Source organism: Lutimaribacter marinistellae, from assembly GCF_042648365.1.
Taxonomy (GTDB): domain Bacteria; phylum Pseudomonadota; class Alphaproteobacteria; order Rhodobacterales; family Rhodobacteraceae; genus Lutimaribacter_A; species Lutimaribacter_A marinistellae.
Genome location: NZ_JBHRXI010000001.1, coordinates 394,432 through 452,102 on the forward strand (window position 1 = coordinate 394,432; position 57,671 = coordinate 452,102).

Annotated in this window: 42 protein-coding genes, 2 tRNA genes and 1 pseudogene (2 of these 45 only partly in view); 22 read left to right on the forward strand and 23 right to left on the reverse strand. The window is 60.8% G+C overall.

The annotated features are described in order from the left end of the window. The 8 genes from ACFORG_RS01840 to ACFORG_RS01875 form a co-directional block, all read right to left on the reverse strand. A protein-coding gene (locus tag ACFORG_RS01840; RefSeq protein ID WP_386733672.1) for a trypsin-like serine peptidase crosses the window boundary here: on the reverse strand, positions 1-364 show its start. The gene continues 443 nt to the left of window position 1, outside the view; only the first 364 of its 807 coding nucleotides appear in the window; its start codon is at positions 362-364; the stop codon falls past the left edge of the window. Further along, complete coding sequence (locus ACFORG_RS01845; RefSeq protein WP_386733893.1) at positions 361-1,161, reverse strand: trypsin-like serine peptidase; 801 nt, start codon at positions 1,159-1,161, stop codon at positions 361-363. The genes ACFORG_RS01840 and ACFORG_RS01845 overlap by 4 nt, the downstream gene beginning before the upstream one ends. Positions 1,162-1,236: 75 nt before the next feature. Then, complete coding sequence (gene glcF, locus ACFORG_RS01850; RefSeq protein WP_386733673.1) at positions 1,237-2,643, reverse strand: glycolate oxidase subunit GlcF; 1,407 nt, start codon at positions 2,641-2,643, stop codon at positions 1,237-1,239. A 3-nt stretch (positions 2,644-2,646) separates the two neighbouring features. Then, positions 2,647-3,759: an FAD-binding protein gene (locus ACFORG_RS01855; protein ID WP_386733674.1), complete on the reverse strand. Its 1,113-nt coding sequence runs from the start codon at positions 3,757-3,759 to the stop codon at positions 2,647-2,649. Between the two features lie 60 nt (positions 3,760-3,819). Then, entirely contained in the window at positions 3,820-5,268 is a 1,449-nt protein-coding gene (locus ACFORG_RS01860; RefSeq protein ID WP_386733675.1) for an FAD-linked oxidase C-terminal domain-containing protein, read from the reverse strand. A 172-nt stretch (positions 5,269-5,440) separates the two neighbouring features. Beyond that, the gene (gene rlmH / locus ACFORG_RS01865; protein WP_386733676.1) at positions 5,441-5,911 is read right to left on the reverse strand and encodes a 23S rRNA (pseudouridine(1915)-N(3))-methyltransferase RlmH; all 471 of its coding nucleotides are present in this window, start codon (positions 5,909-5,911) and stop codon (positions 5,441-5,443) included. Between the two features lie 16 nt (positions 5,912-5,927). Next, positions 5,928-6,290, reverse strand: a complete 363-nt coding sequence (rsfS, locus tag ACFORG_RS01870) for a ribosome silencing factor (RefSeq protein ID WP_386733677.1) — start codon at positions 6,288-6,290, stop codon at positions 5,928-5,930. 154 nt (positions 6,291-6,444) lie between these two features. Continuing rightward, complete coding sequence (locus ACFORG_RS01875; RefSeq protein WP_386733678.1) at positions 6,445-7,782, reverse strand: mechanosensitive ion channel family protein; 1,338 nt, start codon at positions 7,780-7,782, stop codon at positions 6,445-6,447. Positions 7,783-8,049: 267 nt separating this feature from the next. Here ACFORG_RS01875 and leuC point away from each other — a divergent pair, with 267 nt between their 5' ends. The 5 genes from leuC (at position 8,050) to ACFORG_RS01900 (ending at position 14,899) form a co-directional block, all read left to right on the forward strand. Beyond that, positions 8,050-9,489, forward strand: a complete 1,440-nt coding sequence (leuC, locus tag ACFORG_RS01880; RefSeq protein ID WP_386733679.1) for a 3-isopropylmalate dehydratase large subunit — start codon at positions 8,050-8,052, stop codon at positions 9,487-9,489. Next, positions 9,482-10,300 carry a class I SAM-dependent methyltransferase gene (locus ACFORG_RS01885; RefSeq protein WP_386733680.1) on the forward strand — a complete coding sequence of 273 codons (819 nt, stop codon included), beginning with the start codon at positions 9,482-9,484 and terminating at the stop codon, positions 10,298-10,300. Before leuC ends, ACFORG_RS01885 begins: the two co-directional genes overlap by 8 nt. Before the next feature lie 101 nt (positions 10,301-10,401). Continuing rightward, positions 10,402-10,941, forward strand: coding sequence for an HdeD family acid-resistance protein (locus ACFORG_RS01890; protein ID WP_386733681.1), 540 nt, complete (start codon positions 10,402-10,404; stop codon positions 10,939-10,941). Between the two features lie 41 nt (positions 10,942-10,982). Further along, a complete protein-coding gene (gene leuD, locus ACFORG_RS01895) occupies positions 10,983-11,588 on the forward strand; it encodes a 3-isopropylmalate dehydratase small subunit (RefSeq protein WP_386733682.1) in 606 nt (201 codons plus the stop codon). A gap of 1,208 nt (positions 11,589-12,796) precedes the next feature. Beyond that, positions 12,797-14,899 (forward strand): alkyl/aryl-sulfatase, encoded by a 2,103-nt coding sequence (locus tag ACFORG_RS01900; RefSeq protein WP_386733683.1) that lies wholly within the window; start codon positions 12,797-12,799, stop codon positions 14,897-14,899. Here the strand turns inward: ACFORG_RS01900 and ACFORG_RS01905 are convergent. From ACFORG_RS01905 to ACFORG_RS01915, 3 genes are read right to left on the reverse strand one after another with little or no spacing between them, the layout of a single operon-like run. Next, entirely contained in the window at positions 14,863-15,432 is a 570-nt protein-coding gene (locus ACFORG_RS01905) for an aminotransferase class I/II-fold pyridoxal phosphate-dependent enzyme (protein WP_386733684.1), read from the reverse strand. The two genes, ACFORG_RS01900 and ACFORG_RS01905, sit on opposite strands and share 37 nt — an antisense overlap. Then, positions 15,432-16,226 (reverse strand): pyrroline-5-carboxylate reductase, encoded by a 795-nt coding sequence (gene proC / locus ACFORG_RS01910; RefSeq protein ID WP_386733894.1) that lies wholly within the window; start codon positions 16,224-16,226, stop codon positions 15,432-15,434. Before proC ends, ACFORG_RS01905 begins: the two co-directional genes overlap by 1 nt. A 12-nt stretch (positions 16,227-16,238) precedes the next feature. Next, positions 16,239-17,276, reverse strand: a complete 1,038-nt coding sequence (locus ACFORG_RS01915) for a zinc-dependent alcohol dehydrogenase family protein (RefSeq protein WP_386733685.1) — start codon at positions 17,274-17,276, stop codon at positions 16,239-16,241. Between the two features lie 141 nt (positions 17,277-17,417). On the opposite strand from ACFORG_RS01915, the gene ACFORG_RS01920 reads away from it, so the two are divergent. After that, the gene (locus ACFORG_RS01920; protein WP_386733686.1) at positions 17,418-17,897 is read left to right on the forward strand and encodes an Lrp/AsnC family transcriptional regulator; all 480 of its coding nucleotides are present in this window, start codon (positions 17,418-17,420) and stop codon (positions 17,895-17,897) included. 45 nt (positions 17,898-17,942) lie between these two features. Here the strand turns inward: ACFORG_RS01920 and ACFORG_RS01925 are convergent. Further along, positions 17,943-18,565 (reverse strand): annotated as a pseudogene (locus tag ACFORG_RS01925) (transposase); the annotation flags it as partial. 493 nt (positions 18,566-19,058) lie between these two features. On the opposite strand from ACFORG_RS01925, the gene ACFORG_RS01930 reads away from it, so the two are divergent. After that, complete coding sequence (locus tag ACFORG_RS01930; RefSeq protein WP_386733688.1) at positions 19,059-19,892, forward strand: hypothetical protein; 834 nt, start codon at positions 19,059-19,061, stop codon at positions 19,890-19,892. After that, entirely contained in the window at positions 19,889-20,956 is a 1,068-nt protein-coding gene (locus ACFORG_RS01935; RefSeq protein ID WP_386733689.1) for an endonuclease/exonuclease/phosphatase family protein, read from the forward strand. Before ACFORG_RS01930 ends, ACFORG_RS01935 begins: the two co-directional genes overlap by 4 nt. Here the strand turns inward: ACFORG_RS01935 and ACFORG_RS01940 are convergent. Beyond that, positions 20,906-21,811, reverse strand: a complete 906-nt coding sequence (locus ACFORG_RS01940) for an epimerase (protein WP_386733690.1) — start codon at positions 21,809-21,811, stop codon at positions 20,906-20,908. The two genes, ACFORG_RS01935 and ACFORG_RS01940, sit on opposite strands and share 51 nt — an antisense overlap. A 95-nt stretch (positions 21,812-21,906) precedes the next feature. On the opposite strand from ACFORG_RS01940, the gene ACFORG_RS01945 reads away from it, so the two are divergent. After that, positions 21,907-22,803: a LysR family transcriptional regulator gene (locus ACFORG_RS01945; protein ID WP_386733691.1), complete on the forward strand. Its 897-nt coding sequence runs from the start codon at positions 21,907-21,909 to the stop codon at positions 22,801-22,803. On the opposite strand, the gene ACFORG_RS01950 is transcribed toward ACFORG_RS01945, so the two are convergent. After that, on the reverse strand, positions 22,800-23,333 hold the full coding sequence (locus ACFORG_RS01950; protein ID WP_386733692.1) for a redoxin domain-containing protein: 534 nt from the start codon (positions 23,331-23,333) through the stop codon (positions 22,800-22,802). The genes ACFORG_RS01945 and ACFORG_RS01950 overlap by 4 nt on opposite strands. A 94-nt stretch (positions 23,334-23,427) precedes the next feature. On the opposite strand from ACFORG_RS01950, the gene leuB reads away from it, so the two are divergent. Next, positions 23,428-24,531 (forward strand): 3-isopropylmalate dehydrogenase, encoded by a 1,104-nt coding sequence (gene leuB, locus ACFORG_RS01955; protein ID WP_386733693.1) that lies wholly within the window; start codon positions 23,428-23,430, stop codon positions 24,529-24,531. Positions 24,532-24,732: 201 nt separating this feature from the next. Further along, positions 24,733-24,809 (forward strand) — tRNA-Pro (locus tag ACFORG_RS01960). A gap of 126 nt (positions 24,810-24,935) precedes the next feature. On the opposite strand, the gene ACFORG_RS01965 is transcribed toward ACFORG_RS01960, so the two are convergent. Next, positions 24,936-29,537 (reverse strand): choice-of-anchor I family protein, encoded by a 4,602-nt coding sequence (locus ACFORG_RS01965; RefSeq protein WP_386733694.1) that lies wholly within the window; start codon positions 29,535-29,537, stop codon positions 24,936-24,938. 243 nt (positions 29,538-29,780) lie between these two features. Between ACFORG_RS01965 and ACFORG_RS01970 the strand changes: the two genes are divergently transcribed. From ACFORG_RS01970 to ACFORG_RS01980, 3 genes are all read left to right on the forward strand, one after another. Continuing rightward, a complete protein-coding gene (locus tag ACFORG_RS01970) occupies positions 29,781-31,409 on the forward strand; it encodes a thiamine pyrophosphate-binding protein (RefSeq protein ID WP_386733695.1) in 1,629 nt (542 codons plus the stop codon). Between the two features lie 475 nt (positions 31,410-31,884). Next, positions 31,885-32,397, forward strand: a complete 513-nt coding sequence (locus ACFORG_RS01975; protein ID WP_386733696.1) for an MgtC/SapB family protein — start codon at positions 31,885-31,887, stop codon at positions 32,395-32,397. After that, a complete protein-coding gene (locus ACFORG_RS01980) occupies positions 32,394-32,984 on the forward strand; it encodes an exopolysaccharide biosynthesis protein (RefSeq protein ID WP_386733697.1) in 591 nt (196 codons plus the stop codon). Before ACFORG_RS01975 ends, ACFORG_RS01980 begins: the two co-directional genes overlap by 4 nt. A gap of 86 nt (positions 32,985-33,070) precedes the next feature. Here the strand turns inward: ACFORG_RS01980 and ACFORG_RS01985 are convergent, their stop codons facing one another. From ACFORG_RS01985 to ACFORG_RS02005, 5 genes are all read right to left on the reverse strand, one after another. Next, the gene (locus ACFORG_RS01985; protein WP_386733698.1) at positions 33,071-33,430 is read right to left on the reverse strand and encodes a rhodanese-like domain-containing protein; all 360 of its coding nucleotides are present in this window, start codon (positions 33,428-33,430) and stop codon (positions 33,071-33,073) included. A 10-nt stretch (positions 33,431-33,440) separates the two neighbouring features. Continuing rightward, positions 33,441-34,340 carry an MBL fold metallo-hydrolase gene (locus tag ACFORG_RS01990; RefSeq protein WP_386733699.1) on the reverse strand — a complete coding sequence of 300 codons (900 nt, stop codon included), beginning with the start codon at positions 34,338-34,340 and terminating at the stop codon, positions 33,441-33,443. 296 nt (positions 34,341-34,636) lie between these two features. Beyond that, positions 34,637-43,180 (reverse strand): choice-of-anchor Q domain-containing protein, encoded by an 8,544-nt coding sequence (locus ACFORG_RS01995; protein WP_386733700.1) that lies wholly within the window; start codon positions 43,178-43,180, stop codon positions 34,637-34,639. 276 nt (positions 43,181-43,456) lie between these two features. Continuing rightward, on the reverse strand, positions 43,457-44,365 hold the full coding sequence (locus ACFORG_RS02000) for a sulfotransferase family protein (RefSeq protein WP_386733701.1): 909 nt from the start codon (positions 44,363-44,365) through the stop codon (positions 43,457-43,459). A gap of 174 nt (positions 44,366-44,539) precedes the next feature. Next, positions 44,540-45,112 (reverse strand): LysR substrate-binding domain-containing protein, encoded by a 573-nt coding sequence (locus ACFORG_RS02005; RefSeq protein WP_386733895.1) that lies wholly within the window; start codon positions 45,110-45,112, stop codon positions 44,540-44,542. A gap of 80 nt (positions 45,113-45,192) precedes the next feature. On the opposite strand from ACFORG_RS02005, the gene ACFORG_RS02010 reads away from it, so the two are divergent. Together ACFORG_RS02010 and ACFORG_RS02015 are read left to right on the forward strand one after the other, a co-directional pair. After that, positions 45,193-45,912 (forward strand): 2-hydroxychromene-2-carboxylate isomerase, encoded by a 720-nt coding sequence (locus tag ACFORG_RS02010; RefSeq protein WP_386733702.1) that lies wholly within the window; start codon positions 45,193-45,195, stop codon positions 45,910-45,912. 27 nt (positions 45,913-45,939) lie between these two features. Next, the gene (locus ACFORG_RS02015) at positions 45,940-46,305 is read left to right on the forward strand and encodes an antibiotic biosynthesis monooxygenase family protein (RefSeq protein WP_386733703.1); all 366 of its coding nucleotides are present in this window, start codon (positions 45,940-45,942) and stop codon (positions 46,303-46,305) included. Between the two features lie 53 nt (positions 46,306-46,358). Here the strand turns inward: ACFORG_RS02015 and ACFORG_RS02020 are convergent, their stop codons facing one another. Beyond that, positions 46,359-48,389: a TonB-dependent receptor gene (locus ACFORG_RS02020; protein WP_386733704.1), complete on the reverse strand. Its 2,031-nt coding sequence runs from the start codon at positions 48,387-48,389 to the stop codon at positions 46,359-46,361. Between the two features lie 363 nt (positions 48,390-48,752). Here ACFORG_RS02020 and ACFORG_RS02025 point away from each other — a divergent pair, with 363 nt between their 5' ends. The 4 genes from ACFORG_RS02025 to ACFORG_RS02040 are packed head-to-tail and all read left to right on the forward strand — an operon-like array spanning position 48,753 to position 52,498. Beyond that, positions 48,753-49,745, forward strand: a complete 993-nt coding sequence (locus tag ACFORG_RS02025) for a hemin-degrading factor (protein ID WP_386733896.1) — start codon at positions 48,753-48,755, stop codon at positions 49,743-49,745. After that, positions 49,742-50,605: a heme/hemin ABC transporter substrate-binding protein gene (locus ACFORG_RS02030; RefSeq protein WP_386733705.1), complete on the forward strand. Its 864-nt coding sequence runs from the start codon at positions 49,742-49,744 to the stop codon at positions 50,603-50,605. The genes ACFORG_RS02025 and ACFORG_RS02030 overlap by 4 nt, the downstream gene beginning before the upstream one ends. Before the next feature lie 26 nt (positions 50,606-50,631). Continuing rightward, positions 50,632-51,675 (forward strand): FecCD family ABC transporter permease, encoded by a 1,044-nt coding sequence (locus ACFORG_RS02035; RefSeq protein ID WP_386733897.1) that lies wholly within the window; start codon positions 50,632-50,634, stop codon positions 51,673-51,675. 4 nt (positions 51,676-51,679) lie between these two features. Continuing rightward, positions 51,680-52,498 (forward strand): heme ABC transporter ATP-binding protein, encoded by an 819-nt coding sequence (locus ACFORG_RS02040; protein WP_386733706.1) that lies wholly within the window; start codon positions 51,680-51,682, stop codon positions 52,496-52,498. Between the two features lie 266 nt (positions 52,499-52,764). Here ACFORG_RS02040 and ACFORG_RS02045 read toward each other — a convergent pair whose 3' ends face one another. Further along, on the reverse strand, positions 52,765-54,603 hold the full coding sequence (locus tag ACFORG_RS02045) for an adenylate/guanylate cyclase domain-containing protein (protein WP_386733707.1): 1,839 nt from the start codon (positions 54,601-54,603) through the stop codon (positions 52,765-52,767). A 753-nt stretch (positions 54,604-55,356) separates the two neighbouring features. After that, positions 55,357-55,432: transfer RNA gene (locus ACFORG_RS02050), tRNA-Lys, on the reverse strand. A gap of 194 nt (positions 55,433-55,626) precedes the next feature. Here ACFORG_RS02050 and dapF point away from each other — a divergent pair. Together dapF and mtaB are read left to right on the forward strand one after the other, a co-directional pair. Beyond that, entirely contained in the window at positions 55,627-56,469 is an 843-nt protein-coding gene (dapF, locus tag ACFORG_RS02055) for a diaminopimelate epimerase (RefSeq protein ID WP_386733708.1), read from the forward strand. Beyond that, a protein-coding gene (gene mtaB, locus ACFORG_RS02060; protein WP_386733709.1) for a tRNA (N(6)-L-threonylcarbamoyladenosine(37)-C(2))-methylthiotransferase MtaB crosses the window boundary here: on the forward strand, positions 56,466-57,671 show its 5' portion. 48 nt of this gene lie beyond the right edge of the window; 1,206 of the gene's 1,254 nt are visible here — the first part of the coding sequence; its start codon is at positions 56,466-56,468; the stop codon falls past the right edge of the window. Before dapF ends, mtaB begins: the two co-directional genes overlap by 4 nt.

The following is a 57,671-nucleotide window of genomic DNA, read 5'->3' on the forward strand; positions in this document are numbered from 1 at the left end:
GAGCAACATCGTGACGTACATTCGACCAGGTCAGCGGCCCGGCGGGGTCGAACCCCTCATGTGCGGCCACCTGCGCAATGCCCCGCTCGGCGATGGCACGGCCATCGCTCAACCCGGCGCGAAAGGTCAGGACCTCGGCCGCATAGGGCACCCCCGTCTGCCGATCATAAGCGCAATGCGCCGCCGTCAGGATCACGTCGGGTGCGATCAGGGTCGCGGTACAGAACCCCCGCCCGCCCATATCCAGCCGCCCCACACCTTCCCAGCCCAGCAGATCTTCGCGATCGGTCAGGCGCCGCGTCTCCTGCGCCCCGGCAGGCAGGACAAGAACAAGGGACAGCAACAGAAACAGCGCGCGGATCATGGCTTGACGAATTTCGCCCCCGTATCGTTGCGCGGGCCGCCAACGATGACCCGCTGCATGCGTGGCGCGGCCTCCTGCACATATCCACGTCCAGCGGCCAGCTCTCCGTGCAGCAGTTCCAGCGACTCCTCCAGCGCGGCGCCCAGCGCAACCCGCTCGCCTTCGACCTCGGCCTTGGCGGACACGACCGACACGATGCGCGGCACGCCGCCGTCAAAGCTGAAGATCGGCGCACCCGACGATCCGAAATCGACATCGCAGGACATCACCAGAACCCCCTGCTGCCGCGCCATGACAGAGCATACCTCCTGCAGGCTCGGTGCTTCGGCCCGGTCGCGCGCGTAAGAGACGACGCCAACATCGCTGCCCCGCCCAGGCCGCGCGCCGGTCTCAAAGGGCAGAACCGTCGTGTTGCGGATCGGGCGCTGCAATTCCAGCAGCGCCACGTCGTTGCGCACCCGCTGGGGCGAGGTTGCGCCGCGATAATCGTAAGCCGGGTGCACCACCGCGCGCCGGACAAAGCGATAGGCCGAGGCCGCGCCGCTGCGCCATCCCGCCAGGAACTCGATCCGGGCCGGGTCGATCCGCTCGCCACTGGCCTTGTCATAAAGGCAATGCGCCGCCGTCAACACCAGTTCGGGCGTGATCAGCGCGCCGGTGCAGAATCCGGTCCCGTCGATATCCAGCCGCCCGACGCCCATCCAGGCACGGCCCGCGTCCATCGTGTCGAGGCTGCGCAGCCTGCTGTCATCCGCAATGGCCGACACCGGCAGCATCGCCAGCACAAGCGCCTTCATCCAGTGTCGCACGCGGGTCCTCCGTCTCAACCTTCCCTCTAGCTATTGGGCGGGTAAGGCGAAACTTGGGCACATTCAGCGCAGGATTGGGACCTCGGGCCGCCGGTCGGCCCCACGGCTCAGCGCCGGCGGTTTCGGACCGCCTGTCGCCCAGTCGAGGAGTTCCACGGTATGCACGATCGGAACCTCGGTTCCGCCACCGATCTGCATCATGCAACCGATGTTTCCGGCGGCGATCACATCGGGCTTCCTGGCCTCCAGCGTGCGCACCTTGCGCGCTTTCAGCTTGGCCGAAATCTCGGGCTGCATCAGGTTGTAGGTGCCTGCGCTGCCACAGCACAGGTGACTGTCCGCCGGTTCCACCACCTCGAACCCCGCAGCCTTCAGCAGATCCTTGGGATAGGTCTTGATCTGCTGGCCATGCTGCAACGAGCAGGCCGCGTGATAGGCCACGCGCATCCCGTCGCCCATTTCTGCCGGGGGCGCGAAAACACCCTTGCCCGGCGCGGCATCGGTCCCGGCGACGCGGTCGCGCGCCTCGTTGCCGGTCGGGGCGTTGCCCGTCTCGATCAGTTGTACCAGCAACTCGCTCACATCCATGGCGATCCCGGACACGCGCGCGGCATCCGCAGCCAGTGCCTCGCCCCGGAACATGTGCCCGTAATCCTTGACGGTGGTGCCGCAGCCGCTGGTGTTGATGACAATGGCGTCCAACCCCTCGCCATCCATTTCGCGCGCCCAGGCCCGGATGTTTTTGGCCGCCGTCGCATGGCTCTCGGCGGTTTTTCCCATGTGATGCGTCAGCGCCCCGCAACAGCCAGCACCCTCGGCCACCACGACCTCGCAGCCCAGCCGCCTCAACAACCGGATCGTCGCATCGTTGATGTCCGTGTTCAGCGCCTTTTGCGCGCAGCCCGTCATCAGCGCCACGCGCTTCTTGCGCGCGCCCTCCGGGGCAAAGCTCTGCGGGTCGTCGTTCCGACTGACCGGCGGAATGGTCTTCGGTGCCATGTCAAGCATCGCCCGCAGCCGCGCATCGGGCATCAGCCGCTTGAACGGCCGCCCGATCTTGGCCCCCAGCAGCGCCAGCCGGAACCGCGTCGGATAGGGCAGGATCCGCGCCAGCATCCACCGCAGCGCCCGATCGCTCCAGGGCCGGTCATAGCGCTTCTCGATGTACTCCCGCGCATGATCCACGAGATGCATGTAATGCACGCCCGAGGGACAGGTCGTCATGCAGGCAAGGCAGGACAGGCACCGGTCGATATGCTTGACCGTCTTGGCATCCGGCACCCGCTCGTTCTCCAACATGTCCTTGATCAGGTAGATCCTGCCGCGCGGCGAATCCAGCTCGTCGCCCAGCACCTGGTATGTCGGACAGGTCGCCGTGCAGAATCCGCAATGCACGCAGGCCCGCAGGATCTCGTTCGCGCGTGCGGTGCCGGGATCGGCCAGTTGCGCCTCGGTGAAAGTCGTCTGCATCGCCTATCCCTTGCTTTCCGCGCCCATCAGGCCCGGATTGAACAAACCGCGCGGATCGAAACGCTGCCGCAGCCCGGCCGAGATCGCGGCCAGCGGCGCCGCTTCCGGCTGGAACATCGCCCGCCCATCGCGCGCGCCGCGCACCAGCGTCGCATGACCGGCGACATCGCCCAACCGTGCGCGCAGGTCGATCCCTTCGGGCATCAGCGCCCAGATCAGACCACCACCCCAGTCGAACACCAGCGCCTCGGCCCCCATCCGCGCGGCCAACCCCGCGGCATCGGACGGCTTGACCGAGATCCGCCATACATCGCCCGCGCGTCCTGCAAAGGCCTCGACATCGCGCAGCGCACGCCAATCCGCATCGACCTGCTCTAGATCGCGTTCGACCGTCACGGCGCCGAACCCCTCCAACAGCTCCTGCAGCCGCGCCACCCGGTAATCGACCTGCGCGGCAAACCCCTCGACCCGCACCATCGTTGCGCCACCGGGCAGATGCGCCGCGCCCGTCACCTCGAAGGGCGAGCCCAGCGCCGCCGACAGCGCCTCGACCGCGCGCGCAGGCTCCAGCCCGCCGACACTGACCGTGGCCCGCGACTCCGCCCCCGGCAGCACCTTCAGCGAAACCTCGGTCAGAACTCCCAGCGTGCCCCACGACCCCGCCATCAGCTTGACCAGGTCATACCCGGTGACGTTCTTCATCACCCGACCGCCATTTCGGATGACACGCCCCGTGCCATCAACGAACCGGACACCCAGCAGGAAATCGCGGCACGCCCCGACAGCGATCCGCCGCGGCCCCGAAACATTGCCCGCCACCACGCCGCCGATCGTGGGCGCGCCACCCGTTCCCATCAATCCGCGATGATCCATCGGCTCGAACGGCAGGCGCTGCCCCTCGGCAGCAAGCGCCGCTTCGATTTCGGCAACCGGCGTGCCGGCCTGCGCCACCAGTGTCAGCGCCCCCGGCTCGTAGAGCGTGATGCCCGACAGCCCCCCGGTTTCCAGCACCCGCTCGGGCCCCGGCACGCCCCGCGTACCGCCACCCGCGATGCGCACCGGCCCGTTCAGCCCGGCCACCATCCCGGCCAGTTCCGCCTCGCTCTCAGGTCTCATGCTCTTCCTCTTGCCAGAAATATCCCGGGGGAGTCCCGCAGGGACGGGGGCAGAGCCCCCTCACTCCGCCGCCATCCGAGCGCCCCGCCGGGCCTCGGACACGTCCAGTGGAAACACCTTGGCCGGGTTCAGCAACCACTCGGGGTCGAACACATCCTTGACCGCCATCTGCGCGTCCAGGTCATGCGGGCCGTATTGATGCCCCATCAGGTCGCGCTTCTCGATCCCGACACCATGCTCTCCGGTCAGGCAGCCGCCCGCATCGACACACAGCTTGAGGATATCGGCCCCCAGCGCCTCGCATTTCTCCAGGTCGCCCGGCTTGTTCGCATCGAACAGGATCAGCGGATGCATGTTGCCGTCACCGGCATGGAACACGTTGCCCACGCCCAGCCCGTAGTCCGCGCTCAACTCGCCAATCCGGCGCAGCACCATCGGCAACTCCGTCACCGGGATCGTGCCGTCGAGGCACATGTAATCGTTGATCTGCCCCATCGCGCCAAAGGCCGATTTCCGGCCCAGCCAGATCCGCGCGCTTTCCTCGGCAGACTGGCTTTCGCGCAGTTCGACCGGGTTGTGACGGCGCGCGATCTCGACGATCTTGCCCAGCTGGTAATCGATCTCGGCCTGCGAGCCTTCGACCTCCACGATCAGCAAGGCCTCGGACAGCGGATACCCCGCCTTGGCGAAATTCTCGCAGGCCTCGATGCACAGGCGGTCCATGAACTCGATCGCCACGGGCAGAACACCCGCCTTGATGATGTCGGACACGCACTGCCCCGCCACCTCGTTGGAATCGAAGGCGATCAGAACCGGGCGCGCGCCCTCGGGCTTGCGCAGGATGCGCAGCGTCGCCTCCGTCACCACGCCAAGCTGCCCCTCGCTGCCGCAGATCAGGCCCAGCAGGTCCAGACCGCCAGCATCCAGATGCGCGCCGCCGATCTCGACCACGGTGCCATCCATCAGCACCATCGTCACGCCCAGCAGGTTGTTCGTCGTCACCCCGTATTTCAGGCAATGCGCCCCGCCCGAATTCATCGCGATGTTCCCGGCAATGGCACAGGCCAACTGGCTCGACGGGTCCGGCGCGTAAAAGAAGTCCTCCTCTTCGACCGCGCCCGTCACGCTCAGGTTGGTGCGCCCCGACTGCACCCGGATGAACCGGTTGGCATAATCGGTCTCAAGCACCTCGTTCATCCGCGCAACACCCAGGATCACCGAATCGGCGGTGGGCAGCGCCCCGCCGGCAAGCGACGTTCCCGCCCCGCGCGGCACGACAGGCACGCCCTCTTCATGGCAGATGCGCAGCACGTCCGACACTTCCTGTGTCGACGCGGGCAGAACAGCCAGCAGCGGCGGGCACTTGTAGGCTGTCAGCGCGTCGCACTCATAGGCGCGCGTTTCGGCCTCGTCCTCGATCACCGCATCATCGGGAAGCACTTCGCGCAGACGCGCGGCAAGCCGTGATTTGCGTGACAGGACTCGGGGGTCGGGCTGGGGCATTTCCATGGCTGGCTCCTCCGCTCGCGGCCGGGTTTGGTCAAATCATATTACCAATTTGGCCGTTGGGCAAGCGTAGCCTTACGGCCATTTCGCCGCGGTACCCCCGACGAACCTTTTGTACAAAACGGTCAATCACCCCCGCAGAGGGGGTACAAAACGGTCAATTCGGGGGTACCGCTCAGCTGCGGTGATAAGGTCCGCCGGCCAGGATGGTCGCGGCGCGATACAGCTGCTCGGCCAGCATCACCCGCACCAGCATGTGCGGCCAGACCATCTTGCCCAGGGAAATCGAGAATTCCGCCTCCGCCCGCAGGGCCGGGTCGATCCCGTCGGCGCCGCCGATGACAAGCGCCAGATCCTGTCGCCCGGCATCTCGCCAAGCCCCTAATTTTCCTGCAAAATCCGGCGAGGAGAGAAGCTTTCCGCGCTCATCCAGGGTGCAGATCACCGCGCCTTTGGGCAGCGCCCGGCGCAACAAATCGCCCTCGGCAGCCATTCCGCCGCCCTTGCGGTCCTCGACCTCGACCACCTGAACCGGCCCCAGCCCAAGGCCCCGCCCGGTGCGGTCGAACCGCGTAACGTAATCATCTAAAAGCGTTTTTTCCGGTCCGGCACGCAACCGGCCGACCGCGCAAATCGTGACGCGCATCAGGGAAAGGGGCGCCTCAGCGAGCCGAGGCGCCAGTCGCCGCTTGCGGCAACCACATCTTTTCCAGCTGGTAGAACTCGCGCACCTCGGGGCGGAAAATGTGAACGATCACGTCACCCGTGTCGATCACGACCCAGTCGCCGGCATCCTTGCCCTCGACCCGCGCGGTCATCCCGAACTCCTGCTTGATCCGGTCGGTCAGCTTTTCGGCCATGGCCGAAACCTGCCGCGTGGACCGTCCCGACGCGATCACCATGTGATCTCCGATCGACGATTTCCCGCGCAGGTCGATCTGCACGACGTCTTCGGCCTTGTCATCGGTGAGAGAGGAAAGGATACGCTCAAGCAGCGCCTCGCTGGTCAGCGGAGTATGGGCCATCACAGCGGCCCCGGTCTGGGCGGACAGTGCCGCCTCGGTCTGAAGTGACAGGACATCGTCCTCCTATACAACGCGCCGCCAATGCCCCGGCGCTGGGATACCCGGAAAATAGCAACTGGACTGTAACAATTCAATCACCAGCGCCGAAGAACGCTCAACCCTGCGGCGCGGTTCCATCACTTTGCGCTCCGCCCACAAGCCGCACCTCACGTTGCGGGAACGGGATCGAGATTCCATGCTCGTGAAAGGTGTCCCAGAGAGCCAGATAGACATTGCCCCGGATATTGGTCAGGCCCGCCGTCGGGTCCGAGATCCAGAACCGCAGGATATAGTCCACGCTGCTGTCGCCGAAACCGACGATGTGGCAGACGGGCGCGTTCGGCTGTACCAACACGCGCTTGACGCCCTTCGCCGCCTCGATGGCCAGCCTGCGCACCTTGTGCGGGTCGTCGTGGTAGGAAGCTCCGAAATAGATATCCAGCCGGACGTAATCGTCGGAATGGGTCCAGTTCACCACCTGGCTGGTGATGAGATCTTCATTGGGGATCAGGTATTCCTTGCCATCCCGCGTGATGACCGACACGTATCTCGCGCCCAACGAATTGATCCAACCAAACGTTTCTCCCAAAGAGATCACGTCGCCCGGCTTGATCGACCGGTCCAGCAGGATGATGATTCCGGAAACGAGGTTTGAAACGACCTTTTGCAGGCCGAAACCGATGCCGACCCCCACGGCACCCGAGATCAGCGCAAGGCCAGTCAGATCGAACCCCAGCGCGCGAATGCCAACAAGCACGACAATCCCGTAGAACAGTACCTGGATAGCCTTGATCGTCAAAACCCGCATCGAGGGCGAGATATCCTCGTTCCGGTGCAGCCCGGCGGCAGCCGCACGGGTCCCCAACCGCGCAACGGTCAGCAGGATGGCGATAAGCAACAACGCCTTGAGAACCGTCAGGATCGACACCTGGAACGTACCGATGCCGACGGCGATCCCATCCAGAAACTCTGCTGCGGGCTCAGCCAGGTTCAGCGCCAGAAGCGTGGCATAGGTCAGAAGCGTCCACGAAAACACCCGTCGGAGCGTCTGGTTCGGCACGAGTCGGGAAATGAAACCAACAGCGAACCATGCGGTCGCCAAGGTGGCCGCAATCCCGATCAGGTAACTGCGCGATGGCCACGTAACCTCCTGCATCACCCAGTAAAGCGGCCAGCAGAGCATGACGAAATAGACAAGCGGCAGGCGTCGCAGCAATTGCACCAACAGGCGAAGCTGCCATTTCTGCCAGCCTTCGCCGGCGCGGATCCACCGCTCCAGCGGAGCCGAGGTAACGAAGCGCAACACATAGGAAAGTGCCACAAGGCCCAGAAGGATCAATATCTGGTATTGGCGCCAGCCCGGCGTCGTCACCATCTCTCCGATCTGCGTCGCCGTATCGGTCGCCGCGGCCAGCAGTTCGGTCAGTGTCGTGCCGATATCCTGACCTTCCATCACGTACCTCCTGCCTTTCAACGTGACAGGATTTCCGCCGGGGACAAGTGCAGCCGCTGCAACCTGCGTTGCCGGAACGCTTGAATGACGCGCGCCATCCGGTTAGTTGGAGCGCATGGAATCCGTTTACGCCTCGACCATCTCTCTTCAGGACCGCGCCCGCCTTCGCGAACGGTTCTTCGGGGCTGCCCGCACGGTGCTGGCCCGCCTATGAGCGGCAACCAGCCATCACGCCAGCTTTTTCCATAAGAAAACGGGAGAGGACCGATGTCCCCCAAGACGCTCTACGACAAGATCTGGGATGCCCATGTCGCCCACGAGGCCGATGACGGCACCTGCCTTCTGTATATCGACCGCCATCTCGTACACGAGGTGACGAGTCCGCAGGCCTTCGAAGGGCTGCGTATGGCGGGCCGCAAGGTGCACGCGCCGGACAAGACAATCGCCGTTCCGGACCACAACGTGCCGACCACCGAGGGGCGCGAAAACCCCGAACAGATGCCGGAAGACAGCCGTATCCAGGTGGCGGCGCTGGACAAGAACGCCAAGGATTTCGGCATTCATTACTACCCGGTGAGCGACATCCGCCAGGGTATCGTACACATCGTCGGACCGGAACAGGGCTGGACCCTGCCGGGCATGACGGTGGTCTGCGGCGACAGCCACACCGCCACGCACGGCGCATTCGGCGCACTGGCCCACGGCATCGGGACGTCCGAGGTCGAGCATGTGCTGGCCACGCAAACGTTGATCCAGAAGAAATCCAAGAACATGAAGGTCGAGATCACCGGCAAGTTGCAGCCCGGCGTCACGGCCAAGGACATCACCCTTGCCATCATCGGCGAAACCGGCACCGCGGGCGGCACCGGCTACGTGATCGAGTATTGCGGCGAGGCCATCCGCTCCCTCTCGATGGAGGGGCGCATGACGGTTTGCAACATGGCTATCGAGGGTGGCGCGCGGGCTGGCCTGATCGCGCCCGACGAAACGACCTTTGAATATGTCAAGGGCCGCCCTCATGCCCCGAAAGGTGCGCAATGGGAAGCCGCGTTGAACTGGTGGAAAACCCTCTACTCCGACGACGACGCCCATTGGGACAAGGTGATCACCCTGCGCGGAGAGGATATCGCACCCGTGGTGACATGGGGCACGTCGCCCGAGGATGTGCTGCCGATCACCTCCACCGTCCCTGCCCCCGAGGATTTCCAGGGCGGCAAGGTCGAGGCGGCGCGCCGTTCGCTTGACTACATGGGGTTGAAGCCCGGCACACCGCTCAGCGAGATCGAAATCGACACCGTGTTCATCGGATCCTGCACCAACGGTCGGATCGAAGATCTGCGCGCCGCGGCCCAGATCCTGAAGGGCAAGAAAATCAAGGACGGCATGCGCGCAATGGTCGTGCCCGGGTCTGGCCTGGTGCGTGCGCAGGCCGAAGAAGAAGGCCTTGCCGATATCTTCAAGGATGCGGGCTTTGAATGGCGATTGGCTGGCTGTTCGATGTGTCTGGCCATGAATCCGGACCAGCTTGCACCCGGCGAACGGTGCGCGGCGACCTCGAACCGGAACTTCGAAGGGCGTCAGGGTCGTGGCGGGCGTACGCATCTGCTGAGCCCTGCGATGGCAGCAGCGGCGGCGATCACCGGGCGCCTGACCGATGTCCGCGAAATCATGGCGCAGCAGCCGGAGGCGATGCACGGCGATGCTTGAGAGGTTGCGGCGGGCGCTTTACAGGCGCCTGCGCGCCAACGCAAAGCCGGTGCCTGAAGCTCAGTCCAAACCAGCGGAAACGCCCAAGCCGGTCTATTCGGCCCCAGGCTATTGCCCTGCCTGCGAGCGGGAAACGACGTTCACGGCCTACAAGCCCGGCCTGCGCGGCGCATTGCACTGTCTTCACTGCAAATCGGTTCCACGCGAACGGGCGTTGGGCCGTGCCCTTGCGCAGTATGTGCCCGACTGGCGCGATATGGCGATCCACGAATGCTCTCCGGCGCCGCGCGGCGTGTCTGCCCATATGGAAGCTGAATGCAGCGATTACACCCCGACGCAATTCTATCCTGCGGAACCGCTTGGACAGGTGCACAAGGGATTTCGCAATGAGAACATGGAGAAGCTGACATTTGCGGACGAGCGTTTCGACCTGCATGTCCATCTCGACGTCATGGAACACGTCAACCATCCGGACCGGTGTTTTGCCGAAATGGCACGCACACTCAAACCGGGCGGTCGGGTGATCTTTACGACGCCTGTCGACATGAACAGGGCAAAAAGCGAACGCCGCGCGCTCTATACAGAGGATGGTGTTCAGCACCTCGCACCGCCGGAGTATCACGGCAATCCCGCGTCGGATGAGGGGGCGTTGGTCACCTTTCTTTTCGGCGCGGACTTCCCGGATCGGCTACAGGAATGGGCCCCGGCCTTTGACGTGGAAATGCAGAACACGCCTGACAAGCATCTCGGCATCCTCGGCAGCCATCTCGAGGTGTTCATCCTGACGAAGAGGCCGGAACATGTCGGTTGATTCAGCCACAAAGCCCAGCAGCTTTCACGCGAAAGCTGACAGCTACGCGCCGATTGATGTAAGCTATCCCCATCGCTTTACTTTTTTGAGGTGTAGGGACAATGAGCGACTGGCTGAAACTATTATTGCTGGGCATCCTTTCAGTGGTGTTCGGGATCGTGATCCTCGGAGCGCCGGTGGTGGCATCCGTGGCGATTACAACACTGACGGGTATTCTGCTGCTGATCGGCGGCGGCGCCCAAATCGTCGGCGGCTTTACCGTCGAGGGTGCCTGGGGCAAAATTTTCGCGATCATCATGGGCATCGTGATGGCGTTGTTGGGTTGGTCGTTCCTGTCGAACCCACTGGCCGGCACGCTGAGCCTGGCCATGGTCGTCATGATCCTGTTCGCCGCTGGCGGCATCGCGCGGATCATCCTGTCGTTCCAGATGCGCGGCACACAACTGTTCTGGCCGACGCTGATCTCGGGCCTGCTGTCACTGGCGCTCGCGGTCTACATCTTCTCGAACGCAACAGCCGGCCTCGCGCTGAGCCTGCTGGGCATCCTCATGGGCATCGAAATGCTCTTCAACGGGTTCGGCCTGATCTTTGCGGCCTTCTTTGTCAAGCGGAACGGACCCACAGCACAACAACCAACCTAGACGGTGCGGGGCTGCGGCCTTTCCCGTCGGAGTGAACGAAAATGGACAAATTCGAAAAACTCACCGGGGTCGCGGCCCCCATGCCGCTGGTCAACATCGACACGGACATGATCATCCCCAAGCAATTCCTGAAGACCGTCAAGCGGTCCGGGCTGGGGGTAAACCTGTTCGACGAAATGCGCTATGACGACAACGGGAACGAGATCCCCGATTTCGTGCTGAACAAAGCGCAGTACCGCAATGCCGAAATCCTGATCGCGGGCGACAATTTCGGCTGCGGATCCTCGCGTGAACACGCGCCCTGGGCGCTCAAGGATTTCGGCATCAAGTGCATCGTCTCGACGAGCTTTGCCGATATCTTCTTCAACAATTGCTTCAAGAACGGAATTCTGCCGATCGTTCAGCCGCAAGAGGTTGTCGATACGCTGATGGCCGATGCGGAAAAAGGAGAAAATGCCCGCATGACCATCGACCTCGAAGCGCAGGAGATCACCACCTCGGATGGCGAGGTTTTTTCGTTCGAGATCGACAGTTTCCGCAAGCACTGCTTGCTCAACGGCTTGGACGATATCGGCCTGACCATGGAGAAGGCCCCTGCAATCGAAGCCTTCGAGGCCAAGGCATCACAGGAACGCCCCTGGGTCTGACCCGGCAGCATTCCACCGAACAGGGCCGTACCCAAAGGGTGCGGCCTTTTTCACGCCGCGACCTGCCTTAATTTCCGGAAGTGTCCGCAAATCGTGTTGGTGCGCTTCGGTGTTTCGCAAAGAAGCCTATTTAGCAACGCCTTTTTTGCGGCGGATACCCATGCTGCAGCACGACTTTCGCCGTTTCCTCGATACCCTCGGAGATCGAAGCACGGTCAAGCCGAGATCAAAAGCGCCCCTTCTGCGGCGAAGAGCGCCGCCAGAAATGGGGTCGCACGTGGACCAAGCTCCAGCGCTACCGCTGCATTGGCGCCGGAAGACCTACTCGGGCAGAACGGGCAGCCTCACCGGCCGCATCCATCGCCCAGACCTGTTCATGGTCCCCCTACGGGACGTGCTCGGCACCTCTGCACCGCAGTCAGTGCGCAGGCTCGCGCGGCGTCTCGGGGTCAACAAACACACGGTCTGGCGCTGGCGCATGCGGGTGTTCACCATCATCGAGAGCCGCTCAGCCATGAGTTTCTCTGGGATGGTGGAAGCGGATGAGAGCTACCAACGGGAGTCGCGCAAGGGTTCTCGCGAATGGTTCCGGCACATCGCAGATCCGAAGAAGCTCCCACCGCCGCCCCAGGTGGGAGCACTTCACCACGCGAGGGCCGAAGATGATGCGAGGCCTTTCGAAGTGACAACTCCCCATTCTAACCGTCGCTGACCGCGGCGGAGCGCTCCTTTTCGGCCGCCTGCCTGATCGCAAAGGCGTGACGCTGGAGCGGGCCATGAAGCCGCTGGTACCGAGGGATGCAGTGCTCTGCACGGACGGCGCCAACGGCTACAAAAGTCTCGCAACAGCGAAAAAGATCGAACACTTTATGATCGGTAGCAAGGCTGGCACGCGCGTCGCCTCAGGCTGCTATCACATCCAAAACGTAAACTCGCTACTTGCCCGCTAAAAAACCTAATCAAGCCTTTCTGTGGACCTGCGTCGAAGAATCTCAATGGCTACATTCGCTGGCTGGAAGTGCGACTGGCGGGTATGCGTCCGGCAGATATTATCCACGCATCGTAAGCCTAGCGCCCCGCAGAGGTCCGCTTCGAGCCCAAAGCGGTCCAAGGTGTATCATCGGGCATCTTGCCTCAGATCAAAGCAGAGATGGTAGTGCAGCCTCTATTTCTGAACCACCGATTTCTTTGTGGGAGGAAGAGAAACTATGGCTACCAGACGTGATTTCATTAAGTCGGTACCGGCGATGGGGGCCGCATTTGCCGTCGCACCCACGTTCGTTTCCGAAGAAGGTTCGGCACATGCGCAAAGCGTATCACCTGCCGACGGGCATTTTCATCCCAAGGGCAAAGCTCCCACGGAACACACGCTGAAAATCCTTGCCGAGGCACGTGAGGCGCTGCCGTTCTCGGACACGCGCGATTTCGATGAGCAGGCGCGCGGGTTCATCGCACCGATGCCCGAGGACACGATAATGGCAGATGCGGGCAACATTGCCTGGGACATGGCGAGCTTCCGGTTTTTCGACGAGGACAAGGACTGGCCCAGCATCCATCCGTCATTGCAGCGGATTTCACGTCTGAACCAGAACTATGGCCTCTACGAGGTGATACCCGGCATCTACCAAGTGCGCGGGTTCGACCTGTCGGATGTCTCTTTCGTGCGCGGCGACACCGGCTGGATCGTGATCGATCCGCTGATCAGTGCCGAAACCGCGCGGGCGGCATGGAACCTGTTTCAGGAGCATATCGGCGACGGCCTGCCTGCGACGGCGGTGATCTATTCGCATTCGCATGGTGATCACTGGGGCGGCGTGCGTGGCATTGTGGATGAGGCGGACGTGCGCTCCGGCAAGGTCGAGGTCATTGCACCGCGCGACTTCATGGAATTCACGATCTCGGAAAACGTCTATGCCGGCAATGCGATGAACCGGCGGCTGTCCTATCAGTACGGCCAGCAGTTGCCGATCAACCCGTTCGGGTTTGCTGGACAGGGGCTGGGGCACCGCGTCTCGCTTGGATCCGTCGGGCTGATTGCGCCCACCCGGATCATCGAGGAGGACATCGAATATCTTGATGTCGATGGCGTGCGGATGGTGTTCCAGAATACACCCGGAACCGAAGCACCTTCGAACATGAACACCTACATTCCGGGAATGAAGGCGCTGTGGATGGCCGAGAACATCACCGGCACGCTGCATAACATTTACACCTTGCGGGGCGCACCTGTGCGCGACCCCCTGCGCTGGTCGAAATACATCTCGCGGGCGCTGCATCTCTTTGGTGAAGAGGCCGAGGTGATGTTCCAGTCGCACCACTGGCCGCGCTGGGGCAATGACCGGATACAGGAGATCATGCGCGCGCAGCGGGATATGTATGCGCATTTCAACAATCAGGTGCTGCATTTCGCCAATCAGGGCGTGACGATCAACCAGATCCAGAATGTCTATGAAATGCCAAAGAGCCTTCAGAACGAGTGGCATTGCCGCGGCTATCACGGCTCACCTGAGCACAACAGCCGCGGGGTCATTCAGCGGTATCTGGGGTTCTGGGATGCCAACCCTGCAACTCTGATCCCGCCCTCACCCGAGGACTCGGCCCCGCTCTATGTCGAGATGATGGGCGGGTCGGACAAGATCATCGCCAAGGGCGAGGTGCTCTTTGCCGAAGGCGAATACATGATGGCCGCCGAGATCCTGAACCGGTTGTTCCTCGCCGAAACCGACAACCAGCCTGCGCGGGACCTGCTGGCCGATTGCTATGAGCAGCTTGGCTATCAGCAGGAAAATCCGGGGTTGCGCAACAGCTTCCTGTCGGGGGCCTATGAGCTGCGGTCGGGCATCTCGGATGCGCCGACGGTGAGCTCCTCCAGCCCCGATGTGATCCGGGCGATGTCGACCGAACTGTTCCTTAACTACCTCGGCATCAAGATGGACAGCCGCAAGGCCGAAGGCATGCGGTTCACCATCAATCTGGTTACACCGGACAACGGCGAGAAGTTCATCGTAGAAATGGAGAACGCCACCCTGACAAATATCGAAGGGTATCAGGCCGACAATCCAGACCTGACGCTTGTGATCAACCGGTCAGATCTAGAAATGACGATGATGGGTGCGGTTGAGCTGGAGCAGCAGATAGTCGACGGCAACGCTGTGATCCAGGGCGATCCGGGCGTGCTGGCGCAGCTTGCCTCGACGATGGTCGATTTCGATCCGCTGTTCGAAATTCTGCCAGGGACAGCCACGGGAGAGCCGGAGGTGATGGCCTCGAACGCCTATGAGGCGGTTCCGGGCGCGACTATTCCAGAGTGATGAATAACGGGGTAAGGCGCAGACCGGCGCCTTGCCTCACACTTGGTATGTCGGCTTCGTCCGCATAGCGGGCCAACACGCTTTGCGGACACCCCCCAATATTTTATCGCGTGATGCCGCGCGCCGGCGGCCGTCCGGATCGGAACGTAATTGCCATAGGTCGGGGCTTGCAGCCAAACGGTCGGCAGCTCCGGAAGCGGCGCCAGAAGGTCGGCCATGACACGCAGCGCGACCGCACCGCCCGATGTCTGCGCGGCCACCCAGCCCGTGTTGTAGGTGTCCCCGAAGATTTCCCGCCCCAACAGGCTGCAATACTCCGCATCTCCGGTCAGGGCGAGGTAGGCCTTGCTGGTCTGGGTTTCGATCAGCTGCTGTTCGGCCAGCTTCACGGCCTCCAGAACCGGTGTGCGCCTTTGTTCATCCTCGTAGATTCCGAAGGTCAGGTTCAGCTTTTCCCGGCGCGGGTCTTGCGCGAACAAGTCGGCGCCGATCATGATCGGATCGATGGGATAGTCTTCGACTTTCTCGAACATCACTCGGCCCTTCCCAACTCGACAGCTTTGTCCCGGAAGGCGGTCATCGCGCGCAGGACCATGTCCGCAAAGCCATCCTTCTGCATCGGGGTTATGGCGGCGTGGGTCGTGCCATTCGGCGAGGTCACGCGGCGGCGCAGAACCTCGGGCGGCACGTCGCCCTGAGCGGCCATGGAGGCCGCGCCAAGCGCGGTTTGCAGGGTCATTATGGTGGCATCTTCGCGTGTAAACCCGAGGCTGGCGCCGGCGCGGATCATCTCTTCGATCAGCAGGTAAAAATAGGCCGGGCCGCTGCCCGAGACGGCCGTGACCGCATCCAGAAGGTCTTCCCGCGGGAGGTCCACGCACAGGCCAAAGGCTTCGACGATGGTCTTGGCCCGGGCGCGCTGCGCTGCATCGACGCAATCATTGGCGAACATACCTGTGGCGCCGAGCCCCAGCAAGGCCGGGGTGTTTGGCATGGTTCGGACGATCGCAATGGGTCCGAAGAGCGCCTCCAGCCGGGCTATCGGCACCCCCGCCGCAATGCTGACTAACAGCTTGCCCTTCAGCGCGCCACCGACCCGCTCGGCCACCTCCGCGATGACCTGCGGCTTGACCGCAAGGACCACAGTGTCCGCTTCGGCGCATCCCGCTGTCACATCGTCCGCGGTGCGCACGCCGTAAGTCGCCCGCAAATGCGCCCGCTGATCCGCGCCGGGATCGATGACGATGATCTGCGCCGGGGCCATGCCTTGGGCGATCAGCCCGCCGAGGATGGCGGAGGCCATGTTGCCGCCGCCGATGAATGCGATGGTCTCCGTGGCTCAGAACCGGGTGATGACGGTGGCGCCGACCGACTGGAACTTATCCATATCCATCAGGGCCTGCGGGGCCTCGGCCAAGGTGATTTGCTGGCCCACCAGCCGCGACGGATCGAGCCTGCCGCTCGCCACCATTTCAAGCATCGCGCCGTAGCGGTGCGCCTGCATCCCGTGCGAGCCAAGTAGCTCGATCTCCTGCCCGACGATCTTGGGCATCGGGATCGCGGGGGCGGCATGGTCCCCCAGCATCAAGCCCACCTGCACGTGCTTTCCGCGCGGCCGCAAGCAGAGGATCGAGTTGGTCATGGTCACGGGGTGCCCCAGCGCGTCGAGCGAGACATGCGCGCCGCCCTTGGTGACTTCCCGGATGGCGGCGGGCACGTCGGTTTCGCGCCCATTGATCGTAGCTACCGCGCCAAGGTCCTTTGCCACAGTCAGCTTGGCCGGATCGAGATCGACGCCGATCACGTTGGCCCCCGCTGCTGCTGCGATCATCACCGCCGACAGGCCGACGCCTCCGCAGCCATGCACCGCCACCCACTGGCCTGCGCTGACCTTGCCCTGGTCGATGACCGCGCGGAACGAGGTGGCAAAGCGGCAGCCGAGGCTGGCGGCGGTCGCGAAGTCCATCGTCTCGGGCAGTGCCACGAGGTTCAGATCGGCCTGATGAATCGGCACGTATTCCGCAAACGATCCCCAATGGGTAAAGCCCGGTTGTTCCTGATGCAGGCAGACCTGCTGGTTGCCCGAATGGCACTCCGAGCAACTGCCGCAGCCGCAAATGAAGGGCACGGTGACCTTGTCGCCGACCTTCCAATTCTTCACGTCTTTGCCGACGGCTTCCACCACACCGGCGAGTTCATGGCCCGGCACATGCGGCAGATCGATGTCGCTGTCATGCCCCATCCAGCCGTGCCAGTCGCTGCGGCAAACGCCTGTGGCCGCGACCTTCAGCACCACGCCGTGCGGCGCAGGCGTCGGATCGTCGACGGTCGAAAGCTTGGGGGCTTCTTGGAACTTCTCGAAAAGGACGGCTTTCATGGCGGGGTCTTTCAGCTCGGGGTGATTTCGAGGGCAGATTACCTCCCGGCATGTGGAACACCTTTGCCATTCTTCTTCACTATAGTAAAAATTGGGGCAATATCCCCTATGTTTGACCGGCATCGAGAAGGAATCCGCCTCATGTCCGACATCGACAGCGTCAACGCCGAGCTTCTGACACTGCTGCAAAATGACGGCCGAATGACCAATGCCAAACTCGCGGAACGCATCGGGATGAGCGAAACCCCCTGCTGGCGAAGGCTGAAACGTCTTGAGGAAAGCGGCATCATAGAAGGCTATCAAGCCAATCTGAATCGCCGAAAACTGGGCCTCGGCGTCATGGCCTTTGTCCAGCTGCGCTGTTCCGAGCACGACCAAGCGGCCACCGCCGAGTTCCAGCGCATCGTCCAAACCACACCGAACATCCTTGCCTGCCACAACACCACTGGAGCTGACGATTTCCTGCTTATCGTGGTTGCGAAGGATCTCGACGACTACAGCGCCTTCGTCGACAGCACGCTGCGACGGCTACCAGGGGTGACGAGCATCCGCTCCAACCTGTCGCTGAAGGAGATGAAGGCATCGAGCAAACTGCCTGTAACGTCAGTTTCCAGCAAGTGAGCATCCTGCTGCTCAGTGGGATACCAGAGAGCCCGCTTGGCGAACTGAAGGCCTTCGTTGCAGCAAGTCCGCGAGCCATGGACCGCGCGTTCTGGATGATTGGCAACCTACCGGACGCGTGACGTCATGCCGACCACGATGAGCTGACGCAGATACCTGTCACCCATTACCGTGATCTTGCGTAACCGTTCTGTGCCACCACTGGAATGATTGCGTGGCGTACGCCCCAGCCAAGCGGCAAACTCGCGACCGCTTCGGAACTGGTTGATCGACCCGATTGCAGTGACCGGCTCGAAACCGGGAATGGTCTGAAAGAGTTGCGCCTGCCGGCCGAGGCGAGCCTGAATGCGCATCGTGATCTCGTACCAACCAAGCCGATTATGCAAGTCGACCAGCTGTCGGCTGAACACCCGCAGAACGTCTTGGGCGAGTTCCAGCGGATCGGTCTGTTGCCTTCCTACGATTCCTTTCGCGAAATCGATGGCCCGCGAAATGCCGCGAGCGATGGCGATGACATACTCCGCCGCAAGGCTACAAAGCGTGTTGACCAGCTGAGTGCGCTGGCGGACCACGAAGTCACGTGCCCCGTGCAGGGACCGAAGCGGCTGCTGTTCCTCAGACTTGATCTCGACAAACCGCATCGTCGGACATGTCACCGCCTCGCAGAGTTTGACACCTGCAGTATGGCGCAATGCGACGCCGGGGAGCAGGAGCCGTCCACCCCAACTGCTTTCCGCTCGTACCTCCCGACGCCCGCGCAGACGCAGCGAAAACCAAGCGATTGCATAGCGGACCAACACGGTTTGCGGACATCCCCATTTTTCTCATCGTCTTGCGCCGTTGGATACGTGTTCGACGCAGAGATTATCAAACCCTGAAGAGTGTGAAGTCAGAGATATGCACGCAAAGGTGGTGCGCCTCAATATTTGGTGGTTGTACCCAAGCTTGCCACATTCTCGTACCGCGAATGATGCAAAGGCGCACCACCTGCGCCACGTTTTTGCCGCAAATCATCCCTTTGGTAAGCAGGCGACTTGAGCGGTTGGCCGAATGGCGGCACAAATGAGGCCAAAATGAGGCATTCGCCCGGAAATGGGCGAGTTCAGGTTGGAACAAGGGCCCGGCAAAGCATCGGCCTGTCCAGTTTGAAGGGATCGGACAGTGATTGCACGCATGACCGGCGCGGCACTGCGCGGAGTTCTGGTGGCGTTGATGGTGTTGACGCCCGCGCTTTACCTGCCGAGTTCGATTACGAACTCGACCGAGATTGCCGTGTTCCTGGCAATCCTTGCTTTCGCGCTGACCTTTGCCGAATACAACTCGGCTTTTCCCAGCTTCATCGAATTTCGCGATGCACCGCCGCTGAACCGGATCAGGTTCATCACGCTGATCACGATGGTGTCGTTCCTGACCCTGATCTGCAAACAGGTCTATGCCCCGACCAACGTGACGGCGTTGGTTTCCGGTCTTGGCCATCTTGTCACGCATCTCGCCGATTTCCCGTATTCCCCTGTCAGGCTGGTGGTTCTGATGCTGCCTGACCAAGTCGATCTGACACTTGTGAACATGGTGCGCACGGCGGCGGGTGTGTCTTATGTGATGGCACTGGCGATGGTGCTGGGCTTTTTCTATCTCATCCGCATTCGCAACTGGCCGACGGGAAACGGCGCCTTCAATGTCTGGGTGAACCTGCCCCTTTTCGACCCCACGACCGGCGGCGACGTGATCGCGCGGTTGCAGCGTGACGGGCGGATCAACGTGGTCGCCGGAATCCTGCTACCTTTTCTGATCCCGGCCGTGGTCAAGGTTGCGGCGGATTTCATCGATCCGATCATGTTGACCAATCCACAAACCCTGATCTGGACGATGTGTGGCTGGGCGTTCCTGCCGGCCAGCATGGTCATGCGCGGCATGGCGATGCTGCGAATTGCGGATCTGATCGAGGCGAAACGGCGCCGCGCCTATTCCAATGCCGAGGCAATGCCTGCCGCATGAAATGGCTGGCTTGCCTGCTGCTGTTCTGGCCGGCACTGATGTCGGCCGAGTCCATTCGTGTTGCAACGTACAACACCGAACTTGGCGGCGAGGGTCCGGGCCTGATGCTACGCGATATCGAGCGCGGCGCTGCCAAGGTCGAAGCCATCGTTCAGGTCATTGCAAAGGTGCAGCCCGACATTCTGGCGCTGCAGGGGATAGACTGGGACCATCACGGCAAAGGACTTGCCGCGCTTGCGGATCGGCTTGCCGCTGCCGGAGTCTCGTATCCGCATCGTTACGCAGCCCAACCAAACAGCGGGCTGGATAGCGGGGTCGATCTGGACGGCGATGGGCGACTTGGAGGACCGGGCGATGCCCATGGTTGGGGCGCGTACACTGGGCGGAGGGGAATCGCCGTTCTGTCACGTTTTCCGTTTGCCGAGGGTGGGCGGTCCTTCTCGGACGTGTTGTGGCAAGACCTGCCTGGGGCTGAATTGCCACGCTACTCCAACGGGTCGCCCTTCCCGTCCGAGGCGGCACAAGCCGCGCAACGGCTGTCGACAACCGCGCATTGGTTACTGCCTGTCGATACACCGCAAGGTCCGCTCTGGCTGATGACCTTTCAGGCCACTCCGCCTGTTTTCGATGGACCCGAAGACCTCAACGGCCTGCGGAACCGGGATGAAATCAGGTTGTGGCAGGTCTTGCTGGATGGGAAACTGGGCGACGCGCCCACCAGTCGTTTCGTTATCGCGGGTGGCGCAAACCTCGATCCGTGGGACAGTGACGGCAGAAACGAGGCAATCCGCGCCTTGCTGGCAGATGACAGATTGCAAGACCCGGAACCACGCAGCAGCGGCGGTGCCGAAGCGGGAAGCCAAGGGCATCGCGGAAACGACGCGCTCGACACCGTAGAATGGAACGGGGTCGGGCGTCTGCGGGTCGATTATGTCCTGCCCTCTGCCGACTGGACCGTCACGGGATCGGGTGTGTATTGGCCCGCACGCGATGCGCCGGGCCATGCAACCGCCCTAGACGCCAGCCGCCACCGGCTGGTCTGGGTGGACCTCCGCGCCGATTAACGGGGCGACAGCGCGGCGCAACGCTGTCTCCATCGGAGTTGACTCGAAACCGGGAAGCAACTCGTCGAAGAACCCACGATCGAGCCAGTGCGGCGTATCCCACAGGTATCGCATCTCGATGAGATGTGGAGCGAGTTTCCAGAAGGGGCGCGCCACCTGCAACTGCCACCAAGCCATCTTGCGCAGTTCAATATCCCGCGACAGAATACGCGAAAGTGCTGATGCCATCTCGCGTCCGGTAGCTGCGTATCCGGGGAAGGGAACATCCGTGTAGCGCGGCAATTCCTGCCGCATATCTGCAAGCTGCACGGCGGCGCGGCAAAGATCCGGCAAGAACGCCCAAGCGTGCGGAATGTCGGGATTGCCAGGATAGACAAAGCGACCCCTTGCGACCTTTGCCGCCATCACCTTGTCGAACCAGTTGCCGGACGGTTCGGTATCGAGAAAATCCCCCGCGCGCAGCAAGATTGTCCGGACAGAGGACGCGCGATAGGCCTCCTCCATGTCCCGGCGTAGCATACCCAACGGGTTCGTGGCGCGATGCGGGCTGGCACCGGACCAAGGCGGGCGGGTGTCGGCGCCAAACACGTAAACATTTCCGGGCACGATCACGGTGGCATCCGCAAGCCGGGCTGCCTCGATCACCTGCGCATGCAGCGCTGGAAGTTGAGCGGCCCAATCGTAGTATTGCGGGTTCCATGCGTTCACGATGACATCGGCCCCTTGGGCAGCAGTTGTCAGCGTGTCGCGGCCCCGGTCAAACCGGCGGATGCGCCATCCGGCATCCGAAAAAGCCTTGCCAGCCTGTCGGCCGAACCGACCTGTAGAGCCAAGGATGAGGGCGGTCTGGGTCATTTCGGTCTCCATCGCAGAACCTGTTGCCGACAGTCTAGCCATTCAGTGCATCCAAGGGCATTGCCCAGAATCAACGATCATGTATTCAATAATGAATGGCTGTCCTGCGCGATCTTCCCGACTGGTCCCTCGTCCAGAGCTTTCTGGACGTGGCTGAGACAGGTTCCCTTTCTGCCGCGGCCAGAAGAACAAACCGCAGCCAGCCGACCCTGGGCCGCCAGATCCAGGCCCTCGAAGATGCTCTTGGCATAGCGGTTTTCGAGCGCCATGCCCGCGGTCTGCGGCTGAGCGATGCCGGGCGAGAGATCCTGCCAATGGCGCAAAGGATGCGGGACGCTGTACAGGAACTGACCCTTTCGGCTGCTGGACGGTCGGACCAGTTGGAGGGCACGGTGCGCATCACGGCGTCCGTTTTCGCATCGCATCATGTTCTGCCGCCTATCCTCGCGCGGATCAGGCAGACGGAGCCACTCATACAATTGGAACTGGCCCCGACCGACAGTAGCGACAACCTGCTCTATCGCGAGGCCGATATCGCGGTCCGGATGTACCCGCCCCGCCAGGCGGACATACTGGCCCAGCATGTCCGTGACCTGAAGCTTGGCACCTTCGCGGCCAAGTCGTACCTCGACCGGAGCGGACGCCCCGAGACGGTCGCCGACCTTCTACGTCATGATATCGTCGGCTTCGATCAAAGCGGGCTGATCATCGATACGATGCACCGGATGGGGTACGAGGCGAACCGCGAAAGTTTCCCCGTCAGGTGCGACAATCAGACCACCTATTGGGAATTGGTCCGAGCAGGGTGCGGCATAGGGTTTTGCCAGTGTTCGGTCGCCCGCAAGGATCCTCTGGTCGAGGAATTGCCCCTCGGCCTGCCTATCCCTCCATTGCCAGTCTGGCTGGCGGCGCCGCAAGCGATGCGGCGCACGCCACGGATGCGCAGGGTCTGGGACCTTTTGGCCGAGGGGCTGAAGGAGATGGACGCTTAACTTGGCAAATCGCCCGTGTACGTTCCACGTGCCGGATAGTCGTTTTCGCGCGTGAATTTCAGCCCACCCAGGATGTCCTTCATTGTCGGACGGGCAAACGGTGTGCTTTGCTTCCAGATATATTGCAAGGTTCCATCCGGCTTGACGAAAAAGATGCCCGGTTCGGAGAAGAAATCGGGCTCTGCGGAACCTTCGCGCGCGGAGGAAATATAAAGGTCCCACTCGTCACGAGCGGCCCGAAGAGACAAGCCATATCCGACGCGCAGCCGCGAAACCTCGGCCTTTTCGACGGTCGCACGCGCCTTTTCGGGGCCATCAGCGCTCAACATGATGACCTCGATACCCTGTTCGGCAAACCCGTCGAGAGCGTTTTCGACCTCGCCCATCTGCTTGATGCAAATCGGACAGTGCTTGCCGCGATACATGATGACAAGCGTTCCGGTCTCGCCATGATCGGCTGACAGGTCGAATGTTCCGTGGTCGAGTGTTTCCACCTTGAGCGCAGGTGCCTTGGTACCGGGAGTGAGCATTGCTGTTGTCCTTGTTTTCCAGTGTCGGAACGCGTCATTGACCGAAGCCGTCCATGACGCTAGGGCCAACGCATCCAATCGCAAGGAGATCCATATGTCCAACCCCTCGCTCCTCATCCTGCCGGGTGACGGTATTGGCCCGGAAGTCATGGCCGAAGTGCGCAAGATCATCGACTGGTTCGGCGCGAAGCGCGATCTGCAATTCGATGTGAGCGAGGATCTCGTGGGCGGCGCTGCCTATGACAAGCACGGGACACCGCTGCACGACGACACCATGGCCAAAGCGCAAGAGGTTGATGCGGTTCTGCTTGGCGCTGTCGGCGGCCCGAAATACGACAACCTCGATTTCAGCGTGAAACCCGAACGCGGGCTTTTGCGACTGCGCAAGGAAATGGACCTGTACGCCAACCTGCGCCCTGCACAGTGTTTCGACGCGCTGGCCGATTTCTCGTCTTTGAAAAAGGACGTCGTGGCCGGGCTCGACATCATGATCGTGCGCGAACTGACCAGCGGCATCTATTTCGGCGAGCCGCGCGGTATCTTCGAGGAAGGTAACGAGCGCGTGGGCATCAATACACAGCGCTACACCGAATCCGAAATCGACCGCGTTGCACGGTCGGCTTTCGAGTTGGCCATGCGGCGGGGCAAGAAGGTCTGCTCGATGGAGAAGGCCAACGTGATGGAGTCGGGGATCTTGTGGCGTGAAGTCGTGACCGAGGTCGGCAAGGATTACCCCGAGGTCGAGTTGAGCCACATGTATGCCGATGCAGGTGCCATGCAGCTTTGCCGCTGGCCCAAGCAGTTCGACGTAATCGTGACCGACAATTTGTTCGGTGACCTGCTGTCGGACGCGGCCGCAATGCTGACCGGGTCGCTTGGCATGTTGCCATCTGCATCACTGGGTGCGCCGATGGAAAATGGCCGGCCCAAGGCACTGTACGAACCGGTCCATGGCTCGGCCCCGGATATTGCAGGTCAGGGCAAGGCCAACCCGATTGCCTGCATCCTCAGCTTCGCAATGGCGCTGCGCTACAGCTTCGACCAGGGGGCCGAGGCGGATCGTCTCGAACAGGCGGTCGAAACCGTTCTGGCCGAAGGAAAGCGCACAGCCGACCTGTTGGGCGACGAAGGCGCGACGCCCGTTTCGACGGCAGAAATGGGCGATGCTATCGTGGCTGCGCTCGACGCGAGCCTCTGATAGCGCGCGGTGTGCCCCGGCAGCCTCGTGAGCCGCCGGGGCATACGAAAAACGGCTTTTTCGGTGGCGCCAAAGCAAGCACGCAGCGCCACCGAAACACCTGCCAAGCGGTGGCAGTTTGAGCTTGAGCTTAATCCGGTAAGGACTGTCGATTCGGCCTTGCAAAACCCCGACACCCGGTTTACCTGCCATTCCCACGGTCGGAGTGTAGCTCAGCCTGGTAGAGCACTGTCTTCGGGAGGCAGGGGTCGTGAGTTCGAATCTCGCCACTCCGACCATTTTCACAAAACATCTGCAATTCTGTCGGCTGTTCGCACGGGTACGCCATTGCGGTCCAATGCATCAGCGTGAAAAAGCCGCCGGCATCCACCGGCGGCTGTTGATTTCACTGGTCTCGAACCGGATCAGGCAAGCAGATCGAATACGTCGCCGTTTGCCAGGCGCAAATTGATCTCGGTCGCGTCAGCACCATCGACCAGAGCGAACAGCGTCTGCCCGGTGGGCGCGTGGCCGATGAACGCTTCGGCGATGGCGCCGTCACCTGCACCCTCGGTGATCGCGAAATTGACAACCAACTCGTCTGCCGTCGCACCTTCGAGACCGAACACCAGCAAATCTCCGTCGGTCGACGAATAGTCCTGGATCCAGTCGGAGCCATGAACAGCGGCGCCCGCATGGTAGAACTGGTCCGCGCCGGCGCCGCCGTTGAGACGGTCAAAGCCAGACCCGCCGTTGAGGAAGTCGTCACCCGCGTTGCCGAAGAGCTCGTCGGAGATTGCACCACCGCTTAGCGCGTCATCTCCATCATGCCCGACAAGCATGTCGCTACCAGTCTGCCCCAAAAGCACGTCGTCGCCGTCCATGCCGTTGAGGATGTCGTTTCCGGCACCACCGTCGACAGTGTCATCCCCGGCCCCTGCGTATACCGTATCGCTCAGGTCCATATCGGTTTCGCCAGCCATGATGTTATCATTGCCACCAAAGCCGTCGATCACGTCCGCACCATCGAGGCCGAAGATGAAGTCATCCCCTTCGGTTCCGAGCAAGCGATCGGCACCGTCGGTTCCGGTCGTCCGGGTAACATCGTCAAAATTGTAGATGACAGTGTTTCCATCGCCTTCATAGGCAACCGCGATCTGGGCCAACCCGGTCGCGCTGTCCTCGGGCGAGATGAAATCGATGGTCTCGGGCGACAGGTGACCGTTCGCCTGCCCGTCGATATAGCCCACATACTGGGGCATTGCGGGGTTCGAAATATCCATCACCATGATGCCGTTGTCGCGCTCCAGCCCGACAAAGGCCATCACACGCCCCTCAACCATACCGACGGCCACAGCCTCGGGTTCGACGCCCTTGTCATCCGACCGGCCGTCAAATTCGCCGTCATCCGCATTGAACTGGTCAGGGCGGATTTCGGCGATGATCTGCGAAAAGCTCGAAGCGCTGTCGAAGACGATGTCGCCTGCCGTGTTGTAGATGGTGAAGCTGCGCGACCCGTAGGCGTAGAGCTGATCGTAATCGCCGTCACCGTCGGTGTCGCCCAAATCGCTACGAACCTTCAGTCGGCCGAGATTCGCGTCCTGCTGAAGCTCTTCGGCGTTCGGGAAAACAGTCGGATCGAGCATCAGATCCTTGACCCGCGCTTCGGTCGCGTCACGCGCATCGCCTTCGTTCGCCGTCAGTACGTAGGTCTCTCCGTCGATCTCGTAGGAGGTAATGGCATCGGGCTGACGCATCCCCACGAGGTTGTCGTAGTTCTGAAGGTTGATCGCGTTGTCGCGGTTCGACGCATCGAGTTCGAACCCCTCTTCGGAACGGTCCACAAGGCCGAAGCTGCGCAGCGCGGTGATCTGGTTAGTCATCAGATCGACAACGGCGTAGGCGTTGGCCTCCTGAAGTGCGACCCAGGCCGTTTCGCCGCCCGGCAGGACAGTGATGTATTCGGGTTCCAGATCTTCGGAAACCGACTTGCCCGGTTCGATCAGAACGCCCTCCTCACGCAGCGTGTCTTCCTGACCATCGAAATCGGAGAAATCGAGGATCGAGATGACGGCCTCATCTGGGTTGACCGAAATGTCGATGATCGAAACCGTCCCAAGCGGATCGGTGCCATCGGTCGGCTCGCCTTCACCGGCAACGAGGATCTTGTTGCCATCGGGCGTGAAGGTCACCATGTCCGGTAGGTTTCCAACCTCGTAAAGCTGGATCTGGGAGCCTTCGGTGTCGAATAGGGCCACCACACCATTTGCTGCACCTTCGCGGGCGATGGCGACCGCGACGAAGCCGTTCTTGACATCGACCGATTGAACACCGTCGTACCCGTCGATACCGCTCAGGTCGATGGACATGGCCAGATCGCCAGAAGCCATGTCGAAGACGTCGATCTGGTCCTGCGCGCCATTGGTGACGTATGCCTTACCGTCCTCGGTGTTGACGACCTCGGACCCGCCGGTGAACAGCTCGGTCTCACCGCTGTTGAGCGTCGCCGCGATCGATACCTCAATGCTATCGTCCGGCTCGCCGATCAGGATGTAGTCACGGTCGCCGTTGCGGGACAACTGCACGATGCCACGGTCGTTCATAGCGTCCGTATCGGCCTCGGCAAAGGCGTTGTCCTCGTCGGCAAAGTTGCTCTGGAAGTAGTCGGCAAGCGCTTTCTGCTCGCCAAGCAGGTTCTCAGCATCGCCATCCGGCGTGGTCGATCCATCTTCGGTCAGGTACTGGATGTCGGTTGCCAACTCCTGGAACGGATAGCCATCGCCATTGTTGTCGACAAGGAAGTTGAGCGTGACGACGCGGATCTGTTCGGGCGCATCCGTTGTGAGCATGCCATCGCGCGCGATGATCATCTTTTCGCCTGTCTCGGGATCGATCAGAGCGACGGTTTGAACCCGTCCGCCTTCGGTTGCGACCTGCGGCATGCCCGTTTCCGGATCGACGATGTAATTTCCATCATCGTCGGTGGCCAGGATCTGCGCGTCGCCCGCCTCGTCAAACGAGAAGCGCAGGCCGGCGATCTGCGGGAACCGGCCCGGAGTATTGCCAGCATCTGTATCCGTTTCGGCCACCGCATGTTCGAGCAGCATCATCAGGCCTTCGGCGGTGAGCGTGATCAGCGTCAGCCCGTTGTTGAAGCGCAGTGCATTCTCGATATCGAGCTGCGACAGCAGACCGTCGCCTTTGTTCGTGCCGTCATTATCCGACCCGCCGATCGCGGCGCGGATACCGCCGCCGTTCTTGAACGAGACCATCACGTCGGAGTCCGCGTCGCGCGCCGCTGCGAGGTTGGCCTCGGCCGTCACGCGACCAAAGTTGGTTTCCTCGGTCCGGACCGACTCGCGGCGACCATCGAGGAACACCTCATGCGCACCGAAGATGATCCCGTCCTTGGCCTCGACGATGCCTGCAACGGCGTCGGTGAGGTCTTGGACGATGTCCGCCTGCCCCGAGAGATCAACGGCAACACCGGCGGTCGGGGTGACGTCGGTCAGACCGGTCTGGTTGACAAGCTGGCCGCGCAGTTCGCCGCCCGGATTGTTGTCGGTGTGGATGTTGACATACATGTTACCGGCGTTCAGCTCGGCCAGTTCGGCATCGGTCAGCAGGAAGCGACCATAATAGCTGCCAGAGCCGTCGCCATTGTCGGTGACGGTCAACGAACGCACGACCCCGCCATTCGCGCCAGTGGCCGCGTTGTGGAGGTGAATCGCGTCGATCGGGTTACCTTCGGGATCGACACCGTCGGGGCTGACATCCCGCAGTGCGGAGGAAAGGTTGGCGAAGGTGCCATCGACGACAAGGACATTGTCGCGCACATACATGTCAAAGCTGCCCTCGGCCGCCGTGTCTGCCACTGGCGGAACCTCCTGCGCCTCTGTGGTCATCACGCCTTGGGCGCCCTGAACCTGGCCGACCATGTCGACAACGCCCTGCTCGTCCGTCGCGAACGCGCCCGAAACACTCGCATCGATGCTATCGGTCATCAGCACGCCATTTTCGTCGAATTCCACCACGAGGCGGCCGACATAGCTGTACTCGCCATCGGTGGAAACGATGGCGACCGGGTTGCCGCCAGCATCCGTGGCAAGGAAGGGATAGCCTTCATCTGCGGTGTCGCCGTCGCGCAGACGGTCGGTTGCGTCGGCCTGCAGCGTGTCGGAACCGCCAGCGATGATGACGTCGACACCGTTCAGCAGACCCGCCAGTTCTTTCTCCAGCGAAATCTGTTGGAGGTGCGAGGCAACGATGATCTTATTGACACCCTCACCGATCAATTGGTCGATCTCAGCCTGGATAACAGTGGCCAATGCAGCCATGTCGTTCACACCGCCGGTCGTTTCGTTCACCCCGCCAGTGGAAGAGATTGTCTCGATGATCTGCGTCGTGGCCCCCACGACGCCGATGCGTTCGCCGTTTTCCTCGATGATGGTCGAAGGCGCGATCGCAGGACCGGTGTCTCCTGCGGCGAGATCGGCGAGCGACTCGTTGAACATGTCGTTTGTCATCAGCATGTCGGTGAAAAGACCCGACAACGCGCCATCCGCTCCGAAATCCAGGTTGGACGTCAGGTAGGGGAATGTCGCGCCGACCCACTCGATCACGCCATCACCGCCTTCTGCGCCGATCACCTCGGAGAATGCCGTGGTTCCCGGGTCGAACTCGTGGTTGCCGACTGCGGATGCATCGAAACCGATCACGTTCATGATCGAGACGTCGACACGGCCACCGCCACGCCCGAGGTCGAGATCGACGCCGGTCAGGTCCATGCCCATCACCTCGGTATAGAGGCGCGCATAGGCGTCGGTCAGGACGCCTCCCATCGAAAAATCAGCCGCCGTCGAAAAGAACGGGCCAGGGATATAGTTGTCACCCGCCGAGATCGTGACCGAGTTGGCCTGATCGTCCTGAAGCGCCTCGATGATGGCTGCGAAGTTCGAGGCGCGCGAGAGGGCGTCAACGCCGCCTTCCAGATCGCTCGCGTGAAGGATTTGAAGGGTATAGGTCATGATAATTTTCCGTGGGTTTCTGGGACTCGTCCTACACGGGCTATCACTGGTTTATGTCAGTTTTCTCACAAGGCTCACTCAGGGACTTGCCGCCGGTTTTGCTACACTTGGAAACGCGTCAACACCTGCAGCCTGCCCGAAACCAGATGCAGCGACGTGCATTTCGGTTGCAATTGCAACCAAATCTGATGCAGGTAATCGGGAAACGCCGAAACCGCCACCCACAGTCAAGCGAGGCACAAGATGGCAGAGACGAAATCCTACACCTACCAGTCCATCGCCCAAGCCGTGCAGGACCACGGACTCGACACGATGTTCGGGCTGATGGGTGATGCAAACCTGTTCATGGTCGACCACTACGTCCGCACCTGCGGCGGAACCTTCGTCCCTGTCGCCTATGAAGGCAGTGCGGTGCTGATGGCGCTGGCTTATTCCCATGTTTCAGGCAAGGTCGGCGTCGCGACCGTCACGCACGGACCCGCGCTCAGCAACTGCGTCACCGCCCTGACCGAGGGCGCGCGGGGACATGTCCCGATGGTGCTTCTGGCCGGTGACACGCCCGTGATGAACCCACAGAACCTGCAAAACATCGACCAGCGCGAATTGGTCAAAGTGACCGGAGCCGGGTTCGAACAGCTTCGCGCGCCGGAAACGGCCGCTTATGACATCGCACATGCGTTCTATCGGGCACGGGTCGAAAAGCGCCCCATCGTGCTGAACATGCCGGCAGATTTCATGTGGCAGGAAGTGGAGCATCAAAAGACCGTTTTCGCGACCTTCGGCGCACCGGCCTATGTTCCCGAAGGCGACGACGTGGACAATGCCATCGGCATCATCGCCTCGGCAAGACGCCCGGTCATTCTTGCCGGTGGCGGTGCAGCCCATGCCAAGGAAAAGCTGACGCGCCTAGCCGACAGGCTCGAGGCGCCTTTGGCCACGACCCTCAAGGCCAAGGGTCTGTTCAACGACCATCCCTACAATATGGATATCTTCGGAACGCTGAGCACCCCGGCAGCCTATGACGTGATCGCCAAGGCCGATTGCGTGATCTGCTTCGGGACCAGCCTGCACCATTTCACCACCGACAAGGGCGCCTTGATGAAAGGCAAGCGCGTCGTACAGGTGAACGAGTCCGTGCGAGAGCTGAGCAAGAACTACCATCCCGATGCTGCGCTGGTCGCTGATGCAGGTCTGACGGCGGACAACATCGTCTACTGGCTGGACGAGGCCGAGATCGCGCCAAGCGGCTTCACCAAGGAGCTGGATATGGAAGCGCTTACCGCGCATCCGCCAGGTGACCGCGACAAGGCTCAGCCGGGTCATGTGAACTATGTCTATGCGCTGGACCGGTTGGAGGAGGCCCTGCCCAAGAACCGCATCCTGACAACCGACGGTGGCCGCTTCATGACCGAGGTATGGTGCCGTATTTCAGCTCCCGATCCGCATAGTTTCATTGTCACCGCGAATTTCGGCTCGATCGGCCTTGGCCTGCAAGAAGCCATTGGCGCCGGCCTCGCCGCGCCCGACCGCCCTGTCGTGCTTTTCACCGGTGACGGCGGGTTCATGATGGGTGGTGTCAATGAATTCAACACCGCTGTTCGGCTCAAGCAGGACCTGATCGTGATCGTGGCCAATGACTCGGCATACGGCGCCGAGCATATCCAGTTCCTTGATCGCAGCATGGATCCCGGCCTGTCGCAGTTCGAATGGCCCTGTTTCGCCGACGTCGCGACGTCGCTTGGCGGGCACGGCATTCTGGTCGAGTCCGCAGATGATCTGGACAAGGCCGTCGCGGCGATCGAAACCCGCGAACGTCCGCTGCTGATCGAATTGCGCCTCGACCCGAACGACGTACCCCGCATGCGGATCTGACCGCTGAGCAGAATACACAGATAAACAAACTAAGCACGACGAGGCCCGCGCGTATCTGCCGCGGGCCTTTGTCGTTGCGGAAAATTCCAAAACTCCAAACCAGCTCGAAAAGACCGCAAGGCCCGGATGAGGAACCGCAGCGCAAAGCGAAACGTTGGCCTGTGACACAAACGACTGCCGAGGTTCCACAATGCCAAATGCAATGCGCGCTGCAATTTTCGGGCTATGGCTATGCTGCATGACGGTTGGCGTCAGCGCCGCGATACAAACCGACTTGGTAAGCAGCTGGTTGGGCGTGATGGCGGTTTTCCTCGCCGGTTTGTTCCTGACGCGCCCGGAAGCCCACCCACCGCTTGCTGCTCGACGCGTGGTTGATCCCGGGCACCCGCCGCGCCAGGCGCGGTTTCGCAATCTGCCGCGCGCATGAACGGTCAAACCCCGATTCAAGTCTCAAAGATCAATACCGGGTACAGAATTGGAACAGCTACTAGACGAATTTCGCTCGACAATGGACATACCTTGGTCGATCTGGTCGGCCCGGCTTGTGGGCACGGTGGTCCTGTGCGGGCTCATCGGGTTCGAGCGCGAGGTAGACAAGCGGCAGGCCGGCATCAGAACCCATATCCTGGTTGGTCTGGCCTCGGCCCTCTACTGCATCGTGATGCAGCATCTGGTCGTCAGCGATGAGTTCGCCACCGACCGGGTCCGCACCGACCCGATCCGCGTGGTCGAGGCGGTGACGCAGGGTGTTGCCTTCCTGGCCGCCGGCCTGGTTGTGTTTCACCAAGGCAATGTCCGTGGATTGAAAACGGGCGCAACCATGTGGCTATCGGCTGCGATTGGCCTGGCTTGCGGCCTTGGCCTTTGGGGGCTGGCCGTTACCACGACGATCATAGCCATCGTGATCATCGTTCTGTTTCGCAAGATCGAGCAAAAAGCCGGTACCCATGTTCCCGGGCATAAGAACGCGGGAGAAAAAGAAGCATGACCCAGACGCATACACCGCTTGGAGACATGGCCGACAGGATCACCGATGCCGATGGTAATTCGGACGGCCAGATCGCGATGGGCGACATCGTACACATTCTGGGTTCGCGCAGCCATTATGCCTTGCTGTTGGCCGTGTCTGCGGCTGCGGCGACACCACTGTCAGGCATTCCCGGAGTCTCGGCCGTCTGCGGGCTGTTGATCGCCCTGATTGCCGGTGAACGGATCTTTTTTCGCTATCGCGACGTATTCGTGCCCGACAAGCTGCGTCATCGGTCCATCGACACTCAGAAGGTTCGCGGTACGATTGATCGCGTCCGACCCTTCATCGACTGGATTGACCGGCACACGCGCAAGCGCTTCGCCACGATTTTCACCGCGCCCCTGATCTATGTCCCGTTACTGATCTGCCTGATCTCCGGAGCGACAATGCCGTTCCTTGAGGTCATACCTTTCACATCGTCAATCGTCGCGTCGGGAGTTCTTTTGATTTCGATCGGTCTTGTGACGCGGGACGGCCTGTTCGCTGCATTGGCGCTGATCCCCTACGTCGCCATCGTCGTCTTGATAAGCCGCTTTCTGTCATAGCGGTCGCGCACTTGAACAAAGGGTGCCCTGATAATCGCAGCGCACGGATGACCGACCCGAACCCTGAGTTCGGGTCAGGCCGTCCATTAGGTGCGGTTCATCGGCGTGGGCGCACCGCTCGACATATCGGTCCCTGTGTAGGGAAGGTTGGCCGCTTTCCAGGCGCCCATGCCACCCTCCATATGGGCGACTGGAGAGATCCCCGCGCCACGCATCCGCTCTGCGACCTTGCCCGAACGGATACCCGAACCGCAATGGATGACGATCCGTTTGCCATCTTGCGTCGGCAAAGCCTCGGGGCGGAAAAAGGCCATCGGCATGAGGAGCGCGCCCTCGATATGCTCCATCAGGTACTCTTGGGGGGTGCGCACGTCGATCAGCACGATCTCCTGCGCATCCAGCGCTTCCTTGACGCGGGCGGGGGACCAGTTTTCTGTTTCGGACATCGGGTTCACCTCAAAAACGGTTGGCAGGAATCTTGAAATAGCTATGACCGTCTCTTTCCGGTTCAGGCAAGCGCCCTCCTCGAAGGTTGACCTGCAATGCATGAAGCATTCGGTCCGGCAAGCCAAGCTTGGCATCCCGTTCTTCACGGATCTCGACAAATTTTTCCTTGGAAACACCGCCGCCGATATGTTTGTTGGCCGCTTTCTGTTGTGCCACGCTGCTTTCCCATGCCGGTGAGCTGCGGGTATCAGTTCCGTAATCGTGACCGATGAAGACCCGGAAATGTTCGGGCAGCGCCAGAATGGCCATGAGAGAGTCGTAGAGATCCGAGGCCGATCCCCCTGGGAAATCCGCGCGGGAGGTCCCGGCGTCGGGCTGCATGAACGTATCATGGGCAAAGATCGCATCGCCGATCACGAAGGTGATGGATCCAAGCGTATGACCGGGTGACAACATAACTCTGGCAGTCAGACCGCCGATTGCAAACTCGTCACCATCAGCGAACAACCGGTCAAAATCAGAATCCGGGTCGAACGAGTCTGGAAGATTGTAAAGCTCACGCCACAACTGTGCGATTTCGCGAGTTTTCTCGCCTATGGCGTTCGGCGCTCCGGTCCGCTGTTTCAACCAACTCGACGCCATCAAGTGGTCTGCATGTGGGTGCGTGTCCAGAATCCACTCCAGCTTCAGCCCTTCGCGCTGGATGAAATCCAATGCCCACTGCGCAGATTCTGTCGAGGTACGACCCGCCGCTGGATCGAAATTCAGGACAACATCAATAAGTGCACAGGCGCCGGTGGCCTCATCGATACAGATGTATTGGCAACTGCCCGTCGACTGGTCGAAAAACCCGACAACTTTCGGGCTGCCAACACCGTTGGAGGCACTGACGGAATAGGGAACTTGCATGGAATTCTCCGTTCATTTCGACCGTCGATGTCGCATATTTTGCGGCACCACATGCAAAACGAAATATGTTTGACAAGAGTTCCAAGTGATCGGAAATTCAAGCCCCTTGTGAAGCGTCGGCTAGCGTTGGGCGATAACCCGAAAACCGGTTTATTAAGAAATCCCGCAAGCGCAAACAGCTTTGCAATATGAGGACGCCAGTGTGGTGGGATGCGGATGATGAGTTTCACGACGAAGGTGAATACGGCCTGAAGAACCACCACACCTTCCGCGCGCTGCCCCGCTGTGATTACAGGTCAAACCCACTCGCCACCGGTCAAAACACCTTCGCCACCGATGGCGAAGTAGCTCACATCCTCGGGGAGATGCGCGACTTCGGTGTCCAGCGTTGTTTCCTCCAAGATCCTCAGGCTTGCATCGGTCGACGTCACGTTGTCGACCCTTGCCACGGCCGTATCGCTGCCGTTGAAGCTTGCGAGCGCACCGATCACGCCAGGAGTCTCTGCAAAGGACTGGTTGAAGACAAAGGTGTCGGCACTGTCATCAACTTCGGAGGCTATGCCGGATTCGAAGAGCAGGCCATCCCAGGTTCCGCTTGTACCGTCGATCGCGAACCAGCCGATCGTTTCCGACCAGTGAGAACCCAGCCGCTCTTCTTCCTGCATCGCGACATCGAACCCCGACGCATCGGCACCATCCTGACGGGTCACGGTCCAGTCAGTGCCATTGAACGTCTGGATCTGGCTGAAAACTGCCGGTGTTTCGCTGAATCCTTGTGCAAAGTTCACGCTCTCGAAGCCATCCCTGGTGACAAGGTCGCTTTCGATGGTCCCAACCTCTAGCCGTGTGCCGTCGGACAGCTCCCAAGTACCAGCCTCCAGGACAATCCAACGCAGGCTTTCCGGCGCATGCGTGCCGTCGGCGTTCGATGGTTCCTGCAACAGGATTTCGAAGCTGTTGCTCGTTACGTTGTCGAAACGAACGGCAACGGGATCACTTTCGACGTCGCTTTGAACCGTTGCGAAGACGACCGGGTTCTCGAAATCCCTCGTCAAGGTGACAAGACCCGGCGTTGTGCCGACTTCGAACGTCCCTGTTTCCGCTATGACGCGATCTGTTGCCTGCGCGCCGAAAAGCGTACCGCTACCCGACAAGGCGAGAAGCGCGGTATCCTCGGGGAAGTGGAATGTTTCCGCATCTTGTGAAGTTTCTTCTTCGGCAAAGAGCGTGACACCGGTTTCGCTGACCGACGTAATGCGCGATTGGACGGTATTGTTACCGTTGAACGACATGACCTGGGACAGAACAGTCGGAGGCTCGGCGAAATCCTTCGAGAACACTTGATCGAACGGTTCACTCGATACCCGGTTGTCCGTCAGCCGGGCTTCCAGGCTGTTGCCGGAGAACGTTCCGCTGCCCTCGGAAATCGCCAACCATCCGATCTCCTCATCCACATGAAAACCAGTCTGCTTTGACTCCTGTTCCTGCATGGCCAATTCGAAGCCATCGGAACTGACATCGCGCTGACGGGTCACAACCCAATCCGAACCATTGAAACTTTGGACCTGGCTCAACACGATCGGTGTTTCGACAAAATGGCCGGGTGTGAACGCCAGCGGGTCAAACCCGCCGGCCGGCGCGAGCCTGTCTGTCGTTCGAACCCCAGCTTCGAGAACGGTCCCATCCTCGAAAATCCACGCGCCTTTCTCCACGACAAAGTAACTGATTGCTTCGGCGCCGTGTATCTCGTCAAGGTATTCCGGCTCTTCCAGGAAGGCATCGAAACTGGTCGTCCCCACCCTGGTGATCCGCACCGTGACCGGGTCAGCTTCGTTCGCTGAATTGATCCGGGCAAATACGATTGGATCGACATAGCTCTGGGACAACGAAATCGTACCACCGACGCTGTCTAGCGTGGTCGTGCCGAACTCCGCGATCTGATCAAGGAAACCCAAAGGCAACTGCGCCTCGAACGCACCGAGGTCGACCTCGCCCGCGACGACCCGATCGAACCCGACACCGCGCGCATCGTTGGAAAGCGGCGCAGCGGACCCGTCTACCGCCAGCGTGCTGTCGCCTTCGTTGATAGCGGGGTTGTCCGACGTCGCCAAAAGGGCCGCAGTTTCCACCTGCCCGCCATTGGCGTTGATACGGCCTGCCGCGCGACCGATCAGCGAAACCTCTCCGTCCCCCAATTGCTGAGCTCCATCGCCGTTCAGATCGACGAAGTCTACGGTCTCATCGAAAATTGTCGCCGCCACGGTGGCTTGATCGCCGAGGGCCGTCGTGCTGCCAGAAGCGTCAAAGAAGGTGCCGCCAATGATTGACAATGAGGCGAATGTTGACGTGCCATAAGACGCGTAGGACAGAACATCGTTTTGCCCACCAGCCTGATCGTAGCCCAGCGCAGTGGAGGAGATGGCACGGTTCCCCGTGACAATGCTATTGGTGATCGACGACAAAGCGGCGGCGCTGCCAAGGTACAGGCCACCACCCAACTCGCCGGAGAAGTTGCCGGTTACGGTGCTGTTGACGATGGATACGCGGTTCTCATACCCGCTCGGCGCAGAGACGCCGTCAAGCCACAAACCGCCGCCGTCATCAGCCGCACTGTTATGTGCGAGGGTCGTGTTGGTCAGCGACAGAACGCTGTCTGCGTTCGACACTGCAAATATCCCGCCGCCGTCGTTGCCCACCGTGTTGCCAGAGATCGTGCTGTCGGAAATAGACAAGCCCAATGGCATCTCGTCGGCGTAGATCCCGCCACCATCATTCGCACTGTTGTTGGCGATCGTGCTACCAGCGATCGTTGTCTCACCAGTTTGTGGATAGAGGTTCAGGCCACCGCCCGCGTCGTAAGCGGTATTGCCGGTGATCGAACTATCGGTGATCGTCACGGCGCCGCTGCGCACGATCATGGTGCCGCCGCCGTCATAGGCCGCGTAATTGCCGCTGATCGTGGTGCCACTGATGGTGACCGATCCGTCCCCATCCGACCAGAGGCCGCCACCGTTGCCGAAGTAGTTCCCACTGCTGGCGTCATAGCCGTAGGCGGTGTTGTTCGTGATCTGGCTGTTGATGATCGTCGTCGAGACGGTCTGGTATGTGGAAATCCCGCCACCGTAATAGAACGCTTCATTACCCGAAATGGTGCTGCCGGATATCTGTACAGTTCCGTAGCTGGCATAAATGCCGCCACCATCAAGGCCCGTGTTGTTGCTCACGGTACTGTTGGTCAGAGTCAGATCACCCGAGTAGACCAGTACGCCACCGATGACAGCGCTTGTGTTGCCGCTGATCTCGCTGTCGGCAATCGTCACGTTACCGCGGTCGACCAGAACACCGCCTGTCGCCCCCCCGGTGATGCCCGTGTTCGTCAAAACCAGATCACCACCGCCAACGATCCCGACGGAGGTCGGGTCGGAGGCCGCGTTTACAAGAGTGAGCCCCTCCAGCGTGGCGGTGATCCCGCCATTGGCATAGGCCCCCGCCCCGGCATAGAAATGCCCAGACGACGCGTCGTCTGCGCCGAGACTGCTGTTCGCATCCAGCGTGATGTCGCGGTCGCCGTCGCCCTGGATGTCACCGTCGATATGGATCGAACGCGTCAGTTCCAGCAGACCCGACCCTCCGAGGAAGATCGTCCCCCCGGCAAGGCTCTCGTCAAAGGTAATCGTATGCTCGCCCGAGTTGCTGTTCGCGATTCCGATAGCTTCGCGCAGACTGAGACCGTTGCCATCGGCAGCGTTGTCGACTGCGGCTTCGAATGTCTCGTCATCAAGTGTCGTGACCAAGAGCGAGAGGTTCTGCAATTCCAGCGCCCCCGCGTCAGGGGCCAACCCCTCGACCCCGGTCTGCAAATCGATCTGTCGCGCCTGACCGCGTGCATCGACGGGCAGTGCCTCGGCGGTGATGCTGTCGCCGTCCAGATCCTGCGGATCCGTGGCGGGCACGTTTGCGGCCAGGCCATGGTCCACGGCCACGCCAGTCTCGTTCAGCATGACCGTCCGCACTGATCCGCCATTGTTGGACAGTTGACCGCCGGTGACACTGTAACCGCCGACGGTCTGCGTTTCCGTGGCCCCGAACACGAGCGATGCATCGTTTTCCACGACGTCAGTGGCATCAGCGGTAAAGAGGGCGGTGTTGCTGCTGATCACATTGCCGCCACCTGACAGGACGTCCCGGATTTCCGAGAAGTAGCCATAGTTCCCGGTGACGATCGAGTTTTCGACGCGCAAGGTGCCATCTTGGGTCTTGCCGAACAGCCCCGCGCCGTTGGCACCGGTGTTACCAGTTACAGTCGAGTGGATGAGTTCAATCGTCGACCCTGCCACATTGCCGCCGTGATAAATTGCTCCGCCATTGTTCGCTGAATTTCCGTGGAACGTTGTGTTGACAAGCGTTGCGCTGGCAAGGGCATTGGTCCCCACCGCGAGACCACCACCCAGATCCAAGAATCCGCCCACAGCCGAGTTCCCGGATATTGTCGTGTTGAAGGTTTCCAGGGACGCTCCGGAGGCAAGATAGACGCCTCCTCCGAGAGGCGACCCGTTGCTAACATAGATCGTGGCAAGATTGTCGCTGATCTCGGTATCGATGATCGTTGCAGAAGCGCTGTTGGTAAAAGAAAGCCCACCACCGGCAGCCGTGCCATCAATGACTTGGGCCGTATTGGACTCAACACTCGATTGCGTCAGAACGAGCGAACCCGCATTCAGATAGAAGGCACCGCCAGAGGCGATTTCCGCAGGTGTCGTCCCGGCATTGTTCGTTTGGGCCCTGCTATCCGTGACAGTCGTGTTCGTAACCGTCATATCGGACTGGAATCCATAAATCGCACCACCGCGCGCAATGCCCTCAGACGCGGTGGCAGTGGCTGTATTCGTCGAGAAGGTGCTGTCCGAGATATCCAATGCGCCCAGCTGCATCCGAATTGCACCGCCGGTTGCCAACGACGTCGTCGAGACGTCGTTGTTTGAAAAATCCGAGCCCGCAATGGTAGCCGCTTGGCGGGAATAGATCGCCCCGGCCATGGCTGCAGAATTTCCCGTGAACTCCGAGTCGGTGATATCGATGGTCGCACTTTCGGAGCTTATTGCGCCGCCAAAGGCCTGAGACGTGTTGCCCGAGAAATAGGACGACTGCACGATCAGCGCGTCGGCACCGGAAATGGACAGGATGGCACCGCCACTGCCTGCCCCGCCGTCATTGTCGACAAACCGGACGGCGTCTACAGTCAGAGCTCCTTCGGCGTGAAGAACTGCACCGGCGGCAATCGCGGTGCCGTTGGTCAGCGTCATATTGGCAAGGGTCACCGTTGACCCTTCGCTGGTTTCAACGTCGAAATGACGATCACCATTGATCGCATCCAGCGTAAGCCCGGGCAGCGCGGCTCCATCTATGGTGACCGACTTCTCAATTTCCAACCTGTTATTGCTGAGGGTCAGCAGCGTGCCTAGACCGGACTCAAAATCGATGGCCGTCGTCGAGCTCTCGATGCCCGCATTGACCAGCCCAATGGCTTCGCGCAGCGACAGTCCCGCGCCATCCGCAATCTCGGTGGCAAGGTCGCCGCCGCCAAAATCCTCGTCGTCCAGGGTTGTGACCGTCAGGGTGCCGACCGGGGTCAATTCAACCGCACCGGCATCGACCAGATCCAGCGAGCTGCCGGTTATGTTGCCGACCCGAGCTTCGCCGCGCGCATCCTGCGGCAGGGCCTCGGTGGTGTTCGCGTCGCCGTCGATATCCGCCGCGTCGGCCGGCAGGTTATCCGTCAGGCCCGCATCGACCGCCACGCCGGTCTCGGCGATTAGCACGGTCTGCACAGAGCCGCCGTTATCCGCCAGCAGACCCGCGTCGAACGTCTGACGCCCGAGACTCAGCGACCCGACACTGTCGAAAATATCCGTAAGCGTGTCGGTGACCGCGTTTGTCCCGGCGGTCAGGTACGTCGCGGCTTGGCTGGAAATGACGTTGCCACCAAGATCGGTGGCTCCGTCACGCGCGTAGAAATCCGTCGTAGAGCTGAAGGTCGGATTGCCACCATTACCGGCAATGATGGAATTGGAGACTGTTATGTCACGAAACGGCCGGACATGCACACCGCCGCCGCTGTCTTCGGCATAATTTCCCGTGATGGTCGAGCTAGTCAGTGTGCTTGTCGTGCGGATGTAAAGACCGCCGCCATAAGAAAAAATACCTTCGGCGCTGTTGCCGTAGGCCGTGGTATTCGCGATGGTTCCCGCGCCGAAGATCCCACCACCGGCTGCGTTGTCGGACCGAGCATAAGCCAGGTTGTTCGACAAGGTACTGCTGTAAAGACCAATCCGCAGAAAACCGGTGTGCAGCCCGCCACCCCGCGCCGAAACCGAACTCGAGCTTTGGTCTTCGACAGAGTAGGCCGTGTTTGAATCTATGGTGACGCCGATCAGCGTGCCGGCGGAATCGATATCCGCTCCACCCCCGTAAGCGCGCCCCCATTCCGTTTCCGCGGTGTTTCCGGAGATCGTGCCACCCGTCATGGTGAGACCGCCCGCCGCCTTGATCCCACCGCCTTCCGCCCTGCGGATCGGAGTGTATGAATAGTAAAGGCCGTAGCTGGCATTCGCACTGGCCGTGTTGCCCGACAGCGTGGTCCCCGTCAGGGTCGCCGCCCCATCCGAAAAGACGCCACCTCCCGCAGCGTCACCATACTGCGACGTGGCGTTGTTGCCCGACAGAGTCGTGGCTGTCAGGTCCAGCGTTCCACCCGCATAAAGACCTCCGCCAAATGTGGCGCCGTATTCCGAGCGTGCCGCGTTGTTCGAAAGGGTGCTGTTCGCGATCGTGACGGCCCCACCGGCATAGATACCGCCGCCCCGGGAAAAATAGCTGCTCGACAACCCGACCCCCGTAGTCGAGTTGCCGGTAACCGTGGAATTCGCCAGTTCCAGCGTGCCACCCGCATAGACACCTCCGCCGCGGGTGCTGCCTCCTCCAACTAGGGTATTATCCGAAATAGTGGCTCCATCGATCGTGACATTGCCAACGACAAAGGCACCGCCCCCCTGCGAAACCTGGCTGTCGCCCGACGTCCCTCCATCGGCACCATTGTTGCTGATCGACCCGCCAACGATCGTCAGATCGCCGCCGACGTAGACTCCGCCAGCCCGGCCGGCTGCCGAACTGAACGACGAGTTCACTGTATTCGAGGTGATATCGGTATTGCTGAGCGAGAGATCTCCGCTGGTATATATCCCTCCGCCAAAACTCTCGCTCGCGTACCCTGTATTCCCCGATACGGTACTTTCCACCGCGGTCACGGTAGAACCCGACACGGCATGGACCCCGCCACCGTTGCCGAGCGCATAATTGTTCGCGACACTGACGTTCGTCAGCGCCAGATCGACGCCGGAGGCCGAGATACCGCCGCCGTTGCCGCTGGCATAGCCACCCTGCAGCGTCATACCCGATAGCGCTACGTCCATGCCGTTGGCGCCAGTTATTAACATCACGCGAGAAAGGCCGCCGGCATCAAGGATCGTCTGTGCCTCGCCATTGCCGACGATGCTGACCGCGTCGTCGATGGTCAACTCAGAACTCAGAGAGATCGTGCCATTGGCCGAACTGTCGAAGGTGATCGTGTAACCCGTCGTCGCAAAGGCCAATGCCTCGCGCAGGGATAGACCACCACCATCGACCCGCTCCTGCTCCAGAGTGCCGCCGTCAAACGCCTGGTCCAGTGCAGTCGTGACTGTCAACGTCTTGGTCAGTTCCAGCGCACCTAGGTCCAGCGCCGCGCCGACCTCGCGTGCGGCGCCGCGGGCGTCGAGGGGCAACGTCTCGATGGTGTCGCCGTCTCCGTCAACATCCTCGACGTCTGCAGGCAGCACTGTCGCGTCCCCGGTATCGTCCGCCGCGCCCCCGGCAAGGATCAGGACCGTTTCAACCGCACCACCATTATCGGCCAAGACACCCGCCGTGACGCCGTTGACGATTGTGGTTGCGGCAAAGACAGATGCGGCCGTGTTACCCGTATCGGTGATCGTACCCACGCTGGTGGCCTGACCCAGAAGAGTCGTCCCACCGGCGTTCAGGGTTCCGCCGACCTCGTTCGTCAGGTCCACGCCGCCATCGGAAAGAGATCCGACGGTATTCCCCACGAGGATCGAGTTGTTCAGCGTCAGGGTCCCGGTTGGACCATTGCTCACCGCGCCGGTGTAGTAGCCGGAAGATCCCGTAACCGTGATGTTGTCGGCCGCAACCTGACCCTCGTTCCGGATCGCACCGCCACCACCGCCCGACAAATTGCCATGAAAGGAAACGTTGGCCAATGTCACCACGCCGGTGCTGGAAATGCTCAGCCCACCGCCATTGTCGAATCCCTCGTTATCCGCAAAAGTGGCGTTCACCGCCGTCAGTGTCCCGGCGACATAGCCGCCGCCACCACCGCCGAGCGCGTCGTTCCCCGTGACGGTCGTATCGACCAAGGTAAGCCCGGCACCGCTCGCGACGTTGAATGCACCACCGGCTGCCGCAGAGCCGCCAGTCAGCGTCAGACCGTCAAGCGTTGCGTTTCCCCCGTCGATATCGAACACACCGAATCGGCTCTTTGCATCGAGGCTGACGCTGCCGAGGATCGTGATCTGATCGGTATCATTTATCAGCAGCGCGCCCTCGGTCAGTTCGAAGGTGCTGCCGATCAGGCTGGGGGCGAAGTCGATGATGTCATCACCTGCCGTGGCGGCGGCAATCCCGATCGCCTCACGCAGGGACAAACCGGTATTGTCCGGGCTGTTTGCTGTTTCAAACCCGCCATAAGGTTCATCGAATACCGTAGTGACCGTGAACGTTGCCATTTTCCCCTCCCCCCAGAGAGTCCGCGTGCGGCACGTTAGCCCGCGGAAAGCCGATGCGAACCCGCCCGAGCTTCCGAGTTATGAAGCGTCTCGGATTTGAGGGGTCGGTTAACTTTTCTAAAGGTTATTCGTCACCATCGGAATATCAGTTGTCAACATGCACCGAGAATCGCGTGCTGGAAGACAGAACAAGTGGAGTTTTTTTGATTTGGTGATCCCGATGGGGCGGCAGCGGGCCTTCAATCCCAACCCCATGCAAAGGTCGTTAACCCGAAATCAGCTCTCGGTACGGCCCAACTGGTTGGTTTCTGTCGGCATCACGGTCCTGTCGCTCGAGGGGCCCTCGGCATCTGGCGGCGGGGTTGCGACGATCCGGAAGGCCTTGGAATTCGGTAGATCCCGCCAGAACGCAAGATTGGCGTACTTTTCGAACAGATCCGGCGGCAGAATCGTGTCGCGCGGTCTGGGCGCGACCGTTCGGTGAACACGGTGCAACCCGTCCAGCCCAAGACCCGCGTCGAAAGCGGGCGCATCATAGGTCACCGCCTCGAAGTCGTGCTCGAAGGGTTCTTCACCCAGAAACTCGTAGAGCAGTTTCATCACCTCGGCCGGTCGCCTGATCAACAACTCGTAGTCGACGATCACCAAACGGTCGGCAAACTCGGAATAACAGGCCTCACGCAGTGCATGCCAAGGATAGCCCACCAACCGGTTGGCTCCGGCCAAGGCTTCGACGCGAGTGTATACGGTGGACCGCTCAGCCGGAGTGTTGAAAAGGCGGGTGTGCTCAAAGGCGTTCTGTCGGAACTGCCGCTCCATCGAATCCATGATCCATGACAGCTCACGGACAAGGCAGATTACCTTTGCGTCCGGGAAAACCTGCACCAAGGCGGGAAGGTTGGCCGTCCAGGCACGATTGGTGTCGAATATCACGCTTTCGTCATGATCTGCATAATAACTCTCGAAGAGGCCTCGCAGCAGCCGCGCCCGCTGCGCTTGGGTCACGGTCGAACTCAACTCCGTCCCTGCCGAAACCTGGGCAATCATACCGTCGAACAGCCCCGCGATCGGGCTGGACATCCCGGCGTGGAAGCGTGGGTTTTGTCGCAAGAGGGCTGCCGTCAGCGTCGAACCTGACCGCGGCAGGCCAGATATGAAGTGATATTTGCGACCCGGCGTTGCCACTCCTGGCGTACCTCTCGATGATTGCGTTACGACCAATTTCGTCGCAGCGCCGAAACCTATGCATCAGCCTTCCAAGGCCGACATTGAAGACGGTTGCCCCTCAGACACAGGAAACGCAAGGCAAATATCTCAAGTCAAGGTTCTGCTACTGATCACTTCCACGGCCGCAAGGGTTCACGAACCGCCTTTGAGCAATGACTGGTAGCGACCCAACTTTGCTTGTAGAAATCCGCGGAAACCTCCCGCCAGCTTTCCGTCGGGCCAATCCTGTCGATGCACAAGATCCGGAACGATCTCTTTGACGAGATCGAAAATCGCGTCGGGCGCAATGTCAGGCGGTAACCGCTTTGAACTGGCCAGACAAACGGTTCTCTCAATCGTCGGAGTAACAATCTCCGCCGTACCCAGAGTTCCGGCTGCGATTTCATAGGCGACGGCAGCCTTGCACACAATCGAATAGCAGGCACCGCTTGCGGCAAACCGGACAAGGACGGAGGGGGCGTCCGCCTCATAAGTGAAATTCAGCGGGGCATCGAATTCGTTGGACCAGCGTTCCAGAAGCAACCGCAAGCCATGCGGCAGGCGCCTTCCGACAAGAGCGACGTCACAGACTTCGCTGGCTGATACTTGGTCTTTCTGCAGAAAGGGCGCGTCCACTACAACACCGTTCGCCCGCACAGTATTCTCGGATACCGCCCACCAGGTCTGCAGAGCATCATCGAGATGGATCGGCGGCCCGTCATGCACCAACAGTTACTGCGAAGCGTATCTTTCCTTGTTCCAAGGTGCGGCGTTCTACTGCAACGATCCCGGACAGTACATCGCGATTGCCGACCGCTATCTTCACTGGATATGTTTGGCTGCGCGTATCAAGGAGGTACCTCGCCCCGTCGGCGCAAAGGCAGGAGGAGAAAAAACGCGTGAAGCTTGAATTATGGTTCGAATTCGCAAGCACGTACTCTTACCTGACGGTTTCGCGCGTCGAGCCGCTATTGGCAGAAACCGAAGTAGACCTGGTGTGGCGACCGTTCCTGCTCGGACCAATCTTTCGCGACCGGGGGATGAATAGCTCCCCCTTCGTCCTCGACCCAATCAAGGGCCGCTACATGTGGCGGGACATGGAGCGTCGCTGCGAGAAATACGACCTCCCCTTCATCCGGCCGGACGTCTTTCCAATGAACGGCTTGAAGGCCGCGCGCATCATGACGGCCGCCTTGGAACAGACATGGTGCGGTTGTTTTGCACGTTCGGTGTTCTCTGCACAGTTTGCAAGCGGAGCCGACATCTCGGATGAGGAAGTCCTCAGGAACGTTTTGCAAAAGTGTGATGTCGCACCGGAACCGTGGCTGGAGCGGGCAGAACATAACGAGATCAAGGATGCTCTGCGCGCGGCGACCAATCGCGCACGCAGCCTTGGAGTATTTGGCGCACCTTGCATGGTCGTTGGCGATGAACTCTTTTGGGGCGATGATAGATTAGAGGATGCGATCGCATTTGCACGCGAAGCGCGCAGCCAAGAGCGCCAGAATGCAGCTGCATCGCCCTGATGCGCTTGGTGCCGAAGGAGTTCTGAAATGAGCGATGAAAAGCAGAACTCCGGTCCGATCCTTCGGCTCTTCCAAGTCAAAGCGAAGCCCGGCTGCGCCGCGGAGTTGATACGGAAATTCAGGGTCACCTCCGCCGAGGTCGTACGGGGTCACCCAGGCAACCGGGGCTATTTCTTCGGCCAAGGCATTGAAACAGACAAGGACTATGTCGTCTTCACGTCGGTGTGGCGAGATCTCGAAGCGGTGAAGGCGAGATTTGGCGATGCGTGGCAGGAGGCCTTTATTCCTCCCGGCTATGAAGACCTGATCGATGAATGTTCCATTCGCCATATCGATGTTGCGCAGGGCTGGCATGTGGACGGCGTTGTGGCGAAAATTTCGCCTGAGTCATGATGACCCCTTTCCCCGTCGGCGTCAGCAAAGCCGCCTTGACAATAGTGCCTTCCCTAGAACGTTGCGGTCAGGAAAACGCTTGCATAGCGTCCAGCCCCATCGATCTGGTCGATGTTGCGATAGGCCTTGTCGAAGATGTTCCCAACCTCCAGCGACAGCACCGCATTCGACCCCAGATCGACAGTGCCGCGGAAGTTTAGCGTGCCCCAGCCTCCGGTCTGCTCGACGATGGCGCCGGTATCGTCGCGCTGCGTTGCCTCGCTTTCCATCCGCAGGAACACATCCCAGGTCCCGCCCAGCGATGCCGTGGCCCAGTCCGCTCTCAAACCGGTGACCCCGGTCCATTCCGGAACACCGCTGTCCTTTGTGCTGTAGCCATTGGCATAATTGAACTCGCGCGTGACATTCGATGCCGAGATGTAGGGACGAATTCCGCTCTGCCAGCCGGGATCGAATTCGGCGGCAAGCTCAAACCCCCAGCTGTCAACGTTATTGACGTTCTCATACCGGGACGTGCGTGGCGCACCGGTCGCGATGGCCGCGATGTAATCCTGCGAACGCGTGTAGAAAACCGCCGCATCCAGGACGAGGTTGCTACGGTCGATCCGGCCGCCGATCTCGAAATTGGTGGCTGTTTCCGGCTTCAGGTTCGGATTGCCGATCACGGTGCCGCCCCCCCCCGTCGAGGTCAGGTACAGCTCGCTGAGCGAGGGATAGGTATAGCCTTGCGAGATATTGGCACGCAGGATCGCATCATTCGGCAGCGTGTAGACCAGGCCGGCCGAACCTAGGAACCGGTCATCGCTGTTGCCTTGCAAAGGCTGCCCCAGACCATCGACCGTATACGCATCCAGATCGCTATCGACGTTGTAGTAGCGCAGGCCAAGCGTTCCAATGAAGTTGCCGAATGTCGCCTCGTGCTGGGCAAAGCCGCTGGTCGTTCGTATCGACGCGTCGGCATAGCTGGTGGAGACCGATGGCGGTCCGAACGGCGGTGTCATCGAGGTTGTGGAACCCTTATCCGTCTGAAGGCGGTCGTCCTCGTATTCGAACCCGATAACCGTCCGATGTCCCGGCGCGAATTTCAGATTGGCAATCGCCCGCACGCCACCGGTGGTCTGTATGTCGTCAGAGGTCGACAGAACGTTCATGTCTGACGGCCCTGCCGCAAATGTGATGTCGTTGCGAAATTCGCGGTCGATGGTCTGCCTGTAGACGTCGATCTTGAGCAGCGACATCCATGGTGTCAGGTCGGCACCTTCGTAAAAGGCGCTGTACTTGCGCAGATCACGCTTGGGCAGATCGATCTTGAACGCAGGATCACCGGTATAGACCTCGGCGGACAGATCGTAATCCTGGGCGCGAAACCCGACATAATGGTCATTGAAACGGTAACCGACAAAGGCGTGCAAATCGCGGTCTTCACTGCCCGAAGGCACCAGCGTCCCATTCGGGGTCTCTCGATCGCCAAGATCCGATTTCGACATAGACAGCCGATAATCGAAGTTTTCGACCGTACCGGCCACGCTGGCAGTGGCGCGATAGCCGGGGTTCGAACCGATGTAGCCAGCGGAGGTTGTCACCTCGACGGGTTTGTCGGCACCGCGCTTGGTGATGATGTTCACCACACCACCAATGGCACGGTTGCCCGAGACCACCGAGGACGGGCCCCGGACAACCTCGATCCGCTCGATCTCGGTCGGCGAGATCAGGATCGGTGTGCCATAAGTGGTGTGATCCGAAACGCGCTGCCCATCGATCAGTATGGCGACGCGCTGCGAACTTTCCCCGCGGATGCGGATCCGCTCGATGCCCGATTCCGTGACCGAAACGCCGGGAACATCCTGCAATACCTGCGCCACTGAACTTGGCGGAACGCGGCGGATATCCTCTTGATCGACGACAGTGACCGAGGAAGACGAGTCCATGACTTCCGTTGGCAGGCCCGATCCTGTCACGTTGATCGCGCCAAGTGGAAACAGGTCGTCGTCTAGGCTCTGTGCGGCAAGCTGAACCGGCCCGAGAACCGTCAGAAGCAGCGTCGCCGAAGCGCCTTGAAGAAATGTCGTGCAAAAGATTCTCATCATCTCGTTCCCAGTCGGATCATCGAGGATCCCAAAACAGTTTCGAACCCTGTCGGCTGTGCGACGGGGTACTCCGGTTTCCCTGGCGAAATGGCTGGGGTTTTGTCTGCGCGCCCCGAACAGGTCGGGGCAGCGAGCCGTCTTTGTCTGACAAAATTAATCAGGATACGCAAGAGCGGTGAGGCTTGAAGTTGACAAAAAGAGTCGGTATCTCGGGCTCAACCGATTGCGACAAGCCACGGGCAGGGGAAACGTGCACCCGGCCAGCCAGACGCGGTCTTTTCTTTAAGACAAAAGGACCTGCCCGTGGCCGAGACCCCGACCCCAGCCGAAATCCGTGCTGCCCGCCTCGACAATCCCAAGATGCGCGAACGCGATCTGTCCGACACCCTCGGCATCACCGAGGCACAGCTTCTCGCCGCGCATGTGGGCCATGGTGTAACTCGCATTTCCGCCGACATGGACAGGATCATGCCGGCGCTGACACGTCTGGGCGAAGTCATGGCCCTGACCCGCAACGAAAGCTGCGTGATCGAGAAGGTCGGGATCTACGACGGGTTCCGCCCCGGCCCGCACGCGGCGCTGGTCGTCAACGAAGAGATTGACCTGCGCATGTTCCCCCGTCACTGGCAACACGGGTTCGCGGTCGAAAAGACGCTCGAGGATGGCGGTATCCGTCGCTCGATCCAGGTCTTCGACGCGGCTGGAGACGCGGTGCACAAGGTGTTTCTGCGGGACAAATCGGTGCTGGAGGAATGGGACGGCATCGTCGAGGATCTGCAGATCGCGGATCAATCCGATATGCTTGACGTCACCGCGCGCATCCCGGTCGAAGCGGCCAAGGGGCACGCGGACATGGCCGACCGCCTCCGCGCGGAATGGGATCAGATCACCGATACCCACCAATTCCTGCAAATGGTCCGCAAGCTCAAGATCAACCGCCTCGGAGCGTATCGCATTGCCGGCGCCCCTTACGTGCGCGCGCTGGCCCCCACTGCGGTGTCCGACCTGCTGAACCGCGCGGCAGAGAGCGCGCTGCCGATCATGGTCTTTGTCGGCAACATGGGGTGCATCGAAATCCACACCGGCCCTATCGAAACGCTGAAACCCATGGGGCCATGGCTGAACGTTCTCGACCCCGGCTTCAACCTGCATCTGCGGGCCGACCACATCGCCGAGGTCTGGCAAGTGACCAAGGCAACGCGGCGCGGCGATGCCATTTCGGTCGAAGCGTTCGACAACAAGGGTGGCCTGATCCTGCAAATCTTCGGCGTTCTCGCCGACCCGGATGCCGCTGACCGGTGGAACCAGACGGTTGCAGGGCTAGAGGGTCTGGCACAGGAAGTCCCGGCATGAAAAGGGTGAGCCTTTTGGGCGGGCTTCAAATCGCGCTGACCAGCCTTCTTGCGATCGTAGCTCTGACCGCGACGCTGCGCGCCGAACCGGCGCAGCGCATCGTATCGGTCGGCGGATCGGTGACCGAGATTGTCTATGCTCTAGGTCAGGAGCATCGCCTGGTGGCGCGGGATACCACGTCGAACCACCCCGAAGCCGTGACTGCCCTGCCCGACGTGGGCTATATTCGCCGCCTTTCGCCCGAGGGGCTGCTATCGGTGGACCCCGACATGATCCTGGCCGAAGAGGGCGCCGGCCCGCCCGAAGCGCTGGAGCTTTTGAGCGAGTCGCAAATCCCGGTCGTCACCATCCCGACAGGGTTTGACCGGGCCGCCGTGCTTGCCAAGATCGAAGCCGTGGCGTCAGTCTTGGATGTACCCGAAGAAGGGGCCGCGCTGGCCGCCCGGGTCGGCGCCGAAATCGATCGTGCCGCGGCGCGAGAGCTGTCTCGCAAAAAAGTCCTCTTTGTCCTGTCCATGCAGGGCGGGCGCATCATGGCCGGCGGGCAGAACACCGCTGCCGAGGGGATCATCAGCCTGTCGGGTGCCGAAAATGCGGCGCAAGGCTTCGAGGGCTACAAGCTCCTGACCGACGAGGCCGTTCTGACTGCCGCGCCGGATGTCATCCTCGTGATGAACAGCCGCGGTGATCGCCATCTCAGCGACGAGGCTCTGCTGTCGCATCCCGGTCTTGCCGCCACACCGGCCGGGCAGACCGGGGCAATCCTGCGCATGGACGGAATGTTGCTTCTCGGGTTCTCCGTGCGCACCGGGCAAGCCGTGACCGAACTGGCGAACGGGCTGGAGCGGGTTGGAAGTTGATACGGGTGAGTACCACCGTGGAAGCCATGACCGGCCCGGTTGCCGGGGACCGTAGCCACAAGGCCAGGCGGCTCACGCTTGTATTGCTGGCCCTCTTGGCCGCGGCCGGTATCGCGGGACTGGCCATCGGGGCGGCAGGCACCTCGCTCTGGTCGGCGCTCGGCGACCTGCTGAACGGGCGCGAGATGTCGCTGCGCGACCGCGTGGTCCTGTGGGATATCCGCGCCCCGCGTGTTCTGATGGGCATGTTGGTCGGCGCTGCCCTGGCCGTGTCCGGTGCGGTACTGCAAGGGCTGTTCCGCAATCCGCTGGCAGATCCCGGAATCGTCGGCGTCAGTGCCGGCGCAAGCCTCGGGGCCGTCAGTGCGATCGTGCTGGGCGGCATGCTGCCTTTCGCGGCGGCGTTGGGCAACTGGCTGGTACCGCTTGCCGCCTTTGCCGGGTCATGGATCGCAACCATGGTGCTTTATCGTATCGCGACCCGGGCGGGCCGTACGTCGGTCGCCACCATGCTTCTGGCGGGCATCGCGCTGACCGCTCTGACGATGGCGCTGACGGGAATGATCGTCTACATCGCCGACGACGCCCAGCTTCGCGATTTCACCTTCTGGAACATGGGCTCTCTTGCAGGAGCAACCTGGAGCAAGCTTGCCGCTGCCCCACTGATCTTGCTGCCGCTCCTTGCTGCGCCGGCCCTGGCGCATGGTCTCAACGGGCTGGCCCTGGGCGAAGCTGCCGCCGGGCATATCGGTATCCCAGTGCAGCGCCTGAAATCCGCTGCGATCCTGACCGTGGCTGCCGCGACCGGCGCGGCGGTGGCTGCAAGCGGTGGCATCGGCTTCGTGGGTATCGTGGTGCCGCATCTGCTGCGGCTGACCTCGGGCCCCGATCATCGCTGCCTCCTGCTCAATTCGGCCTTGCTGGGCGCGGCCCTGCTTCTGTTGGCCGATTTGGTCAGCCGGACCATCATTGCACCGGCGGAATTACCGATCGGCATCATCACCGCCGTGATCGGCGGACCCTTCTTTCTGTTCATCCTGCTGCGCCAGCGCAGCCTCCTGGACCTGTAATCCCATGCTGATCGCCAGTGCCGTGACCGTCAGAAACCGCAGCCAGACCCTCCTCGATGCAGTCGACTTTACCGCAGCGCCGGGACAGGTGACGGCGATCATCGGACCGTCAGGCGCTGGCAAGACCACCTTGCTCGCGGCGCTGACAGGCGATCACGGGCACAACGGTCGGGTCACTTTGAACGGACTCGACGTGGCTGATGCCCCCCGCCCCGCTCTGGCACAGATGCGCGCGGTCCTGGCTCAGTCCACGCCTCTGGCCTTTCCTTTTACCGTGCTCGAAGTGGTACGGCTGGGTCTGGTGAACACGCCGGGCCAGGACACCATCGCCCGACAGGCCCTGGCCCGGGTCGGACTTGCCGGCTTTGAGCCGCGCTACTATCAGGAGCTTTCAGGCGGCGAACAGCAGCGGGTGCAGTTGGCACGCGTTCTGTCCCAGGTCTGGAACCCGGTCTCCGATGCCGGAGCGCCGCGCTGGCTGTTTCTGGATGAGCCGGTCTCCAGCCTCGATATCGGCCACCAGATCCAGGTCATCGGACTGGTTCGCGATTTCGCCCGGCAGGGCGGTGGTGTGGTTCTAGTCATGCATGACCTGAACCTTACCACGATGTGTGCCGACAGCGTGGCCCTGCTGAAATCAGGCCAGATGCTGCTTCAGGATACGCCGGAGACAGTCTTCAATAACCGCCATTTGGGCCATGCCTATGATTGCGTGATGGAGGTTGGACAGGTGCCAGACAAGGGAACGTTCGTGCTGCCACAGATGGTGGTGCGGGCCACTGTCAAACAAGCCGCGCTTGATGCGGGAACGGCGGTTTCATAGGCGGTAACACGTCTATGATTCCTAGCGATTTGCTCGACGGGCGGATTGCTGATCTTTGACACCGTGACAGTTCGACCGCCCGATAAGGATGGAAACCGACAAGTAAACCGGACCAATCAGATCGGGCCAAGCAGACCCTTTGGGCTCGGAGCTCCACGATTCCTCTTCGAAATGGCCGCCCCCGCTCCTCGGCAGCCACCTGATAAAACTGGTCAGGCGACCGATACGAGCCCTAGACGGTCATCAAGACAAGAATTGTTTTCAGGCTATGCGAGTAGTCCAACGGTAAGCAGATCTTCTGATGAGTCCCTTAAATGCGCGAACTTCCCAGCGTGTGTCAGAAACCGAGCAATTCGAAACTCGGGGTGTCGCGCGATAAGCGCCGAAGATTCGTTCCGAGCGTCTTCCAGTCGGCCCATACGTTTCAACGCCAAAGTCTTCAAAACCCGCAAGCCCATAATGCTCGAGTTCCTCCGCAGCCCCCTATCTGCGCTGTCCAACGCTTCTGAATTTTGACCAAGCGCAATATGTGCGTTGGCAAGTGCAAGATAGATACGAAAAATCAGAGGATCCTTTGGGTTAAGTCTCAAGGCGACTTCTCCAAACCTGACGCCGAGCTCGGGATCGCCAAAAAACGTTTCAAGATAACTCCTTGATACCCACGCCCACGCGAAACTGGGACAAGCATCAACTGCGTTTGCCAGCAGCGTCATTCCCCGTTCTACATCATGAGAGTGAAAAGCTATCGAATAGCCGGCATAAGCCTGCGCTTCAATGTCACAGTTTGGGCTCTCCAGTGCCTCTTGGCTGAGAGCAATACCTTTTTCGATGATTGAATCTTCGTCTTCAGATGTCTGCCAAGCCACTTTCAAAGTTGAACACCATGACAAAACAGCCTTCGCGCTCGCATAGTCAGGATAGGCTTCAACCGCTTTCTCAAGGAAACGCTCTGCGTCCGAAATTCTTGCTGAGTTTAGCAGTCCTAGCGCATTCAGGTAGAGATCGTACGCAGTCAGGTCAGTAGGCCGCTTGCGTGTCGATTTTTGAATCTCAACGGCTTGAATTTGCGGAGCTATAGCTTTCGCTAGCTCGCCAACAATCCGGTCCTGCAACTCGAAAACATCGTCCAGAACACTGTCATACCGTTCCGCCCAAATCTGATGCCCATCCTGTGCTTCGACCAGCTGCACTGATATTCTTACCCTGTCCCCCGATCTGCGGAGGCTTCCTTCGACAACATAACGCACTCCGAGTTCGGCGCCTATTCGGCGCGTGTCCGCGGTAAGCCCCTTGTAGGTAAAAGCCGAGTTGCGAGCGATGACAAATAGCCATGGCACGCCGGACAGTACAGTGGTCAGATCCTCCGTAAGTCCATCAGCCAAATACTCGTCTTCAAGATCACTACCCAGCGTTTGCATCGGCAACACGGCGATCGAAGGCTTTTCAGGCAGATCAGGTAATGGCTGAACCGGTTCGGGCTCATCACCGACTGAAAGCTGGAAGACATGAACGGGCTTCTCGATGTTCTTCAGTTTCACTGGGCCCAAATCTTTGAAGCCCAACTGCAGCCGTCGATCCACATCCTCGTAAACCTTCGACGAAATCGTCACAGTGCCTGGAGCAGCAATACTCTCCAAGCGTGACGCAATGTTTACGCCATCGCCGAAAATGTCCCCGTCATCCTCGAGTATGTCTCCAGCGTGGACACCCATTCTGAAAACAGCTCGGTCGGGGGATGCGAGAGATTGATTTCGGTCTGACGCGACCTTCTGAAGAACATCTGCGCAGGCCACGGCGTCCACGACCGAGGAAAATTCGGCGAGAAAGCCGTCGCCCAAAGTCTTCACTATGCGTCCATGATGGAGGGCGACAGGTGTCTCAAAGGCACTTAGGTGGCCTCTGACTGTTCGGATGGTCCCCAACTCGTCGCGCTGGGCCATAGCACTAAAGTCCGCGACGTCCGCCGCGAGAATGGCTGCCAATCTTCGTTTCAAGAGCTCCTCCAACCGCGGACCGCAAGTAGACAAGAAGATCGAAAAATTGGCAAAGCCAATTTTCAAGTTCCTGCAGTACGAAGCTGACAGACCGCTCTGGCCGCATCTCACATGCTAGACAAACGGATCAAACGATCGCTTTTTCGGTGCTGGATCCACTTTCATAAGAGGTAGCGCATGTACTGGATGAAACGAAAAGCGACACTCGGCGTGGATCCATCGGGTGGCGTCATGATACAGTGACGGTATCCTTTGAAAATCGCTGCTAACGGGTCGGCGCGCAGTCCCATCAAGGTGCGTACCCCGGCCTCCTATGTTAAGGAACGCTGCGCATTCCAGCACATCGAAACGAGGGGCTGCCCTGTCTTTGTTTGTTTGATTGCGATCGACCGGCGTGCCACCGGGGGACAGTGCAAACACACTCAATGCCCGATCGACCAATGCTGGCACAACGGACTGCCAAGCCTCGGTATGCAAGGCCTCAGCCTGTGTGAACCTGGGTAGATCCGGCTTTATCGAAATGTGACTCATGAAATGACGAGGTTGAAACCCCGTCTGACAGCACTTGGAACCACACTTCGAACACTTCAGGCAGATTTGGCTTGATTAACCAAGATGGAGATTCTGTGGCTAAGTGATGGCAATCCCACGACAGTCTGATTTCAACCGTACGCCGCGCGCAGGCTCACGCGCTGGCAATCCGCGCACGCGCTGGTATGTGGCAGGTCGACGAATGCGACACAGTTTAAGTGCCGAAGAACAAGAACCCATAAAGGCCACGCGTCTTGGTTACAAATCCTGTGACAAGGCACGACCGCCAGATATCCTGCCTACTCCTACGCACCTGAGTTGTCTCGGGTGAAGTGGTGAGCCGTGCAGGATTCGAACCTGCGACCCACTGATTAAAAGTCAGTTGCTCTACCAACTGAGCTAACGGCCCACTTCGGCGGATTTTCTTTCCGCGTTGCGCTGTTGATGTCATTTTCCCTACTGGGTGCAAACGACACTTTCCAACGCCGGGGACACTGTATCGCGTCCCGATAGGCGCCGCTTCTATGGGGAGCGCGGGGGAGCGTCAACCCCTCTTTTCACGTTTTTCACGGTGGGCTGGATTCGTGTGAATGCCGCGTTTATATGCGCGCCATGGAACAGATCGCAGATACCGGGCTGCCCTTCAGAAAAATGCATGGGCTTGGCAACGATTTCGTCATTCTGGACGCGCGCGCGTCGGGAATCGAAGTCACGAAAGCGCTTGTCTGCGCCCTTGCCGACCGGCATCGCGGCGTAGGATTCGACCAGTTGGCGCTGATATCCACGGGCGAAGGCGATGCGCATCTGTCTTTCTTCAACGCCGACGGCTCTTCCTCGGCCGCTTGCGGGAATGCCACACGCTGCATCGCGCGCCTGCTGATGGACGAAACCGGTGCGAAGAATATTCGCCTTTCGACCGATCGCGGACAGTTGGTTGCGCAGGACGCCGGCGATGGACTGGTGTCGGTAAACATGGGCCATCCCCAGCTGACCTGGCAGGACATTCCGCTCGCCGAAGAGGTGGACACGCTAGAATTGCCAATCGAGGGAGCACCGGTCGCAACGGGCATGGGCAACCCCCATTGCACCTTTTTCGTCGAAGACGCCGAGGCGATTCCGCTCGAAGAATTCGGCAGCAGGTACGAGACACACCCGCTTTATCCGAAGCGGACGAATGTCCAGATCGCGCAGGTCACCGGGCCCGACAGGATTCGGATGCGGGTTTGGGAACGGGGCGTTGGCATTACACTTGCCTCTGGCTCTTCTTCTTGCGCAGCCGCGGTCGCGGCAGTGCGTCGCGGCCTAACCGGGCGGTCGGTACGCATCGACCTCGACGGTGGCACATTGCATGTCGACTGGTGTGATGATGGTGTCTGGATGACAGGGCCGACCGCGCACGTGTTTGACGGTGTACTCACCCGCGAATTCCTCGAGTCGCTGACATGAGCGCGCCACGTTTCGCAACGCTTGGCTGTCGCCTCAATTCCTATGAAACGGAGGCGATGAAAGAACTGGCCGGCGCCGCCGGGCTGAGCGACGCGGTGGTGGTGAACACCTGCGCCGTGACCGCCGAGGCCGTGCGCAAGGCCAGGCAGGAAATCCGCAAGCTCCGCCGGGAAAACCCTCGGGCCAGAATCATCGTGACCGGTTGTGCGGCTCAGACCGAGCCCGAGACCTTTGCTGCGATGGCCGAGGTCGATCAGGTGATCGGTAACAGCGAAAAGATGCGGCCCGAGACCTGGGCTGGGTTGGCGGCGGATTTCACCGGAGAGACCGAGCGCGTGCAGGTCGACGATATCATGTCGGTGACCGAAACGGCCGGACATCTGATCGACGGCTTCGGCACGCGCAGCCGGGCGTATGTGCAGGTTCAGAATGGCTGCGATCATCGCTGTACCTTCTGCATCATTCCATACGGCCGGGGTAACTCTAGGTCGGTGCCTGCGGGTGTTGTCGTGGACCAGATCAAGCGGCTCGTCGACAAGGGCTACAACGAGGTGGTTCTGACGGGGGTCGATCTGACCTCATGGGGCGCCGACATGCCAGGGCAGCCGCGGCTGGGTGATCTGGTGATGCGCATCTTAAAACTGACCGATGTGCCCCGACTTCGCATTTCGTCCATCGACTCTATCGAGGTGGACGACGCCCTGATGCAGGCGATCGCTTGTGAACCGAGGCTGATGCCACATCTGCACCTGTCCCTTCAGCACGGCGATGACCTGATCCTGAAGCGCATGAAACGCCGACACCTGCGCGACGATGCCATCCGGTTCACCGAAGAGGCTCGTAAGCTGCGTCCCGACATGACCTTCGGGGCCGATATCATAGCCGGGTTCCCCACCGAGACCGATGCGCATTTCGAGAACTCGCTTCGGCTTGTCCAAGAGTGTGATCTGACGTGGCTGCACGTTTTTCCGTACTCGCGCCGCGAAGGGACGCCAGCTGCAAAAATACCTTCGCAGGTGCCGGGCCCTGTCATTCGTAAGCGCGCTGCTCGCTTGCGCGCAGCGGGCGAGGATCAGGTCTCGGCCCATCTTGCAGCCCAGGTAGGCCGCCTGCATCAAGTGCTTATGGAAAGCCCCTATATGGGGCGCACCGAGCAATTCACTGAGGTGCGGTTTGACACCGCTCAGACCGAAGGCGCAATC

Excerpts from the sequence above, each read along its gene's own strand:
- ACFORG_RS01920 (WP_386733686.1), top strand. The coding sequence starts at position 17,418 with ATGTCCGACATCGACAGCGTCAACGCCGAGCTTCTGACACTGCTGCAA.
- ACFORG_RS01985 (WP_386733698.1), bottom strand. The coding sequence starts at position 33,430 with ATGTCCGAAACAGAAAACTGGTCCCCCGCCCGCGTCAAGGAAGCGCTG.
- ACFORG_RS01980 (WP_386733697.1), top strand. The coding sequence starts at position 32,394 with ATGACCCAGACGCATACACCGCTTGGAGACATGGCCGACAGGATCACC.
- dapF (WP_386733708.1), top strand. The coding sequence starts at position 55,627 with ATGCGCGCCATGGAACAGATCGCAGATACCGGGCTGCCCTTCAGAAAA.
- ACFORG_RS01935 (WP_386733689.1), top strand. The coding sequence starts at position 19,889 with ATGAAATGGCTGGCTTGCCTGCTGCTGTTCTGGCCGGCACTGATGTCG.
- ACFORG_RS01905 (WP_386733684.1), bottom strand. The coding sequence starts at position 15,432 with ATGTTCGAGAAAGTCGAAGACTATCCCATCGATCCGATCATGATCGGC.
- ACFORG_RS01950 (WP_386733692.1), bottom strand. The coding sequence starts at position 23,333 with ATGCTCACTCCCGGTACCAAGGCACCTGCGCTCAAGGTGGAAACACTC.
- rlmH (WP_386733676.1), bottom strand. The coding sequence starts at position 5,911 with ATGCGCGTCACGATTTGCGCGGTCGGCCGGTTGCGTGCCGGACCGGAA.
- ACFORG_RS02020 (WP_386733704.1), bottom strand. The coding sequence starts at position 48,389 with ATGAGAATCTTTTGCACGACATTTCTTCAAGGCGCTTCGGCGACGCTG.
- ACFORG_RS01945 (WP_386733691.1), top strand. The coding sequence starts at position 21,907 with ATGGCTGTCCTGCGCGATCTTCCCGACTGGTCCCTCGTCCAGAGCTTT.
- glcF (WP_386733673.1), bottom strand. The coding sequence starts at position 2,643 with ATGCAGACGACTTTCACCGAGGCGCAACTGGCCGATCCCGGCACCGCA.
- ACFORG_RS01965 (WP_386733694.1), bottom strand. The coding sequence starts at position 29,537 with ATGACCTATACCCTTCAAATCCTTCACGCGAGCGATCTGGAAGGCGGC.
- ACFORG_RS01995 (WP_386733700.1), bottom strand. The coding sequence starts at position 43,180 with ATGGCAACGTTCACGGTCACTACGGTATTCGATGAACCTTATGGCGGG.
- ACFORG_RS01885 (WP_386733680.1), top strand. The coding sequence starts at position 9,482 with ATGCTTGAGAGGTTGCGGCGGGCGCTTTACAGGCGCCTGCGCGCCAAC.
- ACFORG_RS01970 (WP_386733695.1), top strand. The coding sequence starts at position 29,781 with ATGGCAGAGACGAAATCCTACACCTACCAGTCCATCGCCCAAGCCGTG.
- ACFORG_RS01900 (WP_386733683.1), top strand. The coding sequence starts at position 12,797 with ATGGCTACCAGACGTGATTTCATTAAGTCGGTACCGGCGATGGGGGCC.
- ACFORG_RS01875 (WP_386733678.1), bottom strand. The coding sequence starts at position 7,782 with ATGGAAGGTCAGGATATCGGCACGACACTGACCGAACTGCTGGCCGCG.
- ACFORG_RS01940 (WP_386733690.1), bottom strand. The coding sequence starts at position 21,811 with ATGACCCAGACCGCCCTCATCCTTGGCTCTACAGGTCGGTTCGGCCGA.
- ACFORG_RS02040 (WP_386733706.1), top strand. The coding sequence starts at position 51,680 with ATGCTGATCGCCAGTGCCGTGACCGTCAGAAACCGCAGCCAGACCCTC.
- ACFORG_RS01845 (WP_386733893.1), bottom strand. The coding sequence starts at position 1,161 with ATGAAGGCGCTTGTGCTGGCGATGCTGCCGGTGTCGGCCATTGCGGAT.
- ACFORG_RS02015 (WP_386733703.1), top strand. The coding sequence starts at position 45,940 with ATGAGCGATGAAAAGCAGAACTCCGGTCCGATCCTTCGGCTCTTCCAA.
- ACFORG_RS01860 (WP_386733675.1), bottom strand. The coding sequence starts at position 5,268 with ATGGAAATGCCCCAGCCCGACCCCCGAGTCCTGTCACGCAAATCACGG.
- leuD (WP_386733682.1), top strand. The coding sequence starts at position 10,983 with ATGGACAAATTCGAAAAACTCACCGGGGTCGCGGCCCCCATGCCGCTG.
- ACFORG_RS02035 (WP_386733897.1), top strand. The coding sequence starts at position 50,632 with ATGACCGGCCCGGTTGCCGGGGACCGTAGCCACAAGGCCAGGCGGCTC.
- rsfS (WP_386733677.1), bottom strand. The coding sequence starts at position 6,290 with ATGGCCCATACTCCGCTGACCAGCGAGGCGCTGCTTGAGCGTATCCTT.
- ACFORG_RS02025 (WP_386733896.1), top strand. The coding sequence starts at position 48,753 with ATGCGCGAACGCGATCTGTCCGACACCCTCGGCATCACCGAGGCACAG.
- ACFORG_RS01990 (WP_386733699.1), bottom strand. The coding sequence starts at position 34,340 with ATGCAAGTTCCCTATTCCGTCAGTGCCTCCAACGGTGTTGGCAGCCCG.
- ACFORG_RS01855 (WP_386733674.1), bottom strand. The coding sequence starts at position 3,759 with ATGAGACCTGAGAGCGAGGCGGAACTGGCCGGGATGGTGGCCGGGCTG.
- ACFORG_RS02030 (WP_386733705.1), top strand. The coding sequence starts at position 49,742 with ATGAAAAGGGTGAGCCTTTTGGGCGGGCTTCAAATCGCGCTGACCAGC.
- leuB (WP_386733693.1), top strand. The coding sequence starts at position 23,428 with ATGTCCAACCCCTCGCTCCTCATCCTGCCGGGTGACGGTATTGGCCCG.
- ACFORG_RS01915 (WP_386733685.1), bottom strand. The coding sequence starts at position 17,276 with ATGAAAGCCGTCCTTTTCGAGAAGTTCCAAGAAGCCCCCAAGCTTTCG.
- ACFORG_RS01890 (WP_386733681.1), top strand. The coding sequence starts at position 10,402 with ATGAGCGACTGGCTGAAACTATTATTGCTGGGCATCCTTTCAGTGGTG.
- leuC (WP_386733679.1), top strand. The coding sequence starts at position 8,050 with ATGTCCCCCAAGACGCTCTACGACAAGATCTGGGATGCCCATGTCGCC.